This window comes from Kitasatospora sp. NEAU-CNBT7 (assembly GCF_057220535.1).
In genome coordinates this window covers 115051-160721 of record NZ_JBXQQB010000019.1, presented here as the reverse complement: position 1 = coordinate 160721, position 45671 = coordinate 115051, and the positions used below count along the sequence as shown (strand labels likewise).

Here is a 45671-nt window from a genome sequence, read left to right as displayed (position 1 = left end):
AGGAACGATCCGGTCCGGCGGTTGGCGCGGTAGTCGTCCAGGGCCAGCGGCTCGGCGGTGCGCAGCACCACGTGGCCGATGTCGTTGACGGTGAGTGCGTCGGTGTCGGTGCGCTGTTCGAGGGTGTCGATGTCGATGCGGTAGGAGATTTCCTTGACGAGTGCGCGGACGGTGCGGGTGGTGTGCTTGAGCAGCACCTTCGCGCCGACGGTCAGCGGGCGCTCGTTCAGGTGGGCGACGGTGGCCTCGATGTCCTTGGTGGGGGTCGGGGCGGGTCCGGCGGCGATGAGGTCGCCGCGGGAGATGTCGATGTCGTCGGTGAGGCGGACGGTGACGGACTGGGGGGCCCAGGCGATGTCGGTCCCGGTGCCGAGGGCGTCGATGGCGGCGATCGTGGTGGTGTGGCCGGAGGGCAGCACGGTGACCGGGTCGCCGACCCGCAGGACGCCGGAGGCGAGTTGGCCGGCGTAGCCGCGGTAGTCGGGGTTGTCCTCGGTCTGCGGGCGGATGACGTACTGGACCGGGAAGCGGGCCGGTTCGACGCTCGGGTCGGTGCCGACCGGGACGGTCTCCAGGTGCTCCAGCAGGGTGGGGCCGCCGTACCAGTCCATGTGGGCGGACGGTTCGACGACGTTGTCGCCGGCCAGCGCGGAGATCGGCACGGCCACCACGTCCTTGACGCCCAGGGAGGCGGCGTAGGCGGTGAACTCGGCGGCGATGGCGGCGAAGACCGGCTCCGCGTACTCCACCAGGTCCATCTTGTTGACGGCGAGGACCACGTGCGGCACCCGCAGCAGGGCGGCGACGGCGGCGTGGCGGCGGGTCTGTTCGACGACGCCGTTGCGGGCGTCGACGAGGACGACGGCGAGTTCGGCGGTGGAGGCGCCGGTGACCATGTTGCGGGTGTACTGCACGTGGCCGGGGGTGTCGGCGAGGATGAACCGGCGCCGTGCGGTGGCGAAGTAGCGGTAGGCGACGTCGATGGTGATGCCCTGCTCGCGCTCGGCGCGCAGGCCGTCGGTGAGCAGTGCCAGGTCGGGGGCCTGCTGGCCGCGGCGGCGGGAGGCGTGTGCGACGGCCTCCAGCTGGTCCGCGAGGACCGACTTGGAGTCGTGCAGCAGTCGGCCGACCAGGGTGGACTTGCCGTCGTCGACGGAGCCGGCGGTGGCGAAGCGCAGCAGCGAGGTGGCGCTGGTCTCGATGGTGGTGCTCATGTCTAGAAGTACCCCTCGCGCTTGCGGTCTTCCATGGCGGCTTCGGAGAGTTTGTCGTCGGCCCGGGTGGCGCCGCGTTCGGTGAGGCGGCTGGCGGCGATCTCGGTGATGACGTCGGCGATGGTGGCGGCGTCCGAGTCGACGGCGCCGGTGCAGGACATGTCGCCGACCGTGCGGTAGCGGATCAGCCGCGTCTCGACCCTCTCGTGCTCCTTGGGGCCGCCCCAGGCGCCGGCGGTCAGCCACATCCCGTCGCGGGCGAAGACGTCCCGCTCGTGGGCGTAGTAGATCTCCGGGAGCTCGATGTTCTCGCGCTCGATGTACTGCCAGACGTCCAGCTCGGTCCAGTTGGACAGCGGGAAGACCCGCACGTGCTCGCCGACCGCGTGCCGGCCGTTGTACAGCGACCAAAGCTCGGGCCGCTGGCGGCGCGGGTCCCAGGCGCCGAACTCGTCGCGCAGCGAGAAGACGCGCTCCTTGGCGCGGGCCTTCTCCTCGTCGCGGCGGCCGCCGCCGAACACCGCGTCGAACCTGTGGGAGTCGATGGCGTCCAGCAGCGGCACGGTCTGCAGCGGGTTGCGGGTGCCGTCCGGGCGCTCGCGCAGCCGGCCGTCGTCGATGAAGTCCTGCACGTGCGCGACGTGCAGCCGCAGGCCGTGCTCGGCCACCACGCGGTCGCGGTAGGCGATGACCTCGGGGAAGTTGTGGCCGGTGTCCACGTGCAGCAGCGAGAAGGGGACCTGCGCCGGGGCGAAGGCCTTCAGCGCCAGGTGCAGCATGACGATGGAGTCCTTGCCGCCGGAGAACAGGATCACCGGCCGCTCGAACTCGCCCGCCACCTCGCGGAAGATGTGCACCGACTCCGCCTCCAGGGCGTCCAGGTGCGACAGCGCGTACGGGTTGCCGTCGGTGGCGACCAGGCCCTGGGTGGCGGTGGTCATGCGAGGCCCCTCTCGGTCAGGAAGGCGTGCAGATCGGCGGCGGACTCCGCGACCGTCCGGCCGCGGGTCTGGATGCGCAGCTCCGGGTCGGCCGGGGCCTCGTACGGGTCGTCGACGCCGGTGAGACCGGAGATCTCGCCGGCGGCCTGCCTGGCGTACAGGCCCTTGACGTCGCGCTCCGAGCACAGCTCGAGGGGGGTGGCGACGTGGATCTCCAGGAACTCGGTGCCGTTGGCGGCGTGCCGCTCGCGCACCGCGGCGCGGGAGTCGGCGAACGGGGCGATCACCGGGGCCAGCACCTTCACGCCGTTGGACGCCAGCTTCTCGGCGACGAAGCCGATCCGGGTGACGTTGGTGTGGCGGTCCTCGCGGGTGAAGCCGAGGCCCTTGGAGAGGAACTCGCGGATCTCGTCGCCGTCCAGGACCTCGACCCTGTGGCCCTCGGCGCGCAGCCGCTCGGCCAGCGCGAGGGCGAGGGTGGTCTTGCCGGCGCTGGGCAGCCCGGTCAGCCACACGGTGGCGCCGCGCTCGCAGCCGGCAGCCGGGGCGGCCGCCGCTGCGGGGCCCCCGGCCGCCAGGGTGTCGGCTGTCGTGTCGGCTGTCGTCACGGTCAACTCCGTTGGGGGAACTTCGTGGGGGGGTACGGGAGCACACCTGGGGCGGGCCGCGCGGCTCGACGGTTCGGCACTCGGGTCCGGCCCGCGGCCTGCCGGTCGGTGCGCACGGCGGACCGCGGACGGCGGTGGGCACGCCGACGAGCCCCGGCCGCACGGCGGGGTCGGCATCGCGTCCGTCGGGCCGGTCAGTACCGCCCTGGGCGCAGGTGAACGGCAGCAACGCCGGGGTGCGGCAGGCCGCTCCCGGCGGCTCCGCCGGTCCGTCTTCGCCCGGGCACGAGGAATCCCCGCCCGCAGATCTGGCGCATGGCGCTCCATCCGGTTCGAGCTGTCCCGAGGGGTGACGACCGCGATCGTCCGCCCGTACCGAATCCTGAGGCTGCGGTTGCTCCGGTCCGGTGCGTGGGGGCCGGACATCAGGGATCGGAGTTCGTCGTGGGGGCGGCCGAGCGAGGCTGCGACACCGCATTCTTCGAGGTGAACTACCGCTGTGGGACTGTCAGTTGACTCTCACGTGTGGGGTGGCGACCAGCTCTCCTCGTGTGCCAGGAGGGCACGCTACCGGATCGTAGGATCGCGGAAAAGAGGGTGGGCGCGCGGCCGGAGCCGGCCTCGGACACGGCGGGAATCCGGGTGATTTCCCGTGCAGATCCATTGACATGTACGCGCGGTTCGGGTCTAACCTGGCTGTCCCTACTGCTCGGTAGTTTCCAGGTTGGACCGGATCGCGGGATGGCGCCATGCCCCTCCCCCCGCTGCTGAAGGAACACACCCTTGCCTGCCACCCCACTCGCCCTCACCGTGGCCAATCTGCTGCTCCGGCCGGGCTTCGGCTCGCGGCGCAGCCCCGACCGGGTCTTCGACCGGATCATCGCGGCGACCCCGCAGGCCGTCGGCGACCGACCGTTCGCCGACGACTTCCGGCTGCTGCTGCGCGACTGGTCGAAGGACGCCGGCCTCACCCCGGTCGGCTGGGCGTCCGGACAGGCCCACGTCCGCAGGCAGCTCCGCAACCGGGCCCGGATCCGCGCACTGCTGTCCCAGCACCCCGCGATCGAGCAGGAGCCCATCGAGCGCCCGGTGTTCGTGGTGGGCCTGCCGCGCACCGCCACCACGCTGACCCACGGCGTACTGTCCCTCGCGGCCGAGCACCGCTGCCCCCTGCTGTGGGAACTGCTCACCCCCGACCTGGAGCCGAGCACCGCCGACCGGGCGAAGGCGGTCACCGCCGCACGCCGGATGATCGGCGCGATCGACCTGTTCGCCCCGGACTTCCGCGGCATCCACCCGCTCGACCCCGAGGGCCCCGACGAGTGCACCTTCGCCCTCCCGCACACCGTCATGCCGCTGTCCCAGGTCCGCATCGCGGGCTTCCCGGCCCGGCACCACGAACGGGACTTCGTCGCCGACTACCGGTACCTCAAGCAGGTCTTCCAGGTGCTCCAGTACGGTCGCCCCCGCCGCCGCTGGGTGCTCAAGTCACCCATGCACCTGGAGAACCTGGACGCCCTGCGCGCGGTCTTCCCGGATGCCACCGTCGTGTGGACGCACCGCGACCCGGTCACCGTCGTGGCGTCCTTCTGCAGCCTGGTCGAGCACAGCATGGCCATCACCGTCCGCCCCCTCGACCTGCACGGAATCGGCGCCACCTGGCTGGAGGTGCTGGGTCGCGCCATGACACGGGGCCTGGCGGCCCGGGCCGGGATCCCCTCCGAGGCACTGGTGGACGTTCCCTACTCCTGGCTCGGGTCCGACCCGGCCGGCGGCGCGCCCAGGCTCTACGAAGCCATCGGCGCCCGCTGGACGCGTGACACCGCGGCCCGGCTCCCCCAGGTCACCGCCCGTCCGAAGGGCACCCGCGCGCACAGCTACGACCTCGCGCGCTACGGCCTGACCCGGGTCGGCGTCGAAGCGGCGTTCGCCGAGTACAACAGCCTGCGCGCCGAGGTCGACCGGAGCTGACGCCCGGGCCGCCGGCGGGGCGGGTCCGGGAAAAACCGGGTGACCCGGGGGCGGGTGAGGGGCCAGGATCGGCTTCCGGCCACGCCCGCGGCACAGTGCTGCGGGCGGTGGCGAACGGTCCACGGGAGGGACGGCATCATCAGCAGCGGTATCGGACGGGCGGCCGCCCGGCAGCGCCCCGGCAGCGCGGCGACGGCCGTGGACGGATTGAAGCTGCACCGGCGGGTGCTGCGGCTCGACGGCCGGGAGTACACGGTGCTCGGGCTGCGGCCCGGTACGACGGCGCGGTTCGCCACCAACCACTACCACGGGACCTGGCACCTGCTGTCGGACCGGCCCGGTGCGCAGTTGCTGGCCAGGCTGCTGTGGGGGCTGTCGTACGAGCGGCATCCCGGGACCCTGGTGGTGATCGACCGGCCGTTCCTGGACCCCACCCCGTTCGAAGGGGAGGCGAGCGATCCCGTCGTGCTGGTGCCGCGCGGGCTGACCCCGCTGGCCGACGGCGCGGCCCGCGCGCTGCGGCGCGCCCTGCCGCTCACCTCGCCGCCGGCGGGCACCGTCCGGTGGCGGACCCACGGCCTGGACCTGGCACTCGCCGACCCGGGCGGCTGGGACGAACGGGTGCGCGCGCAGTTCCGGCGCGAGGGCGACGACGGCAGTACGGTGCTGCGGCGCGGCGGGCTGGTCACGGTGTCGGCCTCGCCGCGGGCGCTGCGCGAGTGGGCCGTGGACGCGGCCCGGCTCGGCGACCGCGGCCCGTACGAGATGGACTACACGTTCCTCGGCGAGGGGTGCGACGCCCCCGGCGAGGTGCAGACCTTCCGGCGCTACCGGTCGATGGTGTCCAGCGCGGTGGTGGCCCGCCGCGAGATCCTGGCCGAGGACACCGGACGCGACCTGCCGCAGTCGGTGCGCGAGCGGATCTGGCACCGCTCCGCGGAGGTCCGCCGGCGCACCCGCCGACCGGCCCGGCCCGCCCCCGCACCGGTCGCGTGAACGCGCGGCACGGGGACGGGACCGGACGGGACGTCAGCCCGCGAGGCGGTACTTGGTGGACGGCACCCCGCTGGTGTAGCTGCAGTCGAAGGTGCTCATCGAGGCCGTGGTCGTCCAGCCCGAGGGGGCGAAGCAGGCCCACAGGCCGTTCACCGGCTGCTTGATGCGGTACGTGGTGGACGGGACCCCGGCGTTCTGGCTGCACGCGGAGCCGTAGCTGATCAGGTCGTAGGTCCAGCCGGGCTTGACCGTACAGGCCATCATGCCGTCGACGGCGGTGCGCAGCCGGTAGCTCGCCGCCTGCGGGCCGATCTGGGCGCAGGCGCTGCCGAGCGAGACGTAGTCGTAGACGAAACCGTCGACCGGGGTGCAGGACATCACGCCGTCGGCGGGGGTGCGCAGGTGGAAGACGGTCGAGGTCCAGCTGGAACCGCCGCTGCACTGGCGGGTCTGCTGGACCTGGTCGTAGGTGTAGCCGGCCGGGACGCTGCAGGCCCAGGTGTTGTCGAGGCCGGCGGCGCCGGCCTGGGCGGGCGCGACGGCCAGGTCGGCCAGCAGCAGGGCGGCGGCCGCGACGAACGCGAGGGCCAGCCTGGGGACGAGACGGGTGATGCGGGTGAGGTTGCGGAGCGGGCGTATGGCGCGCATGGGTCTCCCCGGGACGTCCGATCGGTGTGGTGGCGATCGGAGTGACGGTGATCGTGAATCGATCTTCACGCGGTTGGCGTGATCGATTACATGTCTAGCAAGGAATGATCACTTACTGACAGACCGTCATCGGCCGTTCACGGCGGCGGTTTCCGGCCATCCGTGCCGGTGCCCCCGCGCGACCGGGGTGGGCGGCAGGGTGGGCAGCGGGGCGCGGGGCGGGGGTTGGGTGGGAGTTCTTTCTTCCGGGTTCTTGGAACCAATGCGTCGTGTCGCACCGGAACGCGGTCGGCCACGCCCCGGCCGCTCCGGCGGCCGGGGCACCGGGTTCAGGAAAGAACCTTGGCCTTGGCTTGCTGGTATTCCTCTTCCGTGATGTCGCCGCGGTTCTTGAGTTCGGCGAGTTTGGCCAACTCCTCGACATGGCCGCCTGTTCCGCCCGTTCCGCCTTCCGCGCCGGGTGCCGATCCGGCGGTTTCCCTGATGTAGCTGCGGAGTTGCTCCTCCTGCTTCTGGGCCTGCTTGAGGCTGCGCTCGCCCATGCCCTTTCCCCTGACGATGAGGTAGATGAAGATGCCCAGGAACGGCAGCAGGACGACCAGGATCGCCCAACCCGCCTTGGCGCCGCCGCTGAGCGAGTCGTCACGGAACACATCGTCGAGGACCCGGATCAGCAGGAAGATCCACAGCACCCAGAGGAAGATCTCCGCGATGGTCCAGAACAGGTTGAGCAGGGGATAGTCACCTGCCAGCGATGTTGCGATCATGGTGTGCCTCCCTCGGACGGCGGCGGTGACCCCACTGGCACCGCCGGACCGTGGCGATCCGGACGCGTACCACCGCGGAGCTGCGCGGTGCCCGCGTCCAGGCCACGCATCCGCCCGGGGCGGGCCCGGGACGGACAGGATCCCGCGCGGTGCCTGGGCCGTGGCACCGCCGTCTCCCGGCGTCCGCCTCCGGCTCCTGGTCTCAACTCTGCGCCGCCGCGGGCCGCACCGCACGGGAGAGCCGGAACGAAGCGCCCGCACCCGCCCCCGCGTACGGGCGCCCGCGGCCCGCGCGTCACCGCGGATGGGGCGTGTGCCGGGCCCGCGCGCCGTACGATCGGGGCATGTCCAAGCTCGCTGACTCTCCGCTGTCGCTGTGGTCCAAGGACTCCGTGCTGTCGATCGGCTCGGTGGGTTCGGTGCTCTCGATCGGGTCGACCGGTTCGGTGCTCTCCGTCGGGTCGGTGGGCAGTGCGCTGTCGGTCGCCTCGATCGGGTCCGCGCTGTCGGTGCTCTCGGCCGGGTCCTGGCTGAGCGCCGGATCGGTGCTGTCCGCCCAGTCCTGCTGGTCGGTGCTGTCGTGGCGTTCGCGCGGCGGGTTCCTGGCGGCGGGCGCGGTCGCGGTGGTGGCCGGTGCGGCGCTGCTCGGCGAGCACCGCCGGGGCGGCCGGTAGCGCGCCGTACGCCCTTCCCCTGCCCCCGCCCCCACCCCGGCGGCCCGGCGGTGCGGGCGCGGGCTCCCGGTCGTAGGCTGCCACGGGGGCTCCAGGCGGACCAGGGAGGCACCGGATGGCCGACGAACGGATCCCGGGGATCAACCCCGCCGCAGCGCCGAGCGGCGCGGGCTGCGCGCAGTGCCTGGCCGGTGACGGCCCGGGCTGGTGGCTGCACCTGCGGCGGTGCGCCGAGTGCGGCCAGGTCGGCTGCTGCGACTCCTCGCCGTCCCAGCACGGCACCCGGCACGCACGCGAGTCCGGACACCCGTTCCTCGCCAGTTTCGAGCCCGGCGAGAGCTGGCTGTGGAACGTCGAGACCGAGGAGTACTACGACGGTCCCGAGCTGTCCGGGCCCGCCGCGCACCCGGGCTCCCAGCCCACCCCCGGCCCGGCCGGCCGGGTGCCCGAGGACTGGCGCGACCACCTGCACTGAGCCGCGGGGCCGCGGGCGCACCCGGTCCCCCGGCGGCCCGGGCGGCCGGGCCGCACGGCACAATCGCTGGCATGCAGCACATCCTCGTCATCGGAATCGGCGCGGGCGACCCCGACCACCTGACCCTCCAGGCGGCCAAGGCGCTCGGGCGCACCGACGTCTTCTTCATCCTCGACAAGAACGAGGAACGCCAGGACATGATCCGGCTGCGCCGGCGGATCCTGGCCGAGCACGCCAAGCCCGGCCACCGGGTGGTCGGCGTCCCGGACGCGGAGCGGGACCGCACCACCCCGGCGTACACCGCCGCCGTGGACGACTGGCGCCACCGCCGCGCCGACCTGGTCGAGCGGCTGATCGCCGAACACCTCGGCCCCGACGAGACCGCCGCGTTCCTGGTCTGGGGCGACCCCAGCCTGTACGACAGTGTGATCGCGGTGGTGGACGAGGTCCTGGCGCGCGGCACCGCCGTCTTCGAGTACGAGGTGATCCCGGGCATCAGCAGCATCTCGGCGCTCGCCGCCCGGCACCGCACCACGCTGACCCGGGTCGGCCGCCCGGTCCAGATCACCACCGGGCGCCGCCTCGCGGAGGGCTTCCCCGCCGACGTCGACGACGTGGTGGTGATGCTGGACGGACGCGCGGCGTTCGCCACGATCGACCCCGAGGGCCTGGAGATCTTCTACGGCGCCTACCTCGGCACCCCGGACGAGATCCTGGCCGCCGGCCCGCTCGCCGAGGCCGCGCCGCGGATCCGCGAACTGCGTGAGCAGGCCCGGGAGCGCAAGGGCTGGATCATGGACTCGTACCTGCTGCGCCGCACCACCGGGGAGCCGGGCGGAGCGGCCTAGCTCCTGCCCGCGGAGGCGTCGGACGGGCCGGGCCGGCGGAACCGACGGCAGGTCAGGGCGGGCGGTGGGAGCCCGGACGGGGCCGGCGCCCGCTCGGGGGCCGGCCCCGGGTGCGGCCGGGGCCGCCGTCCGGCGCGAGGGCGGGACGGCGGCCCCGGGTGGGACCCGTCGGCCGGTCAGCCGCTCCGGCCGCCCGCCCCCGCCGGTACGGGCTCCGGCTCCGCCGCCGCCCGGGCGGGCACCGGCGCGGCCGCGGCGGCCGGGCCGCGGCGGGCGGCCTCCAGCAGGCGGTCCGCCTCGGCCTGGATGGCGTCCTTGTCGCCGATCTCCGGGTCCGGCACCGCGTCCGGCAGCAGGTCCTCGATCAGCCGGAGCGGCCGGTAGGCCAGGCCCAGCAGGCCCCAGACCGCGAGCGCGAGGCCGACCAGGACCATCAGCAGTCCCGCGCCGCGGCCGGGGCCGGTGCCGAGCACCGGGCCGAGCGAGTCGGCGAGGGCGCCGCCGGGCCGCATCAGCGGTTCGAAGACGTGGTCGGAGACCGGGCCGGCGGTGAGGAAGCCGAGCGGCATCATCGACATCGCCAGCATCTGGTTGGTGGCCAGCACCCGGCCCTGGAGCTCCATCCCGACCTTGGTCTGGATCAGCGCCATCCAGTGCGAGTTGAGGATCATCAGGGCGGCCCAGAGGACGAACAGGCCGCAGGCGACGACCACCGGCTGCGGGCGCAGTCCGGCCAGGACGGCGGCCACGCCGACCACCGAGGTGAAGCCGATCATGCCGACCGCCCGGCGCCGGGTGCCGCCCCACAGCGCCATCACCAGGGCGCCGGTCATCGCGCCGACGCCGCCGACGGCGGTCACCACGCCGAGCCGCACCGACGAGCCGAAGGCCAGCACCATCGGGGTGACCAGCACGGTGGCGACCGCGAAGAGGTAGTTGAACACCACGAAGAAGGCCACCATGGCGACCAGGCTGTGCCGTCGGACGATGTACCGCCAGCCGCTCACCACCTCGCGCAGCAGCGGCTCCTCGCGCTTCTCGAACATCGCGTCCGGGAAGCGCACCAGCAGCAGTGCGCTCACCCCGGTCAGGAAGGTGGCCATGTCGAACAGCACCACGCCGTGCAGGCCGATCAGCGAGACCAGCACGCCGCCGGCCAGGACCGCCATCATGTCCCCGGCGCCGGCGCCGAGTTGGGTGAGCCCGTTGGCCTGGCCGAGGTAGCGTTTGGGGACCAGCTGGGTGATCGCGGCCAGGTAGGCGGGGCGCTGGAAGGCGGTGCAGGCCGAGCCGAGGCAGGCGACCACGTACACGTGCCAGAGCTGGAGTCCGCCGGTCCACAGCAGGACGCCGAGCGAGAGCATGCCGGCCGCCGCGACGGTGTCGGTGACGATCATGATCTTGCGGCGGTCGGCCCGGTCCGCCACCGCGCCGGCGATCGGCAGCAGCAGCACCGCGGGCAGCACCGCCACCACCGAGATCATCGCGAAGTCGAAGGCGGAGCCGGTCCGTTGGTAGACCCAGACGCCGAGCGCGAAGGTGGACAGCGCGGTGCCGATCATCGACACGAACTGGCCGATCGCGACCTTGGCGAAGGTGCCCAGGTCGGGGCGGGCCGCCGCGGCGGCCGGCGGCCGCTGCTCCCGGGCCGGCGGCGCGTCCGTCCAGTCGGCCAGCACCCGGGCCAGTTCGGCCGCCTGGTGCTTGAGGAAGTAATGCCCGGCGCGCGGGATCACCGCCAGGCCGACCCGCTCGCCGAAGTGCTCCCACTCGGCGTACCGCTCCTGGTAGAGCAGGGTGGCGCGGTCCTTCTCGCCGACCACGCACAGGATCGGCGCCTCGATCGGGGCCGGGCGCTGCTCGCCGTACGCCCGGGTGTAGAAGTCCTCCGCCTGCCGTACGTCGTGGCGCAGCGCGCGGACCAGGAAGTCCTGTTCGGCCGCGTCGTAGACGTCGGTGAAGCCGCCCATCGCGCGCAGGAAGTCGAGGTAGGCGCGGTTGGAGAGCATCCGGTCGCCGGGCAGCCGCTTGGCCACCCACTCGGCGAACCGGCCGGGCAGCCGGGCGGCCGGGAAGGTGCCGCCGAGGACCACGCCGCGCAGGTCGCCGCCGGCCGCCTCCACCCGGGAGCCCAGTGCGGTGGCCAGCGCGCCGCCGAGGCAGTGGCCGTAGAGCAGCACCGGTCCGTCGATCTGCTCGGCGATCTGCCCGGCCAGCAGGTCGGCCAGGGTGTCGAGGTCGACCAGCGGGTCGTCCGGACGGCTCGGGTCGTGGCCGGGCAGTTCGACGGCGTACAGCCGGTGGCCGGCCGGCAGGGCGTCGGCCAGCGGCTGGAAGGTGACCGGGCTGCCGCCCCCGTACGGGACGCAGACCACCGTCAGGGTGGCCGGCGCGGCGGACCGGGTGAGCCGGTGCAGCAGGCTGCGCGGGCCGTCCTGGCCGGTGCCGGCGGCGCGGGCGTCGAGCAGGGCGGCGAGTTCGCGCACGGTGGGGTGCTGGAACAGGTCGATCACCGAGAGGCCGTCGCCCAGCAGGCGGACGGTGTGCACCGCGCTGAACGAGTCGCCGCCCAGGGCGAAGAAGTCGTCGTCGGCGGCGACCGCGTCGAGGCCCAGTACCTGGCGGTAGGCGCCGGCGACCCGGTGTTCGTTCTCGGTGGCGGGTTCGGCGCCGCCGGACGGCTGCTGGGCGGCGGCCGGTTCGGGCAGCGCGGCGCGGTCGACCTTGCCGTTGCCGGTGAGCGGGAGGGCGTCCAGCACCACGAGGGCGGCGGGCACCATGTAGTCGGGCAGCCGGGTGCGCAGCGCGGCCCGCAGTGCGGAGGGGTCGACCGGTCCGGCGGCGGGCACCACGTACCCGGCCAGGGTGCGGGCGGCGCCCTCGCCGCGGGTGACCACCACGGCTTCGCGGATCTCCGGGCGGGCCGTCAGTTCGGCCTCCACCTCGCCGGTCTCGACCCGGAAGCCGCGGATCTTGACCTGGTGGTCGGCCCGGCCGAGGAACTCGATCGCACCGTCGGGGCGGCGGCGGACCAGGTCGCCGGTGCGGTAGGCGCGGCCCTGCGGCAGCTCCGGGAAGCGTTCGGCGGTGAGGTCGGCCCGGCCGTGGTAGCCGCGGGCCACGCCCCCGCCGGTGACGTACAGTTCGCCGGGCACGCCGACCGGCACCGGGCGTCGCCGGGCGTCCAGCACATGCGCGCCGACGTTGCCGAACGGCCGGCCGAGCGGGGCGCTCGCGGCGTCGCCGAGCTCGGCGGGGACGGGCGCGCCGAGCATCGAGACGGTGGTCTCGGTCGGGCCGTAGTGGTTGTGCAGGGTCAGCCCGGGCCGGGCGGAGCGGATCCGGGCCACCAGGTCGGGGCGCAGCGGCTCCCCCGCGCAGATCAGCAGCCGGCCGGGTAGGACGTCGGCGAGCCGGTCGCCGTGCGCGGCGAGGCCCTCCAGGTGGCTGGGCACCAGCTTGACCGCGTCGATCGGGTGGGCGGCCAGGTAGGCGGCGAAGGCGTCCGGGTCGGTGGCCTGGTCGCGGGTGAGCAGGTGCAGGCAGCCGCCGGTGGTGAGCGCGGCGAACACGTTGGTGGTGCCGAGGTCGGCGGCGAAGGTGGAGACCAGCGCCCAGTTCCACGGGTCGGCGCCGGGCCCGAGGCCGATCCGCTCGCGCAGGCCGTGCAGGTAGTTGCGGTAGTTGCGGTGCTCGACGGCGACGGCCTTGGGCGCACCGGTGGAGCCGGAGGTGAAGAGCAGGTAGCACAGGTGCTCGGGGCGGACCTCGACAGCGGGCGGCCCGGCGGGCGCGGCGGGCGCGGCGTCGAGGCCGGGCAGCACGGCGGTGGGCGCCGCGCCGTCGATCCGGGCGGCCAGGTCGGCGGTGGTGACCACGGCGGCGGCGCCGGCGGTCTCCAGCAGGGCGCGGATCCGTCCGTCCGGGTAGAGCGGGTCCAGCGGCAGGTAGCCGCCGCCGGCCTTGAGGATGCCGAGCATGCCGACGACCAGGGCGGCGGAGCGTTCGGCGAACAGGCCGACCGGCCGGTCCGGGCCGACGCCGAGCGCCACCAGGCGGTGGGCCAGCTCGTCGGCGCGGGCGTCGAGTTCGGCGTAGCTGAGGACGCCGTCGGCGCCGCGGACGGCGGGTGCCTGCGGGGTGCGGCGGGCCTGTTCCTCGATCAGGCCGTGCAAGGTGCCGGTGAGGTCCCAGTCGCGCGCGGTGTCGTCCCAGGCGGTGAGCAGGCGCTGTTCGGCCGCGGTGAGCAGCGGCAGCCCGGCCAGCGGCCGGTCGGGGCCGGCGGCCATCGCGTCGAGCACGGTGGTCAGGTGGCCGAGGACGCGGCGGACGGTCTGCTCCTCGTAGAGCTCGCTGCGCCAGAGCAGGTCGCCGGTGAGTTCGGCGCCGGTGTCGACCACCACCAGCGACAGGTCGAACTTGGCGGTGCCGGTGCCGATGTCCAGCCACTCGACGTCGACGCCGGGCAGCGCGGGCCGGGCGGCGGCCTGGTTCTGCACGTTGAGCATGACCTGGAACAGCGGGGTGTGGGCGAGTTCGCGTTCCAGTCCGAGGGCGTCGATCAGCCGCTCGAAGGGCAGGTCCTGGCGGGCGAAGGCGCCGAGGGTGACGTCCTTGACCCGTTCCAGCAGTTCCCGGACGGTGGGGTCGCCGGACAGGTCGGTGCGCATCGCCAGGGTGTTGACGAAGCAGCCGACCAGCGGCTCGGTCTCGCTGCGGGTGCGGCCCGCGACCGGGCTGCCGACCACCACGTCCTCGGCGCCGGTGTAGCGGGACAGGACGGTCTGCAGCGCGGCCAGCAGCACCATGTAGACGGTGGTGCCGGTCTGTTCGGCGAGCGCCCGGATGCGGCGGGAGCGCTCGGCGCCGAGCTCGACGGCGATCCGCTCCCCGCGGGTGCCGGCCACGGCGGGCCGCGGCCGGTCGGCCGGCACGGTGACGGTCGCGGTGGCGCCGCGCAGCCGCTCCTGCCACCAGGTCTGCTGCCGGGCGAGCTCCTCGGTCTGCGCGGTCTGCTGCCAGTGCGCGACGTCGGCGTACTGGACGGGCAGGGCGGGCAGTTCGGGGGCGCGGCCGGCCAGCCGGGCGGCGTACGCCTGTGCCAGCTCGTCCCAGAGGACCCCGATGGACCAGCCGTCGGCGGCGATGTGGTGCACGACCAGGCTGAGCACCGAACCGTCCGGGGTGCGCAGCAGGGTGGCGCGCAGCGGCAGACCGGCCGCCAGGTCGAACGGGTGGGTGGCCTCGGCCGCCAGCCAGGCCTCGACCTCGGCGGCCGGCAGGTCGACGGTGGCGAGGGCGAAGCGTTCGGCGTCGTGGACCTCGGTCAGCACCTGGCCGTCGCGGGACGGGTAGCCGGTGCGCAGCACCTCGTGCCGGCGGACCACGTCGGTCAGTGCGGCGGCGAGCGCGGCCGGGTCGGGCTCTCCGGTGATCCGCAGGGTGAGCGGTATGTGGTAGGCGGCGCTGTCCGGTTCGTACTGCGCCAGGAACCACATCCGGCGCTGCGCGAAGGACAGCGGTGCGGCCGTCCCCGCCGGGCGCGGGGTGATGGCGCCGACGGCGGGCCCGGCGGCCCGGGCGCGGGCCTGGGCCAGGCGTCTGCGCAGCAGTTCCTGGCGGCCGGGGGGCGCGGCGGGTGCCGGGCCGGGTGCCCCGGTGGTCTCCTCGATGGTCATCGTGTCTCCCCCGTGTGTCCTGTGGTGCCGAGCTCGGCGTCGACCTCGCCGAGCAGGATGTCCTCGATCCGCCGGGCCAGCACGGTCAGCGTGCGGGCCTCGAAGACGGTGCGCAGCGGCAGGTCGATGCCGAGGATGTCGCGGACCCGGGCGACCAGCCGGGTGGCGAGCAGCGAGTGGCCGCCGAGGGCGAAGAAGTCGTCGCCGCGGGCGACCGTGTCCACCCCGAGGACCTCCTGCCAGAGTTCGGCGAGCAGTTCCTCGCACTCGCCCTCGGGGGGCGCCCCCGCGCCGCCGAACTCCGGGTCGGGCAGCGCGGCGCGGTCGATCTTCCCGGACGGGGTGGTCGGCAGGGCGTCCAGCACCATCACGACGGCGGGCACCAGGTGGTCGGGCAGCCGGGTGGCGAGGTCGGCGCGCAGCTGCTCGCCGGTGCGGCCGTCGGTGACGGCGTGCGCGACCAGGACCGGCCCGGCGCCCGACTCCCGGAGGGTCACCGCCGCGTCGGCGACCCCGGGCAGGCCGGTCAGCTGGGCCTCGATCTCGCCGAGCTCGATCCGGAAGCCGCGCAGCTTGACCTGCCGGTCGGCCCGGCCGTGGTAGTCCAGCCGGCCGTCGCGGCGGCGGCAGGCGAGGTCTCCGGTGCGGTACATCAGGGCGCCGGCGGGGCCGCCGGGCTCGGGGACGAACCGGTCGGCGGTCAGCTCGGGGCGGCCGTGGTAGCCGAGTGCCACCCCGGCGCCGGCGATGCACAGCTCGCCGAGGCCGTTGACGGGGACCGGCCGGCCGGCCGCGTCCAGCAGGTGCAGCCGGGTGTTGTCGATCGGCTCGCCGAGCGGCATCACCCCGCCGCGGGCGGCGAGTTCGGCGTCGATCCGCTGGGCGGTCGACCAGACGGTGGTCTCGGTCGGGCCGTACAGGTTCCACAGTTCGCGCGAGCGCCGGACCAGGGCCCGGGCGAGGTCGGCGGTGAGCGCCTCGCCGCCGCACAGCGCGAGCAGGCCGGCCCGGCCGGGCCAGTCGGCCTCCAGCAGCAGCCGCCAGGTGGCGGGGGTGGCCTGCAGCACCGTCACGCCGCGGCGCTCCAGCCAGGCCGCCAGGGCGTGGCCGTCGGTGGCGGTCGCCCGGTCGGCGATCTCCACCCGGGCGCCGGTGACCAGGGGCAGCCACAGCTCGAGGCCGGCGATGTCGAAGGTGACGGTGGTGACCGCGGCGACCACGTCCCGGGCCGAGACGCCGGGTTCGCGGGCCATCGAGCGCAGGAAGTTGACGATCGCCCGGTGCGGGACCGACACGCCCTTGGGGGTGCCGGTGGAGCCCGAGGTGTAGAGCAGGTAGGCGGGGTCCTCGGGGCCGGCGGCGGGCACGGCGGCGCCGGGGGCGTCCGGGGCGCCGGGGGCATCGGCGTCCTCGTCGCCGTCCACCAGGACCAGGCCGTCCCGGCCGGCGAACAGTTCCTCGTCCGCGCCCGCCCGTTCGCCGACCAGCAGCAGCGCGCCGGAGTCGGCGAGCACCGCCCGGTTGCGGGCCACCGGCTGGTCGGGGTCGAGCGGCAGGTAGGCCGCGCCGCTGCGCAGGACGCCGAGCAGGGCGAGCGGCAGGGCCCGGCCGCGCCGGACGGCGACCGCGACCAGGGTGCCGGGCCGGGCGCCGCGGGCCCGCAGCAGCCGGGCCAGCCGGTCGGCGGCGGTGTCGAGTTCGGCGTAGCTGAGTTCTCCGTCGGCGGCCGAGACGGCTGTCGCGTCCGGGGTGCGGGCGGCCTGGGCGGCGACCAGCTGCGGCAGGGTGTCGGCCGCCGGCTCCCGCTCGGCGCCGCGGGCGGTGGTGGCCGTGCGCTCCGCCTCGGTGAGCAGGGCGAGTTCGGCGATCGGCCGGTCGGGTTCGGCGACGGCGTGGGCGACCAGGGTGAGCAGGTGGTCGACGGCGGCCAGCACGGAGGCCTCGTCGTAGCGGCCGGTGCGGTACTCGGCGGACAGCAGCGGTCCGTCGGCGGGGAACTCCAGGAACAGCGACAGGTCGCTCTTGGCCGTGCCGTTGCACACCTCGGCGACGAAGTCGAGCCGCAGGTCGTCGAGTTCGGCGACGGCGGCGGGGTGGTTCTGCACCGCGAGCATGATCTGGCCGAACGGGGTGGCGGTCACCCCGCGCGGCGCCCCGGCGTACCGGACCTGTTCGCCGGCCGGGTGGCCGCAGTGGTCGGCGGCGTCCAGCACCACCGGCCGCACCGTGCGGACCAGTTCGCGGAAGGTGTCGGTGCCGCGGACGTCGAGGCGCAGCGCCACGGTGTTGGTCAACGGGCCGAGCACCTGCTCCAGTTCGGGCAGCGGCCGGACCGCGAACGGGGTGAGCACCGCCACGTCGGTGCGCCCGGTGTAGCGGTGCACGACGGCGCCGAGCGCGGCCAGCAGCGTCATGTACAGGCTGGCGCCCTCCTCGGCGCCCCAGCGCTCGACGGTGCGCAGCAGGGCGGGGTCGAGGCGGCGGGCGGTGCGCAGGCCGGTCAGGTCGTGCGGATCGGGGTGCGGGCGGTCGCCGGGCAGGTGCTGGTCGGTGTCGAGTCCGGCGAGGCGGCCGGCCCAGCGTTCGGCCTCGGGGCGGCCCGCCTCGATGACCTGCCACTGCCAGCGGGCCACGTCGGAGAGCTGGAGTTCCGGGTCGCGGGCCTCGCCGCGGTAGGCGCGGCCGAGTTCGTCCAGCAGGACGCCGTTGGCCCAGCCGTCGATGGCGGCGTGGTGCACGGTGATCAGCAGTTCGTGGTGGCGTTCGCCGATCCGCAGGGCCGCGGCGCGCAGCATCCGGCCCTGGGCGAGGTCGATCGGGCGGGCGGCCTCGGCGCGCAGCGCGGTGTCGATCCGGTCCTCGTCGGCGCCGGGCAGGTCGAGCACCGGGACGTCCACCGGGTAGGCGGGGCGGACCTCGGCGGTGAGCTGCTCGCCGTGGCCGGTCAGGGCGGTGCGCAGGACCTCGTGGCGCCGTACCAGTTCGGTCAGGGCCCGGCCGAGCCGCTGCGGGTCGAGGGCGCCGGTGGCGCGGATCCGCAGCGGGACGTTGTAGACGGCGGTGCCGGGCGCCATCGCCTCGTGCAGCCACAGTTCGCGCTGGAAGGAGGTGGCGAGGGCGGGCAGTGCGGGTTCGCGGCGGGGCGGTTCGACCGCCGGGCCGGTGGCGGCGCCCTGGGCGGTCCGGACGGCGAGCGCGGCGACGGTCGGGGCGGCGAAGAACTCGCCGAGCGGCACCCGGACGCCGTACTCGCGCTCGATCCGGGCGAGGACCGACAGGGCGAGCAGCGAGTGGCCGCCGAGGTCGAGGAAGACGTCGTGGACGCCGACCTGCGGCACGCCGAGCACGGAGCTCCACAGTTCGGCGATCCGGGTCTCGGCCGGGTTCCTGGGGGCCACGTAGACGTCGCTCGCGGTGCGGGTGCGGGCGGCGAGCGGCATCGCCCGGCGGTCGGCCTTGCCGTTGGGGGTGAGCGGGAAGCGCTCCAGCACCTCGACGGCGGCGGGCACCATGTAGCCGGGCAGGGCGGCGGCGCAGCGCTCGCGCAGGGCGGCGACGGTGGGGCGGGCGCCCTGGTCGGGCTGGACGAAGGCGGCGAGGTAGTCGCCGGCCTCGTCGCGCTGGACCACGGCGACGGCGGCCTGGACGCCGGGGTGGCCGGACAGCACGGCCTCGATCTCGGCGAGTTCGACCCGGAAGCCGCGGACCTTGACCTGGTGGTCGGTGCGGCCGTGGGTCTCGAGGTTGCCGTCGGGCCGCAGCCGGACCAGGTCGCCGGTGCGGTAGTGGCGCTCGCCGTGGAGGGTGACGAAGCTCTGCTCGGTGAGGTCGGGGCGGCCGTGGTAGCCGCGGGCCAGGCCGTCGCCGGCCAGGTAGAGCTCGCCGACGGTGCCGGCCGGGACGGGCCGGCGGTGCTCGTCGAGGATGAGCCCGGTGGTGCCGGGCAGGAAGTGTCCGAGCAGCGGTTCGAAGTCCTGGTCGCGGCCGACCAGCCACCAGGTGGAGTAGACGGTGTCCTCGGTCGGTCCGTACAGGTTGTACAGCCGCTCGACCTGCGGCTGGGCGTAGACCTGGTCGGCGAGCCGGCGGGACATCGGTTCCCCGGCGGTGTTCACCACCCGGACGCCGGGGGGCAGGCCGCGGCCGCCGCGCAGCAGCGCGCCCATCGCGCTGGGCACGGTGTTGACCAGGGTCACCGCGTCGCGGGCGGGCAGTTCGGGCAGCGCGAGGACGTTCTGGGCGAGGATGACCGTGCCGCCGACGGACAGCGGCAGGAAGATCTCGTACACCGAGAGGTCGAAGCAGATCGAGGTGCCGAACAGCACCCCGGCGACGTCCTCGGGGCCGAGCAGTCCGGCGGCCCAGCGCAGCAGGGCGTTGACGCCGTGCTGGGTGACGGCGACGCCCTTGGGGCGGCCGGTGGAGCCGGAGGTGTACAGCACGTTGGCCAGCGCGCCCGGCCCGGCGGGCGGGAAGGCGGGCGGTTCCCCGGCGGGGCGGGGGTCCTCGAGGTGGAGCAGTTTGGCCCCGGCGCCGGCCAGCAGGTGTTCGTGGGCGTGGTCGGTGATCACCACGGGGGCCTGTGCGTCGCCGATCACCAGCTCCAGCCGGTCGCGCGGGTAGGCCGGGTCCAGTGGCACGTAGGCGCCGCCGGCCCGCAGCACCGCCAGTACGGCGGCCACCAGGCCGGGGGTGCGGGGCAGGCAGACGCCGACCAGGGTGCCGGAGGTCACCCCGGCGCCGGCCAGGGCGGCGGCCAGCTCCTGCACCTCGGACCAGAGTTCGCGGTAGGTGCGGCGGTGGTCGCCGTCGACCAGTGCGGTGCGGTCGGGGGTGCGACGGACCTGCGCTTCCACCAAGTCGGCCAGCGACATGGCCGGGTCAAGCGAAGGAAGTCCGATCGAACTCATCAACTCTCCTGGGGTGTGGCCCTGTTGCGGCTTGTGGCCGGATTCCGGGCGGTGCGCCATGGGAGATGGTGGGGTAAAGAGGTGAAGATGACCAGTACATTGCCGACACCTGTTCGATATGCCGGAAAGGTCACCCGGCTCAGCGGTTCAAAATGACGTGTGCACGGCTATTTCTCTGACGCAGCGTCAATCTCCGCATACTCGCGGTCCTTCGCCAGCGACTCGGTGAGCCTGGTCAGCAGGTGGCGCAGGCTCGCGGCGTCCTGCTCGGCGGACTGTTCGGATGAAGGGTTCGTCTGGGACATGGGCGAAGGCTAGGGGCCCACTCTCAACGGCCGATAAACGGGCCGGGTCGAGTTCTGGCATGGACCTTACATTTCCTCCATCGGTCCACGACCGGACTGACGAATCGTCCATTCCCTTATCGGATATCGGAGTTACCGGCACGGTCGTTGACACCGGCCCGATCCGGCCGGTCTAATGCGGTCGTGCCGCCGACCGGCCCCGACCCCGGAGCGGCCCGATCCCAGGGGAAGCGCAGGTGGCCATGGACGAGGACGGCGATCCGCTCGCCCTGAGCATCTCCCGGGCCAAGGCGCTGTACGACCAGGACCCGACCTGCCGGTCGCTCGGCATCTCGCTCGGCGACGTCGGCCCCGGCCGCGCCGCGGTCCGGCTGCGGCTGACCGCCGCGATGGTGAACGGACACGGGATCGCGCACGGCGGCTTCCTGTTCCTGCTGGCCGACGCCGCGTTCTCGTTCGCCTGCAACACCCACGGCCCGGTCACCGTCGCCCAGGGCGCCCAGGTGACCTTCCTGCAGCCAGCCGCCGCCGGCGACGAACTGACCGCCGAGGCCGTCGAGCGCACCCGGGTCGGCCGGCACGGCGTCTACGACGTCACCGTCCGCAAGGCCGACGGCACGGTGGTGGCCGAGTTCCGCGGCCAGAGCACCATGCTCTCCGGCCGGCCCCGGACCGCCGGCTAGTCCTGCACCGGCCGGCGCGCCGAACGCCCCAGCGCGGCGAGCAGGCGCTCCAGCGGCGGCTCGGTGTCCGGGACGGGCAGGGCCGGACGGAACCCGGCGCCGGGACGCAGCCGGCGCGGGGTGTCCGGGACCTCCCGCTCGGCGATCACCGCGACCTCCGCGACCAGCTCCGGCTCGAAGTCGACCGGCACACCGATCGCCACCGCCACGTCCCAGCTGTGCACCAGGTAGTCCAGCAGGTGGTACGAGACCGCCTGCCGGGCCGGAAAGGTCCGGGCGTCGTTGATCCGCGGAAGCCAGAACCGCCCGTCCAGCACCCCCGGCGCACCGAACGCCTCCACCACCCGCTTCGCCGAGGCCCGGTAGTCGGCCGCCGGCCCGGCCCCGGTCGCCCGGTACTCCCAGGCGCCGCGGTCCTCCCGCTCCCCGTCGGCCGCCGCCGCGAAGCCCAGGTTCTCGGCCGTCATGTGCTCCACCAGCTGCCGCACGTCCCAGTCGGCGCAGGGCGTGGGCAGCGCCCACTGCCCCTCCCGGATCCGGTCGACCGCCGCCACGCTGTGCCGCATCGCCAGCCGGTGGAGTTCGAGCATCGTTCAGGCCTTCCTGCCGGGCCGCTCCGTCCACCAGCGGCGGCCGGACGCGGGGAGGGTGGGGATCGGGTCGTAGCTCGGGTACCTGCGCCCCAGGACGTCGGACGCCGCCTCGGCGGCCCGGGCCTCGGGCTCGGTGCGGTAGTTCTTGGTCCAGTACGAGATACCGCGCTCACGGTCGTACGCGACGGCCTGGTGCACCCAGCGCTTGCCCACGTGCGGCACGTCGTTGACGATCCGGGGGGTGGCATACCCCGGCAGGTAGCCCATGATGCCCTCCTGGAGCCGCTGCGCCTCGTGGAGCGCGATCCGCCAGTGCTCGGCGTTGGGGATCATGTCGCACAGGTAGAAGTAGTACGGCAGGATGCCGGCCTCGCCCTGGAGCGCGAGGCACAGGTCCAGCAGGTCGTCCACCGAGGCGTTCACCCCGCGCATCAGCACGCCCTGGTTGCGGACGTCCCGCACGCCCGCGTCGAGCATCGCCCGGGCCGCCTCGGCCACCAGCGGGGTCACCGACTGCACGTGGTTGGCGTGGGTGTGCACGGCGAGGTTGACCGCCCGGCGGGCGGCGACCGCCGCCACCCTGGCCATCCCCTCGGTCACCTCGGGCTGCAGCCAGTGCTGCGGCAGCCCGACCAGCGCCTTGGTGGCGAGCCGGATGTCCCGGACCGAGGACAGCTCCAGCAGCCGCATCAGGAAGCTCTCCAACTGCCGCCAGGGCACGTTGGCGACGTCACCGCCGGACACCACCACGTCCCGGACGTGCGGCATCCGTTTGAGGTAGTCGAGCATCTGCTCCTGCCGGTCGGCCGGCCGCAGCACCAGCCGGGCCTTGGTGACCTGCGGGGTCGAGTTGCCGACCAGGTCCATCCGGGTGCAGTGCCCGCAGTACTGCGGGCAGGTGGAGACCAGTTCGGCCAGCACCTTGGTGGGGTAGCGGTGGGTGAGGCCCTCCACCACCCACATCTCGGCCTCGTGCAGCGAGTCGCGCTCGGCGAGCGGGTGGCTGGGCCACCGCGGGTCGCGGTCGCAGCGCACCGGCAGCAGGTAGCGCCGCACCGGGTCGGCCAGGAACGCCTCGGTGAACTCGGCCGGCCGCAGCGCCGCCGCGGGCGCCATGGTGTTCAGCATCTGCGGCGGCACCAGCATCGACATGGTCGCGAACTGCTCCCGGTCCGCGGCCAGTTCCTGGTAGAAGCGGTCGGTCAGCAGGCCGCCCACGACGGCCCGCAGCTGCGCCGGGGTCTTGACGCAGTGCGCCCGCTGCCACTGGGCGTCGCGCCACTGCGCCGCGGTCACCTCGCGCCAGCCCGGCAGCCGACGCCAGTCCGGTTCGATCAGCGGGGTCCGGACGTACCGGTACGGCTGCCGGGCGGTGTGCTCGTTCATCGGTCGGGGCTGTCCGGAGCGCCGGTGAACAGCGTCGCGAAGCGGGTGCGCAGTTCGCGCTTGAGCACCTTGCCGGTCGGCCCGAGCGGGAAGTCCGCGCCGTCCCGGGCGATGCTGACCGCGGCGAGGGCGGGCAGCCCGGCCACCCCGAGCGCCTTGTCGGCGGCCTCGTGCACGGTCCGCTCGTCCGCCCCGGCCGCCGCGGCCTGCAGCCGGACCACCGCGATCGGCACCTGGCCCCGGCCGTCCGGGCCGGGCACGCCCACCACCGAGCAGTCCTGGACCAGTTCGGCGCAGTCGGCGAGCAGCACCTCCTCGACCGGGAGGCTGTAGAGCGGGCCGTCGGCGGTGTCGATGACGTCGACCGTCCGGTCCAGGTGGTAGAACCGGCCGTCGGCGTCGCGCCGGGCCACGTCCCCGGTCAGCCAGTAGCCGGCCAGCTCGAAACTGCTGGTCAGCCGCGGGTTGTTCCAGTAGCCGGGGGTACGCGACGGGGTCACCACCCCGAGCAGGCCGACCTCGCCGTCGGGGAGTTCGGTGCCGTCGCCGGAGAGCACCGCGGCCTTCAGCACCACCTCCAGCGGCCGGCCGACGCAGCGGTCGTCGCGCTCCGTCTCCGGCGAGGTGACCTGCCCGAACAGGGCCATGCCCATCTCCGAGGAGCCCAGCCCGTCGATGAACTGCGAGCCGGGAAGCGCCGGTTGCTCATCCCGCTGCTGCGGCAGCAGCCAGGGCTTGATCAGTCCGGCCGGCCGCTCGCCGAGCGTCACCAGCCGGCGGATGTGCCCGTAGTGGGCGCTGTCGCCGGTGTTGAACCAGGAGTGCACCTTGGCGGCGCCGGCCACCGGCAGCTCCCCGGTGGCCAGTTCGACGAAGGTCCGCGGGAAGGAGGCGACCATGGTCGGCAGGAACGCCTCCATCACCGGCTCGACGACGCTGCGCCGCCAGTCCCCCATCACCACGGTCGGCAGGCCCAGCAGGGTCGCGGTCAGGAAGTAGCTCAGACCGCCCGCGTGGGTGTGCGGCATCAGCGACATCAGCCGGTCGTAGGGCTCCGCCGGGAAGCGCTCCATCCGGGGCTGCTTGCCGTCCCAGAACTGCCGGTGCGCCAGCATGGTGGACTTGGGGGTGCCGGTGGTGCCGGAGGAGTGGATCAGCGCCACCACGTCCTCGGCGGCGTGCCGGTACGGGTACTCCTCGGGCAGCGCCGCGGACTCCGCGTCGAAGGCCTGCACCTCGGCGGTGAGCGCGATGAACCGCGGCCGGCGCTGCGGGTCGGCGCGGTAGGCGGCGGCCAGCCGGGTCGGGTCGTCGGCGACGATGCCGACCACCCCGACGTGGTCGAGGTAGCGGACCATGATGTCCGGCCGCATCGCGTCGTTGACCAGGGCGGGCACGGCGCCCAGTGCGGTGAGCGCGAGGAAGTGCAGCAGCGGCTCCAGTCCCTCGGCGACCACGATGCCGACCGGCTCGCCGGGGCGCACGCCGTTGGCCCGGTACCACCTGGCGTAGCGGTCCCGCAGCGCGGCCAGGTCGAGCAGGCTGTGGCCGCGCAGCACCACCTGGCCGCGGTGGTCGGTGTGGTGGCTGTAGGCGAACGGCACGGCCCGGTTGGGGTTGAGCGCGAGGGCGTGGTCCAGGAAGTTCCCGGCACCCAGGGTGGGTTCCGTCATCAGCTGCCGGCGCACCTCGAGCGGTGCCACGGGGCTGGTTTCGAGCATCATGATCTCCCAACAGTGCTGTTGCTGAACGGAGTTCGGTGCTGAGCGAAGGTCGGTGCTGAACCAAGGTCGGTGCAGAACGAAAGTCGGTGCCGAATGGGCGTCAGAGCTGGTGCAGGTCCGGGTAGCGGTCCAGGAGTTCGGCCGCCACCCGGTGGCCGGAGCGGACCGCGCCCTCCATCAGGCCGAAGAACTCGGTGCTGGTCTCGGTACCCGCCCAGTGCACCCGCCCGTGCGGGGCGGCCAGCCGCGGCCCGAGCGCGGTCCAGTCGCCGGGACCGAGCAGCGCGGCGTAACACCCGCGGCTGTACTCCTCGTTGACCCAGTCGGTGATGTGGCAGGCGAGCGGCTCGGGCAGCTGCGGGAACAGCCGGCCGGCCTGGGCGAGCGCGGCGGCGCGCTGCCCGGCGGGCCCGAGCGCGGCGAAGCGATGGGCCTCGGCCCCGGTGACGAATCCGGTGAGCACCCCGGGCCCGCCCTCGGGCGGGGTGTCGTCCACGGTGGACAGCAGCGGGCCCTCGGCGTTGACCGACCAGCCGGACAGACCGTGCTCCCGCCAGTACGGCCGCTCGTACACCAGCTGGACCTTGACCGCGCAGCCGCGCGCGGTGCGGTCGGTGCTGCGCCGGGCGGCCGGGTCCCGGATGATCCCGTCGGCGAGCAGCGGAGGCAGCGCGACGACCGCGGCGGCGGCCCGGGTGGACCCGCCGGCGGAGTGGACGGTGACCCCGTCGGCGTCCTGGTGGACCGCCCGGACCGGGTCGGACAGCCGCAGCCGGCCGCCGAGCCGCCGGGCGAGCCGTTCGCACAGCTGGTGCGCGCCGCCGGCCACCCGGTCCTGCTGGGCGCCGCCCTCGAAGGCGTTGAGGTAACGGGTGCCGCCGCCGGAGCGCAGGTAGAAGGCCAGGTGCAGGACGGAGATGTCGGCCGGGTCGGCGGCCATCATCTCGCCGAGGAACAGCGGGAAGAACAGCCGGGCGTCCGGGTGGGTGAGGTGGCGGTCGGCCCACTCGGCGGCGGTGAGCGCGTCCAGCCGCTCGGCGTCCGGGGTCAGCCAGGGGGCGTCGGTGCGGACGGTGGCGGTCACCTCGTCCAGCAGGTCGAACATGCCGCCGAGGGCGACCGCGTTGAGCGGCGGGAACCGGCCGGCGCTGGTGCCGTCCGCGGCCGGGCCGAGCGCGAACCTGCTGTGGCCGGCCATCTCGGTCGGCGCGGTCTTCAGGCCGTGCTCCGCGAGCAGGCCGTGCAGTTCGGTGTGCCGGTCGCCCAGGTACGCGGCGCCCGCGTCGACCCAGCTGCCGGGCGCGACCTCGAGGCCGCGGGTGCGGCCGCCGACCCGGTCGCGGGCCTCCAGCACGGTGACCCGGACCCCGGCCCGCGCCAGGTCCACCGCGGCGGTGAGCCCCGCGAGGCCGGCGCCGACGACGATCACGCTCACCGGGCCGCCCCCGCGACCTTCGCCGCCAGCGACTCGGGGGTGGGCGCGGCCAGGAAGTCCTCGAAGGTCAGCTCGACCCCGCTCTCCCGGGCGACCGCACTCAGGACCCGGGTGGCGATCAGCGAGTCGCCGCCGAGGTCGAAGAAATCGCAGTGCGGGGTGATCCCGTCGGTCTCCAGCACCCGCCGGAAGATGGCGGTCACCGTGTCAACGCCCATCCTTGCCCTCCTCCTCTCCAGCAGCGGCACCCTGCCGTCGCTGCGTCAACTCCGTTTCTACGGGCGGCCCTTCGTACTGCCGGTGGGTGCCGGCCCGGTCGAGCTTGCCGCTGGCGGTGCGGGCGAGCCGCTCCACCAGGGCGATCCGCCCCGGCACCAGGTGGCCGGGCACCCGGGCCGCCAGGTGGCGGCGCAGGCCGGCCGCGAGCGTGGCGGTGTCGGCGCCCGGGGCGGGCACCACGTACGCCACCAGGGCGGTCCGGCCGGCCAGTCGGGCGCCGGTGACGGCGGCGCCGGCCACCTGGGGGTGGGCGGTGAGGTGGGCCTCGACCTCGGCGGGGTCGACCCGGATCCCGCGGATCTTCAGTTCGCCGTCCAGCCGCCCGCGGTGGAGCAGGACGCCGCCGGGCGCCCGTTCGACCCGGTCGCCGGTGCGGAACCAGCGGTCCTCCCCGCTGCCGAACCGGGCCTCGGTGGCCTGCGGCAGGCCGCGGTAGCCGAGCGCCAGCGCGGGGCCACCGATCATCAACTCGCCCTCCGCGCCGATCCGTTCGAGGACGTGCGGGAGCGGCAGGCCGATCGGCACCCGGTCGCCCGGCCGCCACGGCCGGCCGAGGGCCAGGGCGCGCGGGCCGTGCAGGTCGACGGCGTGGGTGATCAGGGTGGTCTCGGTGGATCCGTAGGTGTTGACCAGCCGGACGTCGCCGGTGGCCAGCGCGCACCAGTCGGCCAGCCGGGCCGGGTCGGCCGCCTCGCCGCCGATCACCACCAGCCGCACCGAGGGCGGCAGGGCCGCGCGGTCCTCGGTGAGGTGGCGGACCAGTTCGTGCCAGTAGGCGGTCGGCAGGTCGAGGACGGTGATCCGCTCGCGCTCCACCATCCGCAGCAGGCGCGGGAACGAGCCGCTGTGGGCCTCGTCGTCGAGGACCAGCGCGGCGCCCGCGGTGAGCGTCGGCAGGATCTCCTCGAAGCAGGTGTCCCAGTTGAGCGAGGCGAACTGCAGCACGCGGTCGGCCGGGCCCAGGTCGAACAGCTCGCGCAGCGCGCCGACCACGGTGGTGATCGCCCCGCGCGGGGTGACCACCGGCTTGGGGTCACCGGTGGAGCCGGAGGTGAAGAGGATGTAGGCGGGGGCCTGCGGGCCGTCCGGCTCGTCGGGGACGTCGGTGCCGCGGGGGGTCAGCAGGTCACTGAAGTCGACCGGCTCGACGCCCGATTTCCCGTGCGGAACCGTTTCTGCATCGATCACGCGGTGACAGCCCGCGGCCGCCACCATGGCCCGCTGCCGGGCGGCCGGGAAAGCCGGGTCGACCGGGCAGTATGTGCCGCCCGCGGCCAGCACCCCGAGCAGCTCGGCGACCACCCCGGGAGAACGTGAAGTTCGGACACCAACCACGCCCGGTCCGGCCCCCAGGCGCAATGCCGCCCGCTGGACCAGCCCGTCGAGCTGAAGGTAGCTCAACGGACGGCCATTGTGAACGACCGCGGTACGGTCGGCATGACTCTCGACAATTTGCGTGAACGCGTCAATTAGATCCGGGGTGACCGGACCGACGCCAGGAGTCCCTAAAATGACCGCTCTCCCCTGCTGATCCGCCGAACGCGCCATTGCGTTCTCGGCAATTCAGGGGGACTGTACCGGCGGGGAGGGGTGGCCACAACGGGTTGAATGTTGCCAATCTTTCACGTCAATTCACTTGCCCCGCACCGCAGTCGGGCCAATTCGGAACCGCGCGCACGCAAAGTCTGACACTGCGTCATCCGGCCAGGTCACCACCGCGGCCGGACAGCACGGCGCCCCGCCCCCGACGGTCCGGGAGCGGGGCGCTGGGCGCTGGGGCGGGTGGCTCAGGCCGGGCTGCCGCCGGCCTTCGCCGGGGCGACCGGGCGGGCGCCGCCGCTCGGCCGCAGGAAGAACAGCAGGGTGGGCACCAGGTACGCCACCCAGACCACCGTCTGGGCCACCGACGGGTCGGGCTGGAAGTTGAACACGCCCTTGAGCAGGGTGCCGTACCAGCTGTCCTTCGGGACGGTGGAGCTGATGTCGAAGGCCATGTCGTGCAGGCCGGGCAGCCAGCCGGCCTCCTGCAGGTCGTGGACGCCGTAGGCGAGCACACCGGCGGCGACCACCACCAGCATCGCGCCGGTCCAGGTGAAGAACTTGGCCAGGTTGATCTTCAGCGCGCCGCGGTAGAACAGCCAGCCCAGCACCACGGCGGTGAGCAGACCGAGGACGGCACCGACCAGCGGCCGCACCCCGTCACCGGTGGCGGCCACCGCCGTCCAGATGAACAGCGCGGTCTCCAGCCCCTCCCGGCCGACCGCCAGGAAGGCGGTGGTGACCAGGGCGAAGGTGCCCATCGCCAGCGCCGCGTCCAGCTTGCCGTGCAGCTCGGCCTTCAGATGCCGGGCGGTGCGGCGCATCCAGAACACCATCCAGGTGACCAGGCCCACGGCGATGATCGACAGCGAACCGCCGAGCGCCTCCTGGGCCTCGAAGGACATCTGGGTGGAGCCGTACTGCAGCACCGCGCCGAACGCCATGCTGATCAGCACGGCGGCCGCGATGCCGGCCCAGACCGGCGCCAGCCGGTCCCGGCGGCCGGTCTTGACCAGGTAGGCGATCAGGATGCAGACGACGAGGCTGGCTTCCAGGCCCTCGCGCAGGCCGATCAGGTAGTTGCCGAACACGGCGGTCTCCTCAGGGGGTTGTACGGGGCGGGGTCAGCCGAACAGGGCCTGGCCCCACCACTCGCCGGGCTTGCGGATGCCGGGCGGGCAGGCGAAGTGCGCCGAGCCGACGTGCTGGATGTACTCGTTCAGCTTGTCGGACGCGGCGAGCCGCTGCTGCAGCGGCACGAACGCCTTGCGGGTGTCGCGCTGGTACGCCAGGAAGAACAGGCCCGCCTCCAGCCGGCCCAGACCGTCGGTGCCGTCCGTGAAGGAGAAGCCGCGGCGCAGGATCATCAGGCCGTCGTTGGAGTCCGGGTGGGCCAGGCGCACGTGCGAGTCCTCGGGCATCGCCTTCAGGTCCGGGGTGTCCCGCTCCTGCTGCTTGCCGAACGGCGCGCCCTCGCGCTTGGTGCGGCCGAACACGCCCTCCTGCTCGCCGAGCGAGGTGCGGTCCCAGGTCTCGATGTGCATCCGGATCCGGCGGGCCACCAGGTACGAGCCGCCGGTGAGCCACTCGGGGCCCTCGCCCGGCGCGACCCAGACGTGCTTGTCCAGCGCGTCGGCGTCGGTGCCGGAGATGTTGTGGGTGCCGTCCTTGAACCCCATCAGGTTGCGCGGGGTCTGCGCCTCCGGGGTGGTGGAGGAGGTCTTGCCGAACCCCAGCTGCGACCACCGCACGTTGACCACGCCCATGCCGATCCGGGCCAGGTTGCGGATCGCGTGCACCGCGACCTGCGGGTCGTCCGCACAGGCCTGGACGCAGAGGTCGCCGCCGGAACGGGCCGGGTCGAGGTTGTCGTGCGGGAACTTCGGCAGGTCGATCAGCGCCTCGGGCCGCTTGGCCTTCAGCCCGAAGCGGTCGACGCCGTCCTTCTCGAACAGCGTCGGGCCGAACCCGACCGTCAGCGTCAGCCGGGACGACGGCAGACCGAGCGCCTCGCCGGTGTCGTCCGGCGGCGCCTCGGCCAGACCGCTGGCGCCGGTACCGACCTCACGGCCGCCGGTCATCGCCGCGGCCGCCTTGGTCCACTCCTTGAGCATCTTGACCAGGGCGTCCCGGTTGGTGGTGACCACGTCGAAGGTCGCGAAGTGCAGCCGGTCCTGCACCGGGGTGGCGATCCCGGACTGGTGGTCGCCGTAGAACGGGATCTCACCGCCGGCCGCGGCCGGTGCGGGCTCCTCGCGCAGGGTGGCGGCGGCGACCGAACCGGCGGCCGCGGCGCCGAGCGCCACACCGGCACCGGCCCAGCCGATGACGGCGCGTCGGCTGACCGCGCCCCGGGGCTCGGCGCCGAGGGTGGCGGGCTGCTCGGGTCCGGGAGTGGCGGCGCTGGGGGTCTCAGCGTTCATAACCGGGGTCCTTCGTGGGGTTCGGCGGGGACACAGCTGCCGTGACGGCCGTTTCGGCCGCCACGGCAGGGGTGGCGATGGTGGCGCGGATCAGCTGACGACGACGGCCGCGGCGAGCTTGGACAGCGGCTCGGCCAGCGCGTTCACCGAGTCGGCGAAGGTCTTCCGCTCGGCCTCGGTGACCTTGTCGTACGAGGTGTAGGCGTCGCCCTGCTTGTACTTGGCGAGCAGGGTCTGGATGGCGGCGAACTCGCTGTCCAGGGTCTTGGCCAGCTCGGCGTCCTTCTCGGCGGCGACCGGCTTCAGCAGGTCGTACGCCTTCTTCGCGCCCTCGACGTTGGCCGCGAAGTCGGACAGGTCGGTGTGGCTGTAGCGGTCCTCCTCACCGGTGACCTTGCCGGTGGCGACCTCGTCCAGCAGCTCCTTGGCGCCGTTGGCCATGCTGGTGGCGGTGATCTCCGCCTGCGGGATCTTCTTCTGCCAGTCGGTCAGGTCGGCGACCAGCTGGTCGGCGAGCTTCTTGTCGGCGTCGGTGATCGCGTTGTCGGCCCAGAGGGACTTCTCCAGCTTGTGCCAGCCGGTCCACTCCTGGCCCGGCTCCAGGCCGTCCTCGCGGGTGTCGGTCTTCGGGTCGACGTCACCGAAGCTCTCGGCGACCGGCTCGGTGCGCTCCCAGCCCACCCGGGAGGGGGCGAACAGCGACTTGGCCTTCTCGATGTCCCCGGCCTTGACCGCCTCGGCGAACTGCGTGACCACCGGGATGGTCGCGTCGGCCTGCTCCTGGGCGTACGTGTGGTAGGCGGTCACCGCGTCCTGCAGGCGGGTGTCGGCCTTGGCCTGGCCGCCGTCGCCGGTCACGGTGATCTTCTGGCGGATGCCGTCACCGGTCATGCCGGGCTTGCAGGCGATCTCGTAGCTGCCGGGCTTGATCTCGGCGGAGATCTCCACCTTGGTGCCCGGGCCGATGTTCTCGCGCTCGGTGACGATCTTGTCGCCGGCGGCGTAGACGTAGACCTCGGTGGCCTTGCTGCCCTTGTTCTGGACGGCCAGCTTGACCTGGCCGCCCGCGAAGGTGGTCTTCGACACCTCGCAGGCCGTGTCGGAGGCGTTCACCTGGACGGCGTCCGCCGAGGAGGCGTCGTCCTTCTTGGAGCAGCCGGCCAGAGCGGCTCCGACCACGGCGATGGAGAGCAGTGTGGCTGCGGCGGAACGGCGACGGGCGGACATGTGAACTCCACGGGCGAGGGTGTACAGAAAGATGACAGGTACAGGGCAGCAAAAAGGACGACCGGGCAGATGCGCGACCCCCCGGTCGTCCAGTTAGCTGAGGCATACCTTAGATAGCCCCCGGCGGGCCGTCCACATCGCCCCCCGCCCGGCCCGAGGGTTTTACCAATTCGTGGCCGTCCGCCGACCCGGGTGCCGAACCGCACACACCCCGGCACACCACCTCCACCCCGCGGGCGACGGCCGCCCCGGCGGCCCCACCCCCGCGCACCCGCCCGGCCACCGCTCCGGCGCCGCCCGCCCGAGCGCGCTGCGACCGGCGTCACAGCCGCCCGCGGGCCCGGCGCCCCTAGGGTTGGGAGGGCGACGACCGGGACAGGCCCGGCAAGGAGGCGTGGTGACGGCACATCAGCTGATCGGCCGGATCGTGGACCCCGGCAGTTTCGTCCGCTGGGACCGGCCGGTCGGCACCCGGCCCGCGGACCCCGGCTACCGGGCCGCACTGGCCCGCGCCCGGGAGCGCAGCGGCCTCGACGAGGCCGTCACCACCGGGCGGGCCCTGCTGGCTGGCCGGCCGGTGGCGCTGATCGCCTCGGAGTTCGCCTTCCTGGGCGGATCGATCGGGGTCGCCACCGCCGAACGGATCACCCTCGCCGTCGAGCGGGCCACCGCCGAGCGGCTCCCGCTGGTCGCCCTGCCGGTCTCCGGCGGCACCCGGATGCAGGAGGGCGCGGCCGCGTTCCTGTGCATGGTCCGGGTGACGGCCGCCGTCCAGGCCCACCAGGCCGCCGGGCTGCCGTACCTGACCTATCTGCGCAACCCCACCATGGGCGGGGTGTTCGCCTCCTGGGGCACGCTCGGCCACCTGGTCCTGGCCGAACCGGGCGCCCGGCTCGGGTTCCTCGGCCCCCGGGTGTACGAGCAACTGCGCGGCGAACCGCTGCCGCCGGACGTCCAGCTCGCCGAGACGCTCGCCGCGCGCGGACTGCTGGACGCGGTGGTGCCGCAGGAGCGGCTGCGGGAGGTGCTGCGGCTGGCCCTGGACGTCCTGGCCGGGACGCCCGCCACCGAGCCCGCGCCGCCACCGCCCGCGCCGCGGCCCGCGCCGCCGGACCCGTGGGACGCCGTCCGACGCACCCGGCGCGCCGACCGGCCGGGCGCCCGGCAGCTGCTGGACCACGCCGGGCAGGGCGTGCTGACGCTGGCCGGCGAAGGCGCGCTGGTCCGGGCCCTGGCCAGGTTCGGCGGCCGGCCGGCCGTGGTGGTCGGCCAGCAGCGTCAGGACGGCGCCGAACCGCGGCCGTTCACGGCGGCCGAGCTGCGGCTGGTGCGCCGCTCGGCCCGGATGGCCGAGCAGCTCGGGCTGCCGCTGGTGACGCTGGTGGACACCGCGGGCGCCGAACTGTCCGCCCGCGCCGAGCTGGACGGCATCGCCGTCGAGATCGCCCAGTGCCTGGCCGCCCTGGTCTCACTGGCCACCCCGGTGCTCGCGGTGCTGCTGGGGCAGGGGTCCGGCGGCGGGGCGCTCGCCCTGCTGCCCGCCGACCGGGTGCTCGCCGCCGAACACGCCTGGCTCGCCCCGCTCCCGCCCGAGGGCGCCTCCGCGATCGTGCACCGCGACGGCGACCACGCCGCCGAACTGGCCCGCGCCCAGGGCATCGGCGCCGCCGACCTCGCCGCGGCGGGCCTGGTCGACCAGGTGATCGCCGAACTCCCGGACGCCGCCGAGGAACCCGCGGCCTTCTGCGCCCGCGTCGGCGCGGCCGTCGCCGCCGCCCTCACCGACCTCGCCGCCCAGCCGGCCCCCGACCGCCTGCGCACCCGCGCCCACCGCCACCGCCACCTCGGCGGCCCTCCACCCACCGCCGCCGGATGACCGGACCCCGTGGCAGCGGCCGCCCCGAACGGGCTCCGCCGCTGACCCCGGGTGCCTGGAGCGCACAACGGGTCCGGTCTGCGCAGCGAAGCGGCATCGCCGCCGCCGTTTGCCGGTCCGCCCCACAACCGTGCCGCGTACCTGCGGCCCCGCCGTGGGAGCCCGCTCTGCAAGCCGTCAGCCGTGGTCCGCGGCGGGGGTGCGCAGTTCGGGGGGTTCGCCGCTGAAGGTGATCCGGCCGCGGCGCAGCACGTGGACGAAGGTGCCGGGGCGGTCGAAGGCGGGCGGCAGGGACTGTTCGGCGAGGACCACGGTGCGGCCGTCGGCGGCCAGGCCGAGCAGCAGGCGGTGCAGGCGGTCGACCACCGCGGGGGCGAGGCCGCGGGCCGGTTCGTCCAGCAGCAGGACCGCCGGGCGGGCGGCCAGCGCCCGGGCGAGGGCGACCAGTTGCCGCTGGCCGCCGGAGAGGGTGCCGGCCCGGCGGTGGGCGAGCGGCACCAGTTCCGGGAACCACTGGCCGGCCGGGGCCGGGCCGCCGAGGGCGAGGTGCTCGGCCACCGTCAGCGAGGGGAAGACGGCCCGCTCCGCCGGGACCAGGGCGGTCCCGAGCCGGGCCCGCCGGTGGGCGTCCAGCCCGGTGACGTCGACCCCGCGCAGCCGTACCCGGCCGGCCGTCGGGCGCAGCGAGCCGGCCAGGGTGTGCAGGGCGGTGCTGCGCCCGGCGCCGTTGCGGCCGAGCAGGACGGTGATCCGCCCCTGCGGGCAGGCCAGGTCGATGCCGTGCAGGGCCTCCAGCAGCCCGTACCGGGCCCGGACGCCGCGCAGTTCGGCCCCGGCGCTCATCCGGCGCCCCACAGTCCGGCGACCGCGGGGTCGGCGAGGACCGTACGGGCGGGGCCGCTGAGCACCGTGCGGCCGGCCGCCAGGACGTAGGCGGTGTGGGCGAGGCCGGCCACCAGTTCGGGGTCGTGCTCGACCAGCAGGACGGCCAGTCCGTCGGCGGCCAGTGCCCGCAGCACCACGGCGAGGTGGCGGGTCCGGGTGGTGTCCAGGCCGGCGGTCGGCTCGTCCAGGAGCAGCACGCGGGGTTCGGCGGCGAGGGCGCGGGCGAGTTCGAGCAGCCGCAGCGCGCCCGCGGGCAGGGCGGCGGCGGGCAGGTCGCGGACGGTGTCGAGGCCGAACAGCCGCAGGGCGCGGGCGGTGGCGGCGCGGGCGTCGGCGCGGCCGTGCGGGGGCAGGCCGAGCAGTCCGCGGGCGGTGCCGGCGGTGCGCTGCTCGGCGCCGATCCGGACGTTCTCGCCGACCGTCAGACCGGGGAAGACGGCGGGCTGCTGGAAGGTCCTGGCCAGGCCGAGCCTGGCCCGGGCGTGGTCGGGGCGGCGGGTGACGTCCCGGCCGTCGAGCAGGACGCGGCCGGCGTCGGGCCTGGTCCGGCCGCTGAGGCAGTCGAAGAGGGTGCTCTTGCCGGCGCCGTTCGGGCCGACCAGGGCGGTGATCCGGCCCGGCGGCACGGTCAGGTCGACGCCGTCGACGGCCCGGGCGCCGCCGAAGCGCCGGACGAGTCCGTACGCGGCGAGGCCCGCGCTCATCCGCCGCTCCGCCCGGCCGGCCCGCCCCGCCCGGCCGCCCCGGCGCGCAGGCGTTCCCCGAGCGGGCTGAGCACCGGGCGGCCCGCGGCGGGGCCGCGGGCCCGGGCGAGCCCGGCCAGGCCGCCGGGGAGCCGGCCGACCGCCACCGCGCCGGCGCCGACCACCACGGCGGAGACGCCCTGGCCGAACAGGGTGTCCAGGACGGTCAGCGCCGCGGCGGCGACCACCGCCCCGGTGGCGCTGTCCACCCCGGCGACCACCGCGGCGGCGAACCAGAGCAGTCCGCGCACCGGGTCGTAGGCGTTCGGGTCGAAGGACTGGCCCGCCAGGGTGGTCAGGGCGCCGCCGAGGGCGGCGAGGCCGGCGCCGGTCATGAAGAGCAGCAGTTTGAGGCGGGGGACGTCGACCCCGGCGGCCGAGGCCGCGTCCTGGTGGTCGCGCAGTGCGGTGAGCGCCCGGCCGAGCCGTCCCCCGTGCAGGTTGCGGACCAGCAGCAGGGCCGCGGCCAGCAGCAGCAGTTCCAGCGCGTACAGGGTCCGGTCGCCGCCGGGCAGCTGGGCGCCGCCGAGGTCCAGGCCGTCGGTGGCGTACGGCTGGTCGAACACCAGCCGGCTGAGGGCGGTCCCGACGGCCAGCGTGGTCAGGGCGAGGGCGAGGCCGCGGCGGCGGATCGCGGGCCGGCCGAGCAGCAGGCCCAGTGGTACCGCCGCGGCGACGGCCAGCAGCAGGGCGGGCAGCGGCGGGACGGCGGGCAGGCCGGGGACCTGACCGGAGATCAGCAGGGCGGTGCCGAGGCCGCCGAGGCCGGCGTACCCGGCCTGGCCGAGCGAGACCTGGCCGCCGTAGCCGGTCACCACCACGGTGGAGAGCAGGACCAGGGCGAGGGCGGGCACCGCGAGCGCGTCGCGCAGGTCGTCGGCGCGGAACCAGAGCGGCAGCAGCAGGAGGACGGCGCAGGCGGCCCGGACGCCGCCGGGGGTGCTGCGGCCGGGCCGGGGGGCGAGTCCGCGGTCGTCGGCGAGCGCGGTGCGCCACGGCAGCAGGGCGGCGGCCAGCAGCGCCACCACGAACAGGTTGGCCTGCAGGGCCTGGGCGAGCGGCAGCAGCTGTCCGGGCGGGTGCCAGCGGGTGAGTTCGCTCTGCACCACGCCGAGCGCGAGTCCGGTGGCGACGGCGACCGGCAGGCTGCGCAGCCGCGCGGCGACGGCCACCGCCATGGTCTCCAGCACCAGCAGCGGCAGCCCGTACGGGTCGAGCAGCAGGTCGGGGGCGAGCAGGACGCCGACCAGCCCGGCGGTGAAGGAGCCGAACGCCCAGCCGCCGGCCGCGACCCGGTCGGCGTCGATGCCGGTCAGGCCGGCCAGCGTGCGGTCGTCGACCACCGCGCGCATCCGTACGCCGACGGCCGTGCGGCGGTTGACCAGGCCGACCGCCGCGGTGAGCAGCAGCACCCCGGCGAGCTGGACCAGGGTGTCCAGGCGCAGCGGGTGGCCGCCGGGGCGGGCGAGGACGGTGGCCGGGGCGAGGGCGGGTGCGTCGCCGAACGGGGTGGTGCCCCAGACCAGGACGGCGGTGCCGATCAGCAGCACGAAGACGCCGACGGAGGCGACCAGGGTCTCGGCGGGGCCGGCGCCGCGGCGTTGCAGGGGCCGGAAGACGGCGAGTTCCAGCAGGACGCCGAGGGCGGGTGCGGCCAGCAGCAGGCAGCAGGGCGCGGCGAGGGCGAGCGGCCAGTGCCGGACCACCACGAGCTCGCGCAGCAGGTAGGCGATCAGCATCGCCTGGGCGCCCTGGGCGAGGTTGAGCACGCCGGTGGCCCGGTACGTGACGATCAGTCCGACGCCGCTGAGGGCGGCCGCGCTGCCGACCGCGAGACCGGCCAGCAGCAGGTCGACGCCGAGCGCGAGGGTGTCCGGCACGGCGTCAGCCGCCCGCGGCGGGCGGCGGTCCGGGGTCGCAGACCGGGCAGGGGGTGAGGGCGCGTTCGCGGACGGCCGCCGCGTCCACCGGGACGGCCTGCGGTTTGCCCGCCACCAGCGCGCAGTCGGGGCGGTGGTACAGGGTGCCCTCGGGGACGGCCAGCGGCGGGCCCGCCGGGGCGGGGGCGGCGTCGGGGCGGGGGTCGGTCCCGTCGGTGAGCAGGGCGTACAGCTGGTCGATCCGGGGGTCGGCCGGCCGGTCCGGGGGGCCGGGGGCGCGGTTGCCGAGCAGCAGGGCGCCGGCCGCGACCAGGGCGGTGCCGGGGGCGGTGGCGGAGGCGAGGTAGGGCAGCTGGCGGGCGGTGAGGGACTCGCCGGACACGCCGTACCAGCCGAGCAGGCAGAGCAGCAGCCCGGCGACCAGCACCGGCCAGCCCGGGTGCTCGCGCAGGGCGCGGGCGGCGGTCCGCAGGTACGGGCGGGGCATGGCACCTTCCGTGGGTGGAACTCGATATCCGATATGGGGCTTCTGGGTGGTGCATGATGGTTTGTCCGGTGATCGTCCCTCATAGTGTCCCGTGCGGCCTGTTGCGCCGCGCCCGGCCCGACCGGCCGGGCAGCCAACCGAGCGACCGGGACCAGGTCGGGAAGACACGGTGAGAGAGCCCATGCGCACCAGCCACAGTGACCGCCGGCCGGCAGCCGGAGCCGGTCGGCAGCTCCCCCCGGACACCCGGGCGCACCGGGCCCGGCCGCCCCGGGCCGCCGCCCTCCGGCTGGCCGGCGCGGCACTGGCCGTCGCGCTGGCGGCCGGGTGCAGCAGCAGTAGCGGCGGGAGCGGCAGCAGCGCCTCCGCCGCCCCGTCCGTGTCGATCTCGGTCTCCGGGCCGTCGGCCTCGGTGTCGATCGAGCTGTCGCCCTCGCCCGCGGCGTCCGGCAGCGCCCCCGCCGACGTCGCCGGCGCCACCACCCAGGTGACCACCAACTGGGAGAAGTTCTTCGACCCGGCCACCTCGCTCGCCGACAAGTCCGCCCTGCTGGAGAACGGGCAGCAGCTGGTCCCGGTGCTCCAGGGCTTCGCCTCGGACCCGCGGGTCGGCCAGGTCAAGGCCAAGGTCACCAACGTGGCCTTCACCTCGCCCTCCTCCGCCACCGTCACGTACACGCTCTCGCTGCAGGACCAGGTGGTGCAGCAGGACGCCACCGGCCAGGCCGTCCTGGTGGACGGCACCTGGAAGGTCTCCACCTCGACCCTGTGCGGACTGGTGACCCTGGCCGGGAGCGCCTCCGCGGTGCCCGGGTGCAGCTGAGCCGGCGACGGCGGGCGGCGGCGGCCGGGCGGCGCCCGGCGGCCGCCGCCCTCGCACTGCTGCTGCTGCTCGCGCCCGCCGCGGCCTGCGGCAGCCGGCTGCCGCGCAGCGCGTTCGGCCCCACCGGCGGCGGCGCACCCGATCTGGCCACCGACACCGGGGTGAGCGCCCGGGAGATCACGGTCGGCATCATCACCTCGCTGACCAGCCCGGTGGGCGGGGAGGCGCTGGCCGGTCCGCGCTACGGCGCGCTCGCCTTCTTCCGCGCCCAGGCCGACCAGGGCGGCCTGCACGGCCGCACCGTCCGGGTGGTGACCTGCGACGACGGCGGCAGCGGCCTCGGCAACCGGGACTGCGCGCACCGGATGGTCGACCAGGAGCACGTGTTCGCCCTGGTCGCGGGCAGCGTGCTGGACTACGCCGGGGCGCCGTACGTCGACGCCCACCAGGTGCCCGACGTCGGCGGGCAGCCGATCACCACCGCCTACGACCGCTGGCCGCACCTCTACAGCATCTACGGCTCCGCGGCGCCCCGGGACGGCCGCTCGGTCGGCTGGGACGGCGTGCTGTACCAGAGCACCGAGGTCTACCGCTTCTTCAAGGAGCGGCTCGGCGCCCGCAGCGCGGCCGTGGTCTCGTACAACCAGGCCGACTCCGCGCGCTACGCCCGGCAGTTGGAGGAGGGCCTGCGGGCCGAGGGGTACCGGGTGCTGAGCCAGAGCGTGGACCTCGCGCTGCCCGGCTTCCAGGCCGTCGCCGCCGCGATGAAGGCCGACGGCAGCGAACTGCTCTTCGACGCCATGGACAGCCGCGGCAACGCCGCCCTCTGCCAGGCGCTGGACGCCGCCGGGGTCCGGCTGACCGCCAAGGTCACCAACGTGCAGAACTGGTCCGAGACGGTGCGCACCGACTACCGGGACTCCCCCTCCTGCCGCAACGACCTGTGGGCCACCTCCTCCTCCCGCAACTACGAGGACACCGCGCAGCCGGCCGTCACCGCCTTCCGGGCGGCCATGGCCCGCTACTACCCGGAGCGCGCGGGACAGCTCTCCGCCTGGGAGCTGGAGGGCTGGGCGGCGGCCCAGTGGCTGACCGACGCGATGGACTCCTGCGGCACCGACCTGACCCGGGCCTGCGTCGGGCGGTTCATGAACCGGCGCGAGCCGTACGACGCCCACGGCCTGCTGATCCCCGCCGACTTCACCCCGCAGCCCCGGCCCAGCGGACCCACCCTCGCCTGCCTGAACGCCGCCCGCTGGCAGGACGCCGCGTTCGACGGACGGGGCGGCTGGGTGAGCCAGGTCGACTTCCCCGCCACCGCCTGTTACGACGTACCGCAGCTCCCCTACCGACCGTGACCCTCCGATCACGTTTCGCCAACGGCTTGGCGACATATGGGAGTTACGTGCTCGAAACGTGAACAGCGCGGCCGCGCTCTGGTTGACTCACCGGCCTGCCCACCCCCGCCGGAACGGAGCCTTCCACCGCCATGCCCTCGTCCACCCGCAGCCGCCACCGGCAGCTCGCCGGCCTCGCCGCCCTGGCGCTGGCCGCCGCCTTCGCCCTGACCGGCTGCGACCCCTCGGACACCGGCGGCGCGCCCGCGCCCGCCGTCTCCACCAGCGCCGCCGCCGCGGCCGCGGCCGTCACCGGCGCCGCCCCGGACCCGACGCCGACGCCGACGCCGAGCCCGACGCCGAGCCCGACGCCGACCGTCACCGAGGCCGCCGCGGCGAACGTCCCGCCGCCCGCACCCCCGGCCGCCGTCACCACCACCAGGCCCGCGGCACCGAGGACCACCACGCCCGCGCCGAAGACCACCACCAAGGCCCCCGAACCGCCCCGCACCAGCGAACCCGCCCCGGCCCCGGCCGGCTGCGAGATCGTCTCCAACGCGGGCAACTGCTACAAGGCCGGCCAGTTCTGCCGCGACGCCGACCTCGGCCGCTCCACCCACGACGCCGGCGGCCGGATGATCTACTGCCGGATGGTCAGCGGCAAGCCGCACTGGCAGGCCTGACCGCCGCACGGCCGGACCGGCCCCCGTGCCGCGTCGGGCAGCCTTCGCCCCGTCGGCCGCCCGACGCGGCACTAGCATGTCGCCGGACACGAACGGCGGCGGGCCGGGCCCGGCCGCGCGGGGAACGGGGGACACGGGATGCGGTTCGGCCTGCTCGGGGCGCTCACGGTGCACGACCCGGACGGGCGCGAACTCCCGCTCGGCGCACCGAAGAACCGCGCGCTGCTGGCGATTCTGCTGCTGCGGGCCAACCGTGCGGTGTCGCTGGACACCGTGAAGTCCGCACTCTGGGGCGATCACCCGCCCGCGAGCGCGACCGCCTCGGTCCACAACCACGTGACCCGGCTGCGCCGCGCCCTCGGCGACGAGGGCGCGGCGCGGCTGCGCGCCGACCAGCGGGGCTACCGGATCGAGGCCGACGAGCAGGAGGTCGACGCACTGGTCTTCACCGGCCTGGTCCGGGCGGCGGACGCCGCCCGCCGCCGGGGCGACTGGGCCGCCGTCGGCAGGCGCTCGCGCGCCGCCCTCGCGCTGTGGCGCGGCGATCCGCTGACCGGCGTCCAGCTCGCCGAGCACGCGGCGGCGCAGGTCGAACCGGAGCTGGAACAGTGGCGGCAGTCACGGCTCCAGGTACTGGAGTGGCGACTGGAGGCCGAACTGCGCGACGGGGAGCACAGCGCCCTGGTCGCCGAGCTGACCGCACTGGCGGCCGAGCACCCGCTGCGGGAGGGCTTCCACCGGCAGCTGATGCTCGCGCTGCACCGCTCCGGACGGCAGGCCGAGGCGCTCGCGGTGTTCCAGCAGCTGCGCAAGCGGCTGGTGACGGAGCTCGGCGTCGAACCCGGCGTGGACGCCCGGGCCGCCCACCGGGAGATCCTCGCCCCGCCCGAGGACGATCCGGCACCCGCCCCGGGCCCCGGCGCACCCGCCCAACTCCCCCGGGACATCCTCGACTTCACCGGCCGCGGCGACCAGCTGGACTGGCTGTCCGCCCTGCTCGCCCCCACCGACCCACCCGGACCCGGCGTCCTGCGGGTGGCGGCCGTCAGCGGACCCGGCGGTGTCGGAAAGACCACGCTGGCCGTCCGCGCCGCGCACCGGATCGCCGGCGGCTTCCCGGACGGGCAGCTGTACGTCGACCTCCGCGGCGTCCACCACTCCCCCGCCGACCCCGGCGAGGTACTGGCCGGCTTCCTGCGGGAGCTGGGCACCCCCGAGCACGAGATCCCGGCGACCGGGGAGGCCCGCACCGCCCGCTACCGCAGCCTGCTGGCCGACCTGCGGGTGCTGGTCGTCCTCGACAACGCCCGCGACACCGCCCAGGTCGCCCCGCTGCTGCCGGGCTCGGCGGGCTGCGCGGCGCTGGTGACCGCCCGGCGCAGACTGCCCGGCCTCGCGGGCGCCGTCCACCTGGACCTCTCCACCCTCGGTGACCGGGACGCCCACGAGCTCTTCGCCGCCATCGCCGGTCCCGAGCGGGCGGCCGCCGAACCGGAGGCCACCGCCGAGGTGGTGCGCCACTGCGCGGGCCTCCCGCTGGCCCTGCGGATCGCCGCCGCCCGCCTCGCCGGACGCCCCTCCTGGCAGGTGGCGACGCTCGCCGACCGGCTCGCCGACCACAGCCGCCGGCTGGACGAACTGCGGGTCGAGGACCTCGCCGTCCGGGCGAGCTTCCTGATGAGCTACGCCCAGCTGCGGGCCCCCGACGGCCCGGACGGTCCCGACGCCCCGGACGACCTCGGGCCCGCCCGGGCGTTCCGGCTGCTCGGACTGGCACCGGGCGTGGACATCGGCCTGCGCGCCGCCGCGGCCCTGCTGGGCCGGCCGCTCGACCGCACCGAGCAGCTGCTGGAGCACCTGGTCGACGTCAGCCTGCTCGACAGCACCGGCCCGGACCGCTACCGCCTGCACGACCTGCTCCGGGACTTCGCCGCGGAACGGGCCGAGGCCGAGGAGGGCGCGGACGCCGGCCGGGACGCCGTCGGCCGGGTGGTCCGCTGGTACCTCGACAGCCTCGTCGAGGCCGACGCCGTCATCTTCCCCACCCTCAGACGGCCGGAGCGCCTGCCCGAGGACCCCGGGTACCGGCCGCACGGCTTCGCCGGGGTCCCGGACGCGCTGCGCTGGTGCGACACCGAACGGGTCAACCTGGTCGGCGCCACCGAGGCCGCCGCACGGCACGGGTTCCCCCACATCGCCTGGCGGATCCCCGGCCACGGCTGGTCCTACCTCACCCACCGCAGCCATCTGCAGGACTGGCTGACCACCAGCACGGTCGGCCTGGCCGCCGCCCGCAGCGCGGGCGACAGCGCCGCCGAGTCGCTGATGCTCACCATCCGGGGCGCGGCCTACGTCCAGGTCGGGGAGTGGCCCCCGGCGCAGGAGAACTTCACGGCGGCGCTGGCGATCCGGCGGGCCGACGGCGACGTGGCCGGCCAGATGGCCACCACCAACAACCTCGGCATCCTGATGAGGATCCAGAAACGGAACGCGGAGGCCAGGGAGTACTTCCTGCAGGCGCTGGAACTCGCCGGCTCCCCGGACACCAGGAACCACGAGAAGATGGTGCTCACCAACCTCGGCGGCGCCGAACTGGAACTCGGCCACTACCCCGAGGCGCTGCGGTGCCTCGGGGAGTCGGTACGGCTCAGCAGGGAACTCGGCGAGCCCGCGGCCAACTCCGAGACCTACACCTCCCTCGGTGTCACCCACCTGCGGATGGGCAACCCCGAGCTGGCGGTGCCCGCGCTCAGGTCCGCCATCGACAGCGGCGCCACCATCGGCGTCCCGTTCACCGAGGCCGTCGGCCACGCCTACCTGGCCATCGCCCTGCTCGGGCTCGGGCGGCCCGACGAGGCCTCGGCCGCCTTCGACGTGGCCCGGGCCGCGGCCGGCCGGCTCACCGGATCCCAGGTCGCGACGGCCGCCGACATCCTGGCCGAGGCCGAAGCGGCCCTGCACCCGGCCACGGACCGGCACCCCGATCCGCACCGGCCCCCGGCCACCGGCTGACCCCGGCCGCCGCCCCGCCCCGGTCCGGCGCTGGTCCGGCGCCGGACCGGCCACCACCCCGACCACGGACCGGGCCTGACCGCCGGCCGGGCCCGGGCCGCGGCTACCATGGCCCGGATCGGGAGCCGGGGTGCGGGAGGGACGTGGGATGCGGTTCGGTCTGCTCGGCCCGGTGACCGCGCACGACGACACCGGCCACGCGCTCGCACTCGGCGCGCCGAAGAACCTCGCCCTGCTGACGGTCCTGCTGCTCGACGCCAACCGCACCGTGCCGCTGGACCGGATCAAGGCCGCCCTGTGGGGCGAACGGCCCCCGGCCAGCGCCACCTCCTCGGTGCACAACCACGTGACCCGGCTGCGCCGCGCCCTCGGACCCGCGGGCGGCCTCCGGCTGCGCGCCGCGCCGCCGGGTTACCTGATCGAGGTCGGCGCCGAGGAACTGGACGGCACCCACTTCACCGACCTGCTGCGGGCCGCCGACGCGGCCCGGCGCCGCGACGACTGGCCCACGGTCGGCGAACGGGCCACGGCGGCACTCGCCCTGTGGCGCGGCGAACCCCTGACCGGGGTGGTGCTGGCCGAGGAGGCCGACACGGCCGCCCGGCCCACGGTGGAACGCTGGCGGCAGGGCCGGCTGCAGGCCCTGGAGTGGCGGTTCGAGGCCGAGCTGCGGGCCGGCGGACACGCCGCCCTGCTCCCCGAACTGGCCGGGCCGGCCGCCGAGCACCCGCTGCTGGAGAGCTTCCAGCGCCAGCTGATGCTCGCCCTGCACCGCTGCGGACGGCAGAGCGAGGCACTGGCCGTCTACCACCGGCTGCGCCGCCGGCTGGTCGAGGAGCTGGGCGTCGAGCCCGGCGCCGAGGCGCAGGCCGCCTACCACGAGATCCTGACCCACCCCGCCACGCCCCCGACCCCGCCCCCGGGCCCCGCGCCCTACCGGCCGCCCGCCCAACTCCCGCGTGACATAGCCGACTTCACCGGCCGGCAGAGCCAGGTACGGCAACTCCTCGACCTGCTGACGCCGGCACCGGGCGGCGGCCCGCTCGGCGTGGTCTCGGTCAGCGGCGCCGGCGGCCTCGGCAAGACCACGCTGGCCGTGCACAGCGCCCACCGGGCCGCCGCCGGCTTCCCCGACGGCCAGCTGTACATGGACCTGCGCGGAGTGCAGGCCACCCCCGCCACACCGAGCGACGTCCTCGCCTGCCTGCTGCGCGACCTCGGCGAACCCGAGGACCGGATCCCCGCCTCCGAGGACTCCCGCGCCGCCCGGTACCGCAGCCTGCTCGCCGACCGCCGGGTGCTGGTCGTCCTCGACAACGCCCGGGACGCCGCCCAGGTCAGACCCCTGCTGCCGGGCTCCGCGGGCTGCGCGGTGCTGATCACCTCACGGCGCCGGCTCGGCGGCCTGGCCGGCGCCGTCCACCTCGGGCTGTCCACGCTGGCCGACGCGGACGCGCACGAGCTGTTCGCCGCCCTCGCGGGCCACGACCGCACCGCCGCCGAACCCGCCGCCACCGCCCGGGTGGTGGCCCACTGCGCCGGACTGCCGCTGGCCCTGCGGATCGCCGCCGCCCGCCTGGCCGGCCGGACGTCGTGGAGCGTGTCCACCCTCGCCGACCGGCTCGCCGACCACACCCGCCGGCTGGACGAACTGCGGGTCGAGGACCTCGCCGTCCGCGCCACCTTCCAGATGAGCTACGCCCAACTCGCCTCCCCGCAGGGCTCGGAGGAGATCCACCCGGCGCTGGCGTTCCGGCTGCTCGGGCTGGCGCCCGGCCCGGAGATCAGCCTGCGCGCGGCCGCCGCGCTGCTGGACCGCCCGGCGGAGCGGGTCGAGGACGCGCTGGAGGAACTGGTCGACGCCTGCCTGCTGGAGAGCGTCGCGCCGGAGCGCTACCGCCTGCACGACCTGCTCCGGGACTTCGCCACGGAGCGCGCCGCCGCCGAGGAGCCCCCCGGACGCCGCCGGGCCGCCGTCGGCCGGGTCACCGGCTGGTACCTGGACAGCCTGGTCGAGGCGGACGCCGTCCTGTTCCCCGGCGCCGCCCGGCCCGAACCGCCGGTCCCGCAGCCCGGCCACCGCCCGCACGGCTTCCGGCACTTCCAGGACGCCGTGCAGTGGTGCGAGACAGAACGCACCAACCTGGTCCGCGCCACCGCCGCTGCCACCGAGCACGGCTTCCACCGGACCTGCTGGCTGCTGCCCGGATTCGCCTGGGCGTACCTCAACCTGATGGGCCGCTGGCAGGACTGGCTGGACATCACCGAGGCCGGGCTGGCCGGTTCCCGCGCGGCGGGCGATCCGGCCGGCGAGTCCACCGTACTGACCGCCCGGGGCGCGGCGTTCATGCAGCTGGAACGCTGGCCGGAGGCGCTGCACCTGCTCCGCGCCGCGCTGCGGATCCGCCAGGAGACCGGCGACGTCCCGGGCCAGATGTCCAGCACCTGCACCATCGGCCTGGTGTACCGCCGCACCGGGCAGCGCGAGCAGGCGCGTGCGGCCTTCCTCCAGGCGCTGGCCTTCGTCGGGCCGCCGGAACTGCGCAAGCGCGAGGCCACGGTCCTGGCCAACCTGGCCCTGATCGAGTTGGAGCTGGGGCGGTACGCCGAGTCGCTGGACT

At 75.0% G+C, this 45671-nt stretch carries 33 protein-coding genes (1 of these 33 running past the window's edge); 12 read left to right on the top strand and 21 right to left on the bottom strand.

Annotated features, from left to right (window positions below; all coding sequences use genetic code 11):
* From AC2TEW_RS24130 to cysC, 3 genes are all read right to left on the bottom strand, one after another.
* Positions 1-1214: sulfate adenylyltransferase subunit 1 (locus AC2TEW_RS24130; protein WP_484625426.1), on the bottom strand; the 1214-nt coding region annotated here is incomplete at its 3' end.
* 2 nt (positions 1215-1216) lie between these two features.
* Positions 1217-2155, bottom strand: a complete 939-nt coding sequence (gene cysD / locus AC2TEW_RS24125; RefSeq protein WP_484625425.1) for a sulfate adenylyltransferase subunit CysD — start codon at positions 2153-2155, stop codon at positions 1217-1219.
* On the bottom strand, positions 2152-2733 hold the full coding sequence (gene cysC / locus AC2TEW_RS24120) for an adenylyl-sulfate kinase (protein WP_484625433.1): 582 nt from the start codon (positions 2731-2733) through the stop codon (positions 2152-2154). The genes cysD and cysC overlap by 4 nt, the downstream gene beginning before the upstream one ends.
* A gap of 813 nt (positions 2734-3546) precedes the next feature.
* Between cysC and AC2TEW_RS24115 the strand changes: the two genes are divergently transcribed.
* Both AC2TEW_RS24115 and AC2TEW_RS24110 read left to right on the top strand, forming a co-directional pair.
* Positions 3547-4734, top strand: a complete 1188-nt coding sequence (locus tag AC2TEW_RS24115; RefSeq protein WP_484625424.1) for a sulfotransferase family protein — start codon at positions 3547-3549, stop codon at positions 4732-4734.
* 198 nt (positions 4735-4932) lie between these two features.
* Positions 4933-5730 (top strand): hypothetical protein, encoded by a 798-nt coding sequence (locus AC2TEW_RS24110; protein ID WP_484625423.1) that lies wholly within the window; start codon positions 4933-4935, stop codon positions 5728-5730.
* 33 nt (positions 5731-5763) lie between these two features.
* Here AC2TEW_RS24110 and AC2TEW_RS24105 read toward each other — a convergent pair whose 3' ends face one another.
* Positions 5764-6378, bottom strand: coding sequence for a hypothetical protein (locus AC2TEW_RS24105; RefSeq protein ID WP_484625422.1), 615 nt, complete (start codon positions 6376-6378; stop codon positions 5764-5766).
* A 329-nt stretch (positions 6379-6707) separates the two neighbouring features.
* Complete coding sequence (locus AC2TEW_RS24100; RefSeq protein ID WP_484625421.1) at positions 6708-7145, bottom strand: SHOCT domain-containing protein; 438 nt, start codon at positions 7143-7145, stop codon at positions 6708-6710.
* Positions 7146-7489: 344 nt separating this feature from the next.
* Here AC2TEW_RS24100 and AC2TEW_RS24095 point away from each other — a divergent pair, with 344 nt between their 5' ends.
* The 3 genes from AC2TEW_RS24095 to cobF all read left to right on the top strand — a co-directional run bounded on the left by AC2TEW_RS24095 (position 7490) and on the right by cobF (position 9142).
* Positions 7490-7819 (top strand): hypothetical protein, encoded by a 330-nt coding sequence (locus tag AC2TEW_RS24095; protein ID WP_484625420.1) that lies wholly within the window; start codon positions 7490-7492, stop codon positions 7817-7819.
* Between the two features lie 115 nt (positions 7820-7934).
* Positions 7935-8294: a UBP-type zinc finger domain-containing protein gene (locus AC2TEW_RS24090; protein WP_484625419.1), complete on the top strand. Its 360-nt coding sequence runs from the start codon at positions 7935-7937 to the stop codon at positions 8292-8294.
* 71 nt (positions 8295-8365) lie between these two features.
* Positions 8366-9142 carry a precorrin-6A synthase (deacetylating) gene (gene cobF / locus AC2TEW_RS24085; protein WP_484625418.1) on the top strand — a complete coding sequence of 259 codons (777 nt, stop codon included), beginning with the start codon at positions 8366-8368 and terminating at the stop codon, positions 9140-9142.
* A gap of 176 nt (positions 9143-9318) precedes the next feature.
* On the opposite strand, the gene AC2TEW_RS24080 is transcribed toward cobF, so the two are convergent.
* From AC2TEW_RS24080 to AC2TEW_RS24070, 3 genes are all read right to left on the bottom strand, one after another.
* Complete coding sequence (locus AC2TEW_RS24080; protein WP_484625417.1) at positions 9319-14820, bottom strand: non-ribosomal peptide synthetase; 5502 nt, start codon at positions 14818-14820, stop codon at positions 9319-9321.
* Complete coding sequence (locus tag AC2TEW_RS24075; protein ID WP_484625416.1) at positions 14817-19730, bottom strand: non-ribosomal peptide synthetase; 4914 nt, start codon at positions 19728-19730, stop codon at positions 14817-14819. The genes AC2TEW_RS24080 and AC2TEW_RS24075 overlap by 4 nt, the downstream gene beginning before the upstream one ends.
* Positions 19731-19897: 167 nt before the next feature.
* The gene (locus AC2TEW_RS24070; RefSeq protein ID WP_484625415.1) at positions 19898-20035 is read right to left on the bottom strand and encodes a hypothetical protein; all 138 of its coding nucleotides are present in this window, start codon (positions 20033-20035) and stop codon (positions 19898-19900) included.
* 242 nt (positions 20036-20277) lie between these two features.
* On the opposite strand from AC2TEW_RS24070, the gene paaI reads away from it, so the two are divergent.
* On the top strand, positions 20278-20718 hold the full coding sequence (gene paaI / locus AC2TEW_RS24065) for a hydroxyphenylacetyl-CoA thioesterase PaaI (protein ID WP_484625432.1): 441 nt from the start codon (positions 20278-20280) through the stop codon (positions 20716-20718).
* On the opposite strand, the gene AC2TEW_RS24060 is transcribed toward paaI, so the two are convergent.
* From AC2TEW_RS24060 to efeO, 9 genes are all read right to left on the bottom strand, one after another.
* A complete protein-coding gene (locus tag AC2TEW_RS24060; protein WP_484625414.1) occupies positions 20715-21308 on the bottom strand; it encodes a TIGR03086 family metal-binding protein in 594 nt (197 codons plus the stop codon). The genes paaI and AC2TEW_RS24060 overlap by 4 nt on opposite strands.
* Before the next feature lie 3 nt (positions 21309-21311).
* Entirely contained in the window at positions 21312-22697 is a 1386-nt protein-coding gene (locus tag AC2TEW_RS24055; protein WP_484625413.1) for a KamA family radical SAM protein, read from the bottom strand.
* The gene (locus AC2TEW_RS24050; RefSeq protein WP_484625412.1) at positions 22694-24370 is read right to left on the bottom strand and encodes a class I adenylate-forming enzyme family protein; all 1677 of its coding nucleotides are present in this window, start codon (positions 24368-24370) and stop codon (positions 22694-22696) included. The genes AC2TEW_RS24055 and AC2TEW_RS24050 overlap by 4 nt, the downstream gene beginning before the upstream one ends.
* A gap of 151 nt (positions 24371-24521) precedes the next feature.
* Positions 24522-25856 (bottom strand): flavin monoamine oxidase family protein, encoded by a 1335-nt coding sequence (locus AC2TEW_RS24045; protein ID WP_484625411.1) that lies wholly within the window; start codon positions 25854-25856, stop codon positions 24522-24524.
* Positions 25853-26074, bottom strand: coding sequence for an acyl carrier protein (locus AC2TEW_RS24040; RefSeq protein WP_033821305.1), 222 nt, complete (start codon positions 26072-26074; stop codon positions 25853-25855). Before AC2TEW_RS24040 ends, AC2TEW_RS24045 begins: the two co-directional genes overlap by 4 nt.
* Entirely contained in the window at positions 26064-27683 is a 1620-nt protein-coding gene (locus tag AC2TEW_RS24035; protein WP_484625410.1) for an amino acid adenylation domain-containing protein, read from the bottom strand. Before AC2TEW_RS24035 ends, AC2TEW_RS24040 begins: the two co-directional genes overlap by 11 nt.
* 239 nt (positions 27684-27922) lie before the next feature.
* Positions 27923-28765, bottom strand: coding sequence for an iron uptake transporter permease EfeU (gene efeU / locus AC2TEW_RS24030; RefSeq protein ID WP_484625409.1), 843 nt, complete (start codon positions 28763-28765; stop codon positions 27923-27925).
* A 33-nt stretch (positions 28766-28798) separates the two neighbouring features.
* On the bottom strand, positions 28799-30097 hold the full coding sequence (efeB, locus tag AC2TEW_RS24025) for an iron uptake transporter deferrochelatase/peroxidase subunit (protein ID WP_484625408.1): 1299 nt from the start codon (positions 30095-30097) through the stop codon (positions 28799-28801).
* A 90-nt stretch (positions 30098-30187) separates the two neighbouring features.
* Positions 30188-31324 (bottom strand): iron uptake system protein EfeO, encoded by a 1137-nt coding sequence (gene efeO, locus AC2TEW_RS24020; RefSeq protein WP_484625407.1) that lies wholly within the window; start codon positions 31322-31324, stop codon positions 30188-30190.
* Between the two features lie 397 nt (positions 31325-31721).
* Here efeO and AC2TEW_RS24015 point away from each other — a divergent pair, with 397 nt between their 5' ends.
* Positions 31722-33200, top strand: coding sequence for a carboxyl transferase domain-containing protein (locus AC2TEW_RS24015; RefSeq protein WP_484625406.1), 1479 nt, complete (start codon positions 31722-31724; stop codon positions 33198-33200).
* 177 nt (positions 33201-33377) lie between these two features.
* On the opposite strand, the gene AC2TEW_RS24010 is transcribed toward AC2TEW_RS24015, so the two are convergent.
* From AC2TEW_RS24010 to AC2TEW_RS23995, 4 genes are read right to left on the bottom strand one after another with little or no spacing between them, the layout of a single operon-like run.
* Positions 33378-34043: an ATP-binding cassette domain-containing protein gene (locus AC2TEW_RS24010; RefSeq protein ID WP_484625405.1), complete on the bottom strand. Its 666-nt coding sequence runs from the start codon at positions 34041-34043 to the stop codon at positions 33378-33380.
* Positions 34040-34789: an ABC transporter ATP-binding protein gene (locus tag AC2TEW_RS24005; RefSeq protein ID WP_484625404.1), complete on the bottom strand. Its 750-nt coding sequence runs from the start codon at positions 34787-34789 to the stop codon at positions 34040-34042. Before AC2TEW_RS24005 ends, AC2TEW_RS24010 begins: the two co-directional genes overlap by 4 nt.
* A complete protein-coding gene (locus tag AC2TEW_RS24000; RefSeq protein ID WP_484625403.1) occupies positions 34786-36708 on the bottom strand; it encodes an ABC transporter permease subunit in 1923 nt (640 codons plus the stop codon). Before AC2TEW_RS24000 ends, AC2TEW_RS24005 begins: the two co-directional genes overlap by 4 nt.
* Positions 36709-36712: 4 nt before the next feature.
* Positions 36713-37195 carry a hypothetical protein gene (locus AC2TEW_RS23995; protein ID WP_484625402.1) on the bottom strand — a complete coding sequence of 161 codons (483 nt, stop codon included), beginning with the start codon at positions 37193-37195 and terminating at the stop codon, positions 36713-36715.
* 181 nt (positions 37196-37376) lie between these two features.
* Between AC2TEW_RS23995 and AC2TEW_RS23990 the strand changes: the two genes are divergently transcribed.
* The 5 genes from AC2TEW_RS23990 to AC2TEW_RS23970 form a co-directional block, all read left to right on the top strand.
* The gene (locus tag AC2TEW_RS23990; protein ID WP_484625401.1) at positions 37377-38018 is read left to right on the top strand and encodes an MTB12 C-terminal domain-containing protein; all 642 of its coding nucleotides are present in this window, start codon (positions 37377-37379) and stop codon (positions 38016-38018) included.
* Positions 38015-39376: an ABC transporter substrate-binding protein gene (locus AC2TEW_RS23985; RefSeq protein WP_484625431.1), complete on the top strand. Its 1362-nt coding sequence runs from the start codon at positions 38015-38017 to the stop codon at positions 39374-39376. The genes AC2TEW_RS23990 and AC2TEW_RS23985 overlap by 4 nt, the downstream gene beginning before the upstream one ends.
* Before the next feature lie 131 nt (positions 39377-39507).
* Entirely contained in the window at positions 39508-40038 is a 531-nt protein-coding gene (locus tag AC2TEW_RS23980) for a hypothetical protein (RefSeq protein ID WP_484625400.1), read from the top strand.
* Between the two features lie 138 nt (positions 40039-40176).
* Complete coding sequence (locus AC2TEW_RS23975; RefSeq protein WP_484625399.1) at positions 40177-43050, top strand: AfsR/SARP family transcriptional regulator; 2874 nt, start codon at positions 40177-40179, stop codon at positions 43048-43050.
* Positions 43051-43198: 148 nt separating this feature from the next.
* Positions 43199-45671: the 5' portion of an AfsR/SARP family transcriptional regulator gene (locus AC2TEW_RS23970; RefSeq protein WP_484625398.1), read on the top strand. The gene runs 413 nt beyond the window's last position; the window shows 2473 of its 2886 coding nt (coding positions 1-2473); the start codon lies at positions 43199-43201; the stop codon falls past the right edge of the window.

Excerpts from the sequence above, each read along its gene's own strand:
- cysD (WP_484625425.1), bottom strand. The coding sequence starts at position 2,155 with ATGACCACCGCCACCCAGGGCCTGGTCGCCACCGACGGCAACCCGTAC.
- AC2TEW_RS24105 (WP_484625422.1), bottom strand. The coding sequence starts at position 6,378 with ATGCGCGCCATACGCCCGCTCCGCAACCTCACCCGCATCACCCGTCTC.
- AC2TEW_RS24100 (WP_484625421.1), bottom strand. The coding sequence starts at position 7,145 with ATGATCGCAACATCGCTGGCAGGTGACTATCCCCTGCTCAACCTGTTC.
- AC2TEW_RS24095 (WP_484625420.1), top strand. The coding sequence starts at position 7,490 with ATGTCCAAGCTCGCTGACTCTCCGCTGTCGCTGTGGTCCAAGGACTCC.
- AC2TEW_RS24090 (WP_484625419.1), top strand. The coding sequence starts at position 7,935 with ATGGCCGACGAACGGATCCCGGGGATCAACCCCGCCGCAGCGCCGAGC.
- cobF (WP_484625418.1), top strand. The coding sequence starts at position 8,366 with ATGCAGCACATCCTCGTCATCGGAATCGGCGCGGGCGACCCCGACCAC.
- AC2TEW_RS24080 (WP_484625417.1), bottom strand. The coding sequence starts at position 14,820 with ATGACCATCGAGGAGACCACCGGGGCACCCGGCCCGGCACCCGCCGCG.
- AC2TEW_RS24075 (WP_484625416.1), bottom strand. The coding sequence starts at position 19,730 with ATGAGTTCGATCGGACTTCCTTCGCTTGACCCGGCCATGTCGCTGGCC.
- AC2TEW_RS24070 (WP_484625415.1), bottom strand. The coding sequence starts at position 20,035 with ATGTCCCAGACGAACCCTTCATCCGAACAGTCCGCCGAGCAGGACGCC.
- paaI (WP_484625432.1), top strand. The coding sequence starts at position 20,278 with ATGGACGAGGACGGCGATCCGCTCGCCCTGAGCATCTCCCGGGCCAAG.
- AC2TEW_RS24060 (WP_484625414.1), bottom strand. The coding sequence starts at position 21,308 with ATGCTCGAACTCCACCGGCTGGCGATGCGGCACAGCGTGGCGGCGGTC.
- AC2TEW_RS24055 (WP_484625413.1), bottom strand. The coding sequence starts at position 22,697 with ATGAACGAGCACACCGCCCGGCAGCCGTACCGGTACGTCCGGACCCCG.
- AC2TEW_RS24050 (WP_484625412.1), bottom strand. The coding sequence starts at position 24,370 with ATGACGGAACCCACCCTGGGTGCCGGGAACTTCCTGGACCACGCCCTC.
- AC2TEW_RS24040 (WP_033821305.1), bottom strand. The coding sequence starts at position 26,074 with ATGGGCGTTGACACGGTGACCGCCATCTTCCGGCGGGTGCTGGAGACC.
- AC2TEW_RS24035 (WP_484625410.1), bottom strand. The coding sequence starts at position 27,683 with ATGGCGCGTTCGGCGGATCAGCAGGGGAGAGCGGTCATTTTAGGGACT.
- efeB (WP_484625408.1), bottom strand. The coding sequence starts at position 30,097 with ATGAACGCTGAGACCCCCAGCGCCGCCACTCCCGGACCCGAGCAGCCC.
- efeO (WP_484625407.1), bottom strand. The coding sequence starts at position 31,324 with ATGTCCGCCCGTCGCCGTTCCGCCGCAGCCACACTGCTCTCCATCGCC.
- AC2TEW_RS24010 (WP_484625405.1), bottom strand. The coding sequence starts at position 34,043 with ATGAGCGCCGGGGCCGAACTGCGCGGCGTCCGGGCCCGGTACGGGCTG.
- AC2TEW_RS24005 (WP_484625404.1), bottom strand. The coding sequence starts at position 34,789 with ATGAGCGCGGGCCTCGCCGCGTACGGACTCGTCCGGCGCTTCGGCGGC.
- AC2TEW_RS23995 (WP_484625402.1), bottom strand. The coding sequence starts at position 37,195 with ATGCCCCGCCCGTACCTGCGGACCGCCGCCCGCGCCCTGCGCGAGCAC.
- AC2TEW_RS23990 (WP_484625401.1), top strand. The coding sequence starts at position 37,377 with ATGCGCACCAGCCACAGTGACCGCCGGCCGGCAGCCGGAGCCGGTCGG.
- AC2TEW_RS23980 (WP_484625400.1), top strand. The coding sequence starts at position 39,508 with ATGCCCTCGTCCACCCGCAGCCGCCACCGGCAGCTCGCCGGCCTCGCC.
- AC2TEW_RS23975 (WP_484625399.1), top strand. The coding sequence starts at position 40,177 with ATGCGGTTCGGCCTGCTCGGGGCGCTCACGGTGCACGACCCGGACGGG.